Consider the following 57,420-nt stretch of genomic DNA (forward strand, 5'->3'; position numbering starts at 1 on the left):
CGGTTGCGCTCTTAACCACATTGTATGGCGCGATCCTGTCCAACATGGTGTTTTTCCCTATCGCGGATAAGCTTTCTCTGCGCCGTGACCAAGAAACGCTAAACCGCCGTTTGATCATGGATGGCGTATTAGCGATTCAAGATGGTCAAAATCCGCGAGTTATTGATAGTTACTTGAAGAACTACCTCAACGAAGGTAAACGTGCCCTTGAGATTGACGAGTAACTTGGAGAGTAGTGATGGATGATGAAGATAACAAATGCGATTGTCCGCCACCCGGTCTCCCGTTATGGATGGGGACATTCGCGGACTTAATGTCGCTACTGATGTGTTTCTTTGTTCTTCTGCTCTCGTTTTCTGAGATGGACGTGCTGAAGTTCAAACAGATTGCGGGATCAATGAAATTTGCCTTCGGTGTACAAAATCAACTTGAAGTGAAAGACATTCCCAAAGGTACTAGCATCATTGCTCAAGAATTTCGACCGGGCCGACCGGAACCAACGCCGATTGATGTCATCATGCAGCAAACCATGGACATCACTCAGCAGACGCTCGAATTTCATGAAGGGGAGTCTGACCGAGCTGGTGGCACAAAGCGTGATGAAGGCAAGTTAACGGGGGGCCAGTCGCCAGAAACGTCAACGCAAAACAATCAATCTGCAGAAGCGGACATGCAACAGCAGCAATCTGAAGAGATGTCGCAAGAGATGGAAACCTTGATGGAAAGCATCAAGAAAGCCTTAGAGCGAGAGATTGAACAAGGTGCCATTGAAGTTGAAAATCTTGGCCAACAGATTGTCATACGCATGCGTGAAAAAGGTGCATTCCCTGAAGGTTCGGCTTTCTTGCAGCCTAAATTCCGCCCTTTAGTTCGACAAATTGCAGAGTTAGTAAAAGACGTGCCAGGCATTGTGCGAGTATCTGGTCATACGGACAACCGACCGTTGGACTCTGAGCTTTATCGTTCTAACTGGGATCTCTCCTCTCAGCGCGCCGTATCGGTCGCACAAGAGATGGAGAAGGTGAGAGGTTTCTCTCATCAACGTTTGAGAGTGCGAGGCATGGCAGATACTGAACCATTGTTGCCGAATGATTCTGATGAAAATCGCGCGCTTAACCGGCGGGTTGAAATCAGCATCATGCAAGGCGAGCCACTATACAGTGAAGAAGTGCCTGTAATTCAATAACTAGACTTTGGTTTTAAGTCAGTAGAGAGATAAGAAAGCGAGCAGATTGCTCGCTTTTTTTGTTTTTCCAATCCGCTTGGGTGTATAATCTTGCGCCTTAAAAGTGAGCTCAGACTACTTTTTGTGACTGAAACGCGGTTTTACTGCGTATGAAGCATTGAAGTTGAGTGTCACTCTTTGTTGATTGCGAAACTAACCTGCGAATTAGACTATGAAATTTATTGTAAAGCCCCATCCAGAAATTTTTGTAAAAAGTGAATCTGTGCGTAAGCGCTTCACAAAGATTTTAGAGTGCAACATTCGTAACATCATTAAGAGCCGCACGGAATCTGTCGCGGTATTCAACCGTCGTGATCACATTGAAGTGACCTCTGAGAGTAACGAATTCCACGCTGAAGTTCTTGAGGTTTTGACTCATACACCAGGCATTCACCACGTACTGGAAGTGAAGCAGACCGAATTTAAAGATTTGCACGATATCTTCGAACAAGTACTGGAGCTAAATCGCTCTGCACTCGAAAATAAAACCTTTGTTGTACGTGCGAAGCGTCGCGGTAAGCACGACTTTACCTCTATCGAACTAGAGCGTTATGTCGGCGGTGGTTTAAACCAAGCGATTGAGAGCGCAAGAGTTAAGCTGCAAAACCCAGACGTGACGATCAAGGTAGAAGTCTCGAACGACAAGCTAAACCAAGTGCTGGCTCGTCATAAAGGTTTAGGCGGCTTCCCACTGGGCACGCAAGAAGACGTGTTGAGCTTGATCTCTGGTGGTTTTGACTCTGGTGTTTCTAGCTACCTTCATATCAAGCGTGGCTCAAAAGTACATTACTGCTTCTTTAACCTAGGTGGTCCAGCACACGAAATCGGCGTTAAGCAGGTTTCTCACTACCTATGGAACAAATACGGTTCTTCTGCAAAAGTACGTTTCATTTCAGTTGATTTCGAACCTGTGGTTGCGGAAATCCTAGAGAAAGTCGATGACGGCCAAATGGGGGTTATCTTGAAGCGTATGTTCATGCGTGCAGCAGGCATGATCGCTCAGAAGATGAAGATCGAAGCATTGGTGACTGGCGAAGCGCTCGGTCAGGTATCGAGCCAAACGCTAACTAACCTCCGCCATATCGATAACGTAACGGACACGTTGATTCTGCGCCCACTTATCAACTGGGATAAAGAAGACATCATTAACCTAGCACGCGAAATCGGCACGGAAGACTTTGCGAAGACTATGCCAGAGTATTGTGGTGTTATTTCTAAGAAGCCGACAGTAAAAGCGATTAAAGCGAAGCTAGAAGCGGAAGAAGAGAAATTTGACTTTAGCATTCTTGAGCAAGTAGTTCGTGATGCACGCATGATGGACATTCGTGATATCGCGAAAGAGTCTGAGCAAGCAGCACCAGAAGTCGAGCAGGTTGAGGCGGTAGAAGAGCACGCGGTTGTGCTAGATATTCGTAGTCCTGAAGAGGAAGACGATAACCCGCTCGAAATCGAAGGTGTGGATGTGAAACATATCCCATTCTACAAGTTGGGTACACAGTTTGGTGATTTAGACCAATCTAAGACATATTTACTGTACTGTGACCGCGGTGTGATGAGCCGTCTGCAAGCGCTTTACTTGCAAGAGCAAGGCTTCAATAACGTAAAAGTTTACCGCCCATAGTTGACTGATAAAAAGACGTTAAAAGGCGCAAATTGAGACATCAATTTGCGCCTTTTTTGTTTTTGATCGCGTTACAGCTAATCATTACTTAGCATAATGTTGAGGCTTATCGCAAAGCCATACACTTTGTGTTGATATAACGATAATTAATCCGAAAGAAGAGTAATAAAGTGATGTTGCTGCCAGATATACGGATGAGATTTTCGATAGATAAAAAAACACCGCCTAATTTAGGCGGTGTAACAAATTTGACAGACAGGTCAAAAATAAATACAGGAAGTATATGTTTTATCACAGGGAGTGTGGACAAAACATTATGGTAGAAATCTACCTAACTCGAAATACGAGTTTGCAAACACAACATCGCAACAACGAAGCCAATTGATTTCCAAAGAAATCAAGCCGTTCAGGCTCGTGTTGCGGGGTGAAATATAGAATTTATCTGGCTGTTCGACAACGGACATTTTATAATGTTTCAGATTAAAAAAACTAATCCTATTTGAGGTCCCATATGTCTCGCAGATTGCCTCCGTTAAATTCGCTTCGAGTCTTCGAAGCGGCTGCTCGTCATCTCAGTTTTACGCGAGCAGCAGAAGAGTTGTTTGTTACTCAAGCCGCGGTCAGTCACCAGATTAAAGCACTCGAAGAGTTCTTATCGTTGAAGCTCTTTCGTCGCCGTAATCGTTCGCTATTGTTGACAGAAGAAGGACAAAGTTACTTTCTCGACATCAAAGATATTTTCACCTCGATTGCCGAGGCGACAGATAAGGTATTGGAACGTAGTGAAAAAGGGGCATTGACGATCAGTCTACCGCCGAGTTTTGCTATCCAATGGTTGGTGCCTCGTTTGGCCGACTTTAATGCTCAAGAGCCAGATATCGATGTACGTATTAAAGCTGTGGATATGGATGAAGGTTCACTGACTGATGATGTAGATGTGGCTATCTACTATGGCCGTGGGAATTGGCCGGGTTTGCGAGCGGATAAATTGTACCAAGAGTTTCTGATCCCACTTTGTTCACCTTCGTTACTTTTAGGCAACAAACCATTAGAATCTCTAAGTGACCTCAAATTACACACTTTGTTACATGATACTTCGCGTAAAGACTGGAAGCAGTTTGCGCGTCATTACAACATCGAAGGTATCAATGTAAACCACGGTCCTATTTTCAGTCACTCGACGATGGTGCTACAGGCTGCTGCGCATGGTCAGGGGGTTGCGCTTGGTAACAACGTACTCGCCAAGCCAGAAATGGAAGCTGGACGACTCATCGCGCCATTCGACGAGGTGTTGATCTCCAAGAATGCATTCTACGTGGTGTGTCATGAACAGCAGGCAGATATGGGCCGAATCGCAACGTTTAGAGACTGGATGTTAGCGACCGCGAGAAAAGAGCAAGAGGAAGTACTAGATGAGCCAATGGATAGTTGAGGGACCTGAAAGCGGTCCTCTATTTATCTTTGCCCATGGCGCTGGAGCGGGGATGGAACATGATTTCATGGCCGCCGTTGCCAAAGGATTAGTTGAACAAGGAATTCGCGTGGTGCGATTTAACTTCCCGTATATGATTAAGCGAGCGGAAGATGGGAAAAAGCGTCCACCAGATCGTGCGCCAAAACTGCTGGAAGCCTATGAAGAAGTGATTGCTCACTTTACCTCTCAACCTATTGTCATTGGTGGTAAGTCAATGGGTGGCCGCATGTCGAGTTTACTGGCTGAAAATGAGCTGGTGGCGGGCATTGCTTGTTTAGGGTTTCCATTTCACCCTCCGGGAAAGCCAGAAAAGTTCAAAGGCGATCACTTAGCGAATATCGAGAAACCTACGCTGATTCTACAAGGGGAGCGAGACACCTTTGGTAAGCGTGAGGAGTTCGATGACTTTGTCCTTTCATCGCAAGTTAAGGTGAGTTTTTTACCTGATGGTGACCACAGCTTTAAACCGCGCAAGAGCTCAGGCCATACCGAGGCGGGTAACATCGATCTCGCGGTAGAGCAGTTAGCGGCGTTTATCAAAGAGGTGCACCGTGAAAAGTAAGTGGTTACTCTCATTTTCTGGTCTGTCTGGGCTGGTTTCTGTCGCTCTAGGAGCCTTTGCTGCACATGGGCTAAAAGCTCAGCTAGCTCCGTATTTACTTGGCGTATTTGAGACTGGAGTGTTGTACCAATTTATTCACACGCTGGCGATTGTGTTTTGTGCGGTTTTATTGCTATTGAATTTGGGACAAAAAGCACAAAAATATTTTTTCATTGCAGCGATTTGCTTTATCATCGGCATCTTTTGTTTTAGCGGCAGTCTTTACGCGCTGGCGCTGACAGGCATTAAGTGGTTTGGGCCCATTACTCCAATGGGAGGATTACTGTTCATGATTGGTTGGTGTCTGTTCTTTTTTGCTGCGTTCAATATCAAAGAGGTCTCCAAGTGAAACAACTAATGCTCTATTGCCGTTCTGGCTTTGAGAAAGAGTGTGCTGGTGAAATTCAGGACAAAGCGACACAGTTGGAAGTGTATGGCTTCCCTCGTGTGAAGAGAAACTCAGGTTATGTTGTCTTCGAGTGTTACCAAGATGGAGATGCGGACAAACTTGCGAGAGGTTTGGACTTTAAGTCGTTAATCTTCGCTCGCCAAATGTTTGCGGTAGCGGCTGAGTTTCAATCGCTGCCAAGTGATGACCGCATTAGCCCAATTTTGAATGAGCTAGCAGACATTGAAGCGTTTCCTCGCTGTGGGGATTTGAGAATTGAAACTCCGGATACGAATGAAGCGAAAGAGCTACTGAAATTCTGCCGTAAATTTACTGTCCCAATGCGTCAAGCGTTGCGCGGTAAAGGTTTAATGTTGAACAAAGACAACGCGAAGAAGCCAGTACTGCACATTTGTTTTGTGGAGCCTGGCCACTGTTATGTCGGTTATTCTTACACTGACAATAACTCTCAGTTCTTCATGGGTATTCCTCGCCTTAAGTTCCCAGCAGACGCCCCAAGTCGTTCAACGCTTAAACTGGAAGAAGCATTTCACGTCTTTATTCCACGTGAAGAGTGGGATGAGCGTTTAGCTCCAGGAATGTGGGGGGTCGATTTAGGGGCATGTCCAGGCGGTTGGACGTACCAATTGGTGAAGCGCTCGATGTTCGTTCACTGTGTCGATAACGGCATGATGGCAGACAGCTTGATGGAAACCGGCCAGATCAAGCATCATATGGTGGATGGTTTTAAATTCGAACCAGACCGTAAGAACGTAACATGGATTGTTTGTGACATGGTAGAAAAGCCAGCTCGTGTTGCTCACCTTATGGGCCAGTGGCTGTTAAAAGGTTGGGCGAAAGAGGCAATCTTTAACCTTAAGCTGCCAATGAAAGGCCGCTATGACGAGGTGCTGCAAGACCTTGAAAACCTGAAGCAGTTCCTGATTGATAATAAGGTAAAGTTCAGACTACAAGCTAAGCATTTGTATCATGATCGTGAAGAGATCACGATTCATATCCAGTGTCTATCGAACATTTCGCCGTACTAATTCTATCTCCGAGTCATTTGGGGATAGTCCCGAGAATAGAAAAAGCGCCTTCAAATGGCGCTTTTTTATTGTCTGATAGCTCTATGGTTTGAAACCATCATCAGACACTATTCCGCCTTATTTGGTCCTGTAAAGCGAATGTCCTGTAAGTTAAAGCCGAGTTCAATGTCGCACTTTAAAGCCGCGACGCGTTTACATAAGCGTGCAGACTCAATGTGCTCGTCTAATTTTTTACGGTATTTCGGTGCGAGGTCTTCACTGGCGTAGGCTGCTTCAATATTCTCAAACTGAGTAAGAATCTCTTTCGCCGCTTTTGGTCCAATGCCCGGAACCCCAGGCACTTGGCTAGAGCTGATCCCCGTTAACCCCCAATAATCGGCCAGTTGGCTTGGTTTTACGCCGAACTCTTTTTCGATAAACGGTTCATCTAACCAACGATGTTGGAAGTAATCACGGATCTGTAGGGTAGGAGAAAGCAGCTGACAGTAGCCTTTATCCGTAGAAACGATGGTGACTTTTTCACCATGACTGGCCACTTTCGTCGCGAGAGTAGCAACCAAGTCGTCCGCTTCATCGCCTTCAGAAAGCAATGAATCAATACCTTGTTCCCACCATGCTTGCTGAATCGCATCTAGACCTTGCATCAGTGGTTCCGGCATTGGTTTTCGATTTTGCTTATAGTCTGGAAGAATCTCAGCTCGCCACCCTCTGTCTTGTTCATGGTGATCGAAAACCGCAATGATGTGTGTCGGGTTGGCTTCTGACAGAATGCGAGTGAGGGTTCTTTGTGTCGTGGTGATGGTTCTTGCTATGTCGGTTGGATCCGGTTGTGCAGAGTGCACTCGGCGGATCAGGTTTAGGGCATCAATAATAACAAGATGAATAGACATAATGACTTAGCAATAAAAAAGGGGCGTAATGCCCCTAGTGTAACGAATGCTAGCCTGACTATCGACCACCAATTTCTGGGTGAGCGATGCGATAACACGGTTCGTAGTCTGAACCGCCAGGTAATTTCATTCGGTGTTGTTCGACAAAGTCTTGTAGTAACTTATCGAGCTTTTTCATTAGCACAGGATCACCGTGAATGGTGAAAGGGCCTCGACGTTCGATTTCTCGAATTCCTTCGGCTTTCACGTTACCAGCCACGATACCGGAGAAGGCTTGGCGCAGGTTGGCCGCTAAGACTTGAGGTTCTTGATCTAAGCTTAAATCCAATTGCTCCATCGACTCATGAGTTGGATCGAATGGTAACTGGAAGTTAGGCTCGATTTTTAATGACCAGTTAAAGCTATAAGCATCGCCTTTTTCTTTTCGGTGAAGGCGTACAGAGTCCATTGAGCGCTTCATGATACGTGCCACTTCTGCCGGATCGTCAATGACGATCTCGTAATGCTTTTGACCTTCTTCGCCAAGTGTATCGCGAACAAACTCGTCGATAGAGCGGAAGTACTCTTCACTCTCTTTTGGTCCAGTTAACACGATAGGCATTGGCTGATCGGCGTTGTCTGGGTGCATCATAATGCCAAGAATATACAGCAACTCTTCTGCAGTGCCCGGACCACCAGGGAAAATCACAATGCCATGTGCCATACGTACAAAGGCTTCCAAACGCTTTTCGATGTCCGGCATGATAACCAGCTCATTCACGATTGGGTTTGGTGGCTCGGCTGCAATAATCGAAGGCTCGGTTAAACCAAGATAACGTTGCTGAGTATAACGCTGCTTCGCATGTCCGATAGCGGCACCTTTCATTGGTCCTTCCATCGCACCAGGGCCACAACCCGTGCAGATATTAAGTTCACGCAAGCCAAGCTCGTTACCGACTTCACGTGTGTATTGATATTCCACGCCATTGATAGAGTGACCACCCCAACACACGACGAGGTTTGGCTCGATACCTGGTGTGAGTGCTCTGGCATTACGCAGAATACCGAACACGAGGTTAGTGATGTGAATTGGGTTCGTCAGGTTGAGTCGTTGTGCGTCTGCTAAATGCATATTGACATAAACGATATCGCGTAACACGGAGAACAGATGCTCTTGGATACCTTTAATTATCTCGCCATCGACAAAGGCGTGCTCAGGTGGGTTAGTCAGCTCAAGCTTAATACCACGCTCGCGGCGCACTACGTTGACATCAAACGACTGGTGTTTATCGAGCAGCTCTTTCGAGTTATCGGTATGACTGCCGGAGTTCAACACCGCTAACGTGCAGTTGCGGTACAGTTGATAAAGTTCACTCGAGGCCGTGTTTTTTAAGCGCTCTACTTCTAATTGAGATAGCAAGTCCATGCTACCAGCGGGGCTTATATGGGTAATCATAACGCCTCCTTGTGTTGCATTATTTTGAGGGAAAGTACCAACTCACCTTTTTGGGTTATACGTATGGTTTGATGAAAGGCAGTTGGCCGATTTGGTTTTATGGTTATTGACTCCCAAGCAACCTCAAGATGGTACATTCGCGTTCTGTAAATGCATCATCTTGAAGTGACTTGGGTTTTTACAGCTTAGCAGACTGAAAGGGAAGAAATGTGATAACTCGTTGAAAATGGGTGGTTATAAAGCGTAAATTGCGCCAATTCTGGTTTGTTTGTTCGCTTTTTGTACGAAATCTAGCTCCAGTTAAGCTGATTTGTTCCACGTTTTTTAGCGTCCGCAAGCATCTTGCCGAGTCGATCGAGTACATACTCTGGCGTATCGGACTCTTTAAAAGAGGTCGACACAGCCGCTAGGGTGATCATGATATTTTGCTCACGGAACTTAAATGGCAATTGGCTAATATCACGCTGGATATGTTTAATGAGATCCAGTGTGTATTCTTCAGATTGTTCTGGAACGAGTAAAATAAACTCTTCACCACCAAAGCGAGCTACCGTCTCAGTTTCTGATACGCGTTTATTAATGGTGCGAGCGATGATCTTCAACGCTTTATCACCAGCCGTATAACCATAGCTGTCATTCACCGCTTTGAAGTTATCAACGTCAAACAACACTACACGCAGGTTCTGTTGAGAGCGAATCCAACGCCGATACTCTAGCTCTAGTCGATCATTAAATGCGGTGCGGTTATAGACTTTAGTCAGAGGGTCGAGCAACATGCGTTGAGCTTGGTCATCTAAGCGTCGACGATGATCTTGGGTGGTTTCAAACACGGCTTCGAGCTGGTTCTTACTGTAATTCAAACGCTCTTGCAGCGCTTGTTCTCGTTCTTCCGTCATTTTAAGTCGCTCTGTCAGCGACGCCATTTTCGCAAGTAACGGGGCGATTTCTTTTTTTACATCCGCTAGATCTTGAGCTTGGTCGAGCGAAAGTTGACTCAATTCAACCAGACTGTTCATTTCTGTGTTGAGCTCTTGGCGGTGCTCAAAGTAGGTATGATGTTGGTCGACGTTCTGATGAACGGTTTTTAGGTTATTTGCGAGAGAAGTGTTCAGCTGATCAAGGAATTGGCTAGACGCTTCGCGCTCGAACTTTGTTGCTTCGACAACCAGTTTTAGCGTTGAAAGTGTTAGCTCAATGAGAGATTCCGCGCTGACGCCAAGAAGCAGCTTAGCCCGAATATCGAGCAATCGATCTCCCGTTTCTCCCTCAAAATCCAGCTCGGTGATGGTATGTTGTAGATCGCTGGCTAAGCACTCAAGTTGAGACTTATCAGGATTATTCTCAAACTCACTGAGATGCAAACGCGAGTTGGAAGTGATGATTTTCAGAGCGCGTTCGTAAATGCTCAGTAGCTTAGTGGCTTGATCGGCTTTATTGCTGGCATGAGCTTCTGAGAAACTCATTAAGTTCCGTAGTTCACGTTTTAACTGCGCAGGTAACCCTGTGACACGTTGGAGTGTTTCACCACTGTGTTTGATTTGTTCGTCTAGGTAGCCGTTCTGTTTGTCCATCGTCTTCGACTGCTGTTTGAGCATTCTCTCTAATACCGCTAAACGTGGGATAAGAGTACTGATATCTTTTTGATGTTGCAGCTCTTGTTGGATTTCAAACAGGTAATTGGATACCTGGGTATTCGAACCCTGGCAAGCTGAAGACAATGATGCCACAACGCGTTTAAGAACTTGTTGTTCACGTTTGAATTTGAGTGAAGTATCACGATGTGTCAGTCTGAGTTGGTCAAGTTGACAACTCAGCTGATGAAGCTGCGACTGAATATCGGATTCCAAGATTCCCATGAAGTGACTACGGTTAAGTCCATGTACTACTGACAATTATCCGATAATAACAAAAAACGTTATAGCGTCATTAGTTATTATGTCTAACAGGCGTTTAATTATCCATTTTTTAATATTTTCTTGATGTCGTCCTCATTCTTGTAGGACGAATGGATCTTAATCAGGCCTTGGCTAATGGCATGCTGACAGGCGGTTCTTATGTTACCCGTTGCAAAGCTCGCGGCGGGCGCGTTATCGATGGCTTTCAAGAAAACCCAGTGGCTTTGCTTATCCTTCAAGCTGACTTCTCGCGCAATGTGAGTCGCGAGCAGCAACAGATCGAGTAATTCCTCGTCGTTAATTGCAGTGTAGGCTCGGGGTAAGAACGGATAATCGCTGATACCCATGCGAATAATGCGGTTGACGTTGTGCTGCTGAGCGAACTCATCCACCCAAGTCTGGAATTTCTCGAACATGACTTCGGCAGAAGCATCACGGTCAGCGTTCGGCTCGATATAGAGTAGGTTTGCATCTGAGAAATGGTAAAGACGCGATGGCTTTTCTATCTTTTCCGCTAGAAAGTCGCCAAATGCGCGCTCCAGCTCTAGACCTGCTTTATAACCGTTGTGGACGTACATGCTTCGTAGGAATGGCAAGTCGATCATGACAAAGCGCAGGCGATCGTTAAGTGGCTCGTGGATCAATTCGCCCATTTGCCATTGCTCGAAAGTTTCGCTCGACTTTTTCAATGAGCGAGACAGCTTCACGTTCAGCATACGCAAGTTACGTAAACGCGAACGAGAGTGAGTGAAGAGATCATTACGCAGTTTTTCGATTTCACTTGCTTGGCGCTGCATGATCACGCCGCGGCGCATAATGAACAAAAACATCACCAACACAGTAATAAACAATGCGAATGAGATTTTCTGGAATTTGCGGTGTTCCCTTTCCACTTGCTCAAGGCGTTCCGATTGGCCGATATAGTGGATGGTTTGTTCAGCAAACTCTTTTTGTTGGCGGAATGCATCCTCACTGATTTGGTTGAGCTGTTTTTGCTCTAAACGCACAAGGTTGGTGTATTTCTTATAAGCCTGCAGAGAAAGTTGGTATTCGCCTGCCTGCTCGTAACCAAGCCCGAGTAAGCGGTAAGACTGCTGCTTAATGAAGTTGTTATTTTCAGGTGACTTTTCAGCAAGTGCTAACGCCAGCTTTGCATTGGTAATGACGTTTTTACTGTCGTTTTGATGATAAGCCAGGCCTGACTGAAGCAACGCTGCCTTTGCTTCAAGCTTAGGAATGTCAGTGTATTCTAAAAGCTCTTTAGAACGGTCTAGGTATTGTTCAGCTAGCGCGTAGTTGTAGAGTTGCAGATAGGTAGCCGCTAAGCTTAAGCGAATCTTAATGATCCGATTAATGTTCTTACTGGTGCTTTCATGGTCCAGCACGTTGAAGTAGTGCACTAAGGCAAGGTTAAACTTGCCTTGGTAAAAATAAATGTCACCCATTTGCTCAAGCACATCCGCTAGGATGGGAGAGCTAGGGTAGGAGTCATAGAAGTCTGCGGCTTGAGATAAGTATTCGATCGCTTTGTCGTAAACTCGACGCTCTTGGAAGAGTCTCGCCAACAGGCGATTAACTTTTGCTAACCTTGCGCCACTGTCACTCTCAATAGATTGCCAATAACCGTAAAGCAGTTCCGACAAAGCCAAATTGTATTTCTTGCTATTCAGATAAAACTCGCCGACGGCTGTGTAATAGTCGATCAAGGCTAAGTCAGATCGGCTGTCTTCAAGCATAGTTTTGGCTTGAGAATACAAACTTTCCGCTTTAATCAGATCGCCACTATGTGAAGCGAGGAGCGCTCTTTGCATCACTAATCGATAGCGGACGCTGTCGGTACGTTGCAATACCGCATCGGCTTCATCGAGTTGCTGCTCAATTTGGTTAAGCGTATCTTCCGCTTTTGAATAGTTTTTGTCGTACATCCAAATCATTTGGTTGCGCATCAGCTGGAGATCTAAGTCCATGTACGGCAATTGATATTCTTGCGCTAAGCGCTCGGCTTTGTTTAGGTGTTCGATAGCCGAACGAACGTTACCCATGGCGTAGTCTGCCTGAGCGATAATCTTGTGTGCTTCGATGGTGCTGCTTGGTGTGCGAACGCTACGATCGGTCTCGTCACGAGACATCGCAGAAGGGCTGTCACTCTCTTTGCGTTCCGTTAGCTCACGTTGTGACAAGTAGTTGGTTGCCGCTTGTTTTGCTTGTGATGGCTCTATTTCCGCCAATTGTTGTGCTTCGTTGAGTAACGCGGACGATAAAATAGTCGCATGAAGCGGCTGTACAAACAGCAAGCAAAGAAAGCCAATTAACTTGAATAGACGCGAACTGTCCCAAAACATCCTTTCGTTCCCTCGAACTGTTTTTAGATATGGCGGATAACGGTAAAAGACCTCAACAAGCCCCTTAAATGCAGGTTGAAGCCATTTGATATAGTAACATGCTTGGACAATAAAAACGTCCGGTAACCCTTTAGATTACCGAACTTATTTCTGTCACTAACGTGATTACTGACGAGCCATGCGGTGGTTGTGATCTGGCTTGTCTTGTTCCGTTGAGCGGTACGGGTTGATGTCCAAGCCACCACGGCGCGTGTAGCGGGCGAATACGGTCAGTTTGCTTGGTTGGCAGTATTTCATTAGATCCGTAAAAATACGCTCAACACATTGTTCGTGAAATTCGTTGTGCTCGCGGAAAGATACCAAGTAACGCAGCAGTTTCTCGCGATCTATTTTCGCACCTTGGTAGCGAATTTCTACACTGCCCCAGTCGGGTTGATTGGTGATCAAACAGTTTGACTTCAATAGGTGGCTATGTAGGATTTCTTCCACTTGCTCTTCACCTGCTGCGCCTTCAAGCAAATCGGCATCAAAATCGTAACTGGTGATGTCAATGTCTTGGTCATCAATGCATTCGCCTTCCATTGTCACAATAGGCTGATTGGTGTAGTGAGTAACCGGGTTCACCTCGACCAACACCTTTTCACCGGCACATTCAGATAGGTCTTGCGTTAAACGCTCTTCAACTTCTTCCCAGCTTGCAAAGCGGGTTTGGTTGTAGCTGTTTAAGTACAGTTTGAAAGACTTCGACTCAATCAAGTTTGCACTGGTGGCTGGAATGTATACTTCGCCAACGGCCACTTGTGGTAAGCCTTTACTATTTAACCAAGAGAGCTCGTACAGCGTCCAAATGTCGTGGCCCATAAAAGGAAGGCTTTCGCCTAACTGAAGGTCATCTCGGTTTAGGCTACGAGGAACTGGTTGCAGCAAGCTTGGGTCGTATTGGTTCGCATACTCGGTTTTTTTACCTAGTGTTAGGCCAGCAAGCTCTTTAGCGTCAGAATATTTGCTCATACTTTGTGGTCGTTTTCGATTAGAATGGCGAGAATTTTACTGAATCCGCTGGTCAATTGCCATCCGGCAAACACGGCTATCTGATAAATAAGGAATGAGGAGACCTTCATGACCCAAAACGTTACTCAGGCGCTACAAGAGTTCAGCCTGCGCTACCAACAAGCTTGGCAAGCTAAATATAATGAGTTGCCAAGCAGTGAAGAGCTTGCAGATCTTGTTTCTCCTTGTGTCGAAGAGAAGCGTGATGGAAAGGTGCTTTGGAAAGCGGTCGCACGTAATGAGATGGCCGATTTCACTAATGTGGAAAATGCGATTGAGTTGTCACTGCAAGATGATGTAAAAGCCTTTTATGGTTCTCAATACAGCGCCGATATGGAGGCAACTTGGCAAGGTAATTCGTTGACGCTGCTGCAAGTGTGGAGCGATGATGATTTTGTGCGCCTACAAGAAAATATTCTTGGTCATTTGGTGACGCAACGTCGCCTGAAACTTAAACCAACGGTATTTATCGCGGCGACAGATGAGGAAATGGATGTGATCTCGATTTGTAACCTCACTGGTAATGTGATTTTAGAGCGTTTAGGTACGTCTAAACGCGATGTGCTGGCGGATTCATTGGCTGAGTTCTTGAGCAAGTTAGAGGCCGCTGTCTAAATATGTACGTTGTTGAGTTGCAGTTTGAGTGTTTTGATAACACCACCGTCAGCGCGGTAGACAAAGCCATTAATGGCTTGATGGATGCGTTGCGTTATAACGGCCAAGTACTAGGCCGAGAATTCCCGATAGTGATGGGAGATGGCGAGTTTTATGTTCGTGTCGTTTGCCCAGAGCAAGAAAGTTTGCATCCACGTTATCACTCAGATTTTGTCAAAGTGTGCATGAACCGTTTGTCAGACGCGTCTTTGCTTGCACCGAAAATGCGTATGCTTGGCCGTGATTTAAATTCAGAACAAGCGGCCGAAGAAGAGATCCCTAGCTGGCAAGTGTTGTACACGACTTATGTTCATACGTGTTCGCCATTGCGCAGTGGGGAAACGTTGTTGCCGATTCCTTTGTATCGCAATGAGCCGACGCTAAATGGTGACCATAAAGCCGTCATCAAATGGCAGACAGAATGGCAAGCGTGCGATGAAATCCAAATGGCTGGCGGGTGCCGTGCAGAGCATGCGGCGCTGCACGAGATTTGCGATGTAGACAGCGTGTTGTTCCGCAGAGGTTGGGATTTGCGAGGTCGTATCGAATACATCACCAAGGTTCCAACATACTATTACCAGTATCGCGTGGGCGGTCAGTCGCTGGAGAGCGAGAAAGCGCGCAAGTGCCCCAAATGCGGTGGAGAGTGGCTACTCGATGAGCCACTACATGACATATTTCACTTTAAGTGTGATGACTGCCGAATCGTGTCGAATATCTCTTGGGACCACCTAAAGTAACTAATTGAGGTTAGTTAAATGGTTAGATAGAGAAATAAAAAGGGCTGATGTTTTCACATCAGCCCTTTTTTATGCTCAGACTATTATTTTCAGTATGGTTTAGAAAAGTGGGATTACCAACCTTTCACTACGCCGCCTTTGAATAGCTCTTTTGCCGCTTCGTAAACTTCTTCCGTTTGGTAAGCTTTTACGAAGTTTTGTACGTTTTGCGCATTAACATTTTCTTCGCGAGCAACAATTAGGTTTACGTATGGTGAGTCTTTATCTTCAACGAACACGCCGTCACGCTCTGGCGATAGGTCGATAGAGCTTGCGTAAGTGGTGTTGATGATAGATAGCGTTACGTCATCCAATGAACGTGGAAGTTGTGGCGCTTCTAACTCAATGATTTCGATATTTTTAGGGTTGCCTACGATGTCACGTACTGTAGCGAGTAGACCAACGCCATCACGTAGCGTAATCAAACCTTGTTGCTCAAGAAGCAGTAGTGAGCGACCTAGGTTTGTTGGATCGTTTGGAACTGCGATGCGTGCGCCATCTTGGATTTCATCGATTGACTTCACTTGCTTAGAGTAACCAGCAATAGGGTAAACGAATGAGTTACCCGCGATAGCCAGTTTGTAGCCGCGGTCTTTCACTTGTTGGTCTAGGTATGGTTTATGTTGGAACGCATTCGCGTCTACTGAACCATCATCCAGAGCGGCGTTTGGGGTTACGTAATCGGTAAATGTTACTAATTCAACGTCTAGGTTGTACTTTTCTTTTGCTACTTTAGCTGCAACTTCGGCAACTTGTGCTTCAGCACCAGCAATAACGCCAACTTTTACTTTATTTACGTCTACTTCTTTGTCGCCACAACCCGCTAGAACAAGAGCAGAAGCGGCCGTTGCTACAGTCAAAAGACCTTTAAGGCTAAATTTCATCTTTATCTCCTTATAATTTGTATTTTCAATGCTTATCTGTGGTCTACACGGCGCACCACTGCGTCACCGATAGACTGAATAATCTGTACTAGAACAATCAGCATCACGACAGTCACAGCCATGATAGTTACATCGTAGCGGTGGAAACCGTAACGGATGGCTACGTCGCCGAGGCCGCCGCCGCCTACCGTACCCGCCATGGCCGAGTAGCTAACGAGAGTGACTAAGGTGATCGTTACTGAGTTAACAATAGTCGGCATTGCTTCAGGTAGTAGAACTTTTGTGATGATCTGTGTTGGTGTCGCCCCCATTGACTGCGCCGCTTCCACCAAGCCTGTTGGTACCTCTAACAAAGCACCTTCAATAAGACGGGCAACAAACGGAATGGCACCAATAGTCAGTGGGACGATTGCTGCGGTTGTACCGATAAAGGTTCCAACTAGCAGTTTTGTCACTGGAATAATCGCAACCATCAGGACGAGGAATGGAACAGAACGACCAATGTTAACGACAGCGCCTAAGCTGCTATTTAGTTTGGTGTTTTCAAGTAGGCCGCCTTTCTTAGTAATATGGAGGATTACGCCTAATGGAATACCCACGGCAAAGCCGACTAATCCGGCAACCGCAACCATGTAAAGCGTTTCCCACGTTGCACCTAAAAGTAGTTTGCTGTTTAAACTCAGCCATTCAGAAATCGTATTAAAGGACATAACCAAGTACCTCTACTTTTACGTTGTGCTTACGCAGGTATTCCAGTGCTGCGTTGTCATCTTCTTCATTACCAAATAGCTCTGCGACCATCATGCCGAATTTCACGCCGCCAGCGTAATCGAGATCGGAGCTTAAAATACTTACATCAATATTGTATTTACGAGAAATTTGCGACATTAACGGTGCATCGACGGTTGCGCCAGTAAACTCTAAGCGAACCAACGGGTAGCTGCCATCAACACGCTCTGCTTGCAGACGTGCTTGGTAATCTTCAGGAATGGATAGATCCAGCGTTGAGCGAATGAATTGGTGCGCCAGCTCCGTTTTAGGGTGCGCGAAAATATCGCCAACGGTGCCTTTCTCCACCAACTCACCACCACCGATGATCGCCACTTCGTGACAGATGCTTTTTACCACTTCCATTTCGTGGGTAATCAGGAGAATCGTGATGTTGAGTTTGCGGTTGATCTCTTTCAATAGCTCAAGGATAGATTGAGTCGTTGCAGGATCCAGTGCGCTAGTGGCTTCGTCACACAGTAGTACGCTTGGATCGGATGCCAATGCGCGAGCAATCGCCACACGTTGTTTTTGGCCGCCACTTAAGTTCGATGGGTAGCTCTCGTGTTTGTCGGCTAAGCCAACAAGTTTTAATAACTCAGTGACTTTTGTTGTGATTTGCGATTTGTCTTTGCCTGCCAGTTCCAGTGGTAGCGCCACGTTATCAAACACAGTACGAGACGAGAGCAGATTAAAATGCTGGAAGATCATGCCGATGTTACGGCGCGTTTCGACCAACTGCTTTTTGCTGAGCTTTGTTAAATCAATGCCATCAACGATGATGGAGCCAGATGTTGGTGCTTCTAACATGTTTACGCAGCGGATCAGCGTACTTTTACCAGCACCAGATGAACCGATAACACCGAAGATGGTGCCCTTGGCGATGTGTAGGTTAATGTCTTTCAGGGCAAGGATTTCCTTACTGCCTTGGTAGAACACTTTATTGACGTTTTTTATTTCTATCATGTTTCAACCTGCCCAAAGATACGGGGAACTTCGCTGTCAAAAACGGCCTTTGACAGAACTTAATGTTGAGCTTTATCTCACTTCTCAGTTGATGCTATGGGTTAACCAGAATGAAGTCAATAGATATTTTTACGTCTAGACGTCTAAATGTATGGATGTTCTGTTTTGAAGAGAATGAGGAGTAAGTTACGAGGAGAAGATAAGTGGAGAGCCCCCTCAGAATTACCGATTCTTGCCCAACAAATCAACTGTTTTGTCGAGGCCTAGAATGAATTAGATAGTGTTGAAGTTTATAAGGTATGTAATAATCTGATTAAACCGAGTTAATAGAGAAATACGTTTTGGCAAAACCTGCTGTTTTTATCGATCGTGATGGCGTGATAAACGTTGACCACGGCTACGTTCATGACGAACATGATTTTGAGTACATTGATGGTGTATTTGAAGCGACGAAAGCGCTGAAAGATCAAGGTTACCTCTTAGTGCTAGTGACGAATCAATCGGGCATCGCACGTGGTAAATTCAGTGAAGACCGTTTCTTGTCTCTGACTCAATGGATGGACTGGAACTTTGTTGATCATGGTGTTGAGTTTGATGGTATCTACTACTGTCCACATCACCCTGAACATGGCATTGGGGATTACAAGCAAGATTGTGATTGCCGCAAGCCTAAACCTGGTATGTTTATCTCTGCTCGCGACTTCTTGAAAATCGACATGGAAAAATCAGTGATGATTGGTGATAAAGCCGAAGACATGATGGCAGCAGAAGCCGCAGGTGTTGGCACTAAGATTCTGGTTCGCACAGGTAAGCCAATCACCGAGCAAGGTGAAGCATTAGCAACGGTTGTGCTTGATAGTGTTGCTGACGTGCCTGCATATTTAAAGAAATAATCTGCACAATTCGCATATTTAAGGGAAGCGTTTGCTTCCCTTTTCTCTTATTACTGTTAAAGTTCAGTCACCTAAGCATTCATCCATTCTAGTTTGATCACTTATGAGCAAAAAACTCACCATTCTTGATATCGCGAAATTGGCAGGCGTTGGCAAATCAACAGTAAGCCGTGTGCTTACCAACGATCCAAAAGTGAAACCTCAAACGCGAGAGAAAGTAGAGCAAATCATTCGTGAATCTGGTTATGTACCGTCCAAATCTGCGCAATCAATGCGTGGCGGTAGCCAAAAAGTCATTGGTGTTATCATCTCCCGTCTAGACTCACCATCAGAAAATCGCGCCGTTGGTACAATGCTCAATGCATTGTATTCCGCTGGTTATGATGCGGTGATCATGGAGAGTCAGTTTGACCGAGACAAAACCAATGAGCACTTGAGTGTGCTTAAGCGTCGCAATGTGGATGGCGTGATTGTATTTGGGTTTACTGGATGCGATGAGCAAGCCTTAGCCGAGTGGGGCAATCGCATTGTGGTGATTGCGATGGATACCGATAACGTCTCTTCCATCAATTATGATAACCAAGGCGTGATAGACATGGCTTTGTCTCACCTTGAGCAGCAATCTTTATCTCGCATTGCTTATATTGGTGTTGATCCTGAAGACAAAACCACTGGCTTAGCTCGTCTAAATGCTTATAAATCGTGGTGTAAACGCAAGCAACTTACGCCTTGCTTCCAAACCGGTAAGCTTAGCCATGAAAGTGCTTATCAGTTGGTGGACCACGTTCTGAAAGCAGACACGCAAGCCATTGTGTGTGCCAGCGATACCATTGCATTGGGCGTAATCAAGCGTCTTCAAGAGTTAGGTCGTGAAGACGTGGTCGTGACAGGCGTGGGTGGTAACGAGTTGCTTTCTTTCCTTTTCCCTAAAGTATTTAGTGTCGATCCTGGTTATACCCTTGCGGGTGAAAAGTCCGCTAAAATGCTGATTAATCAATTAAATGGCGATGAAGAAGTCGTTCACTTCACTCAACAACCTATTTGCCGCTAATCCACACTACAACGATTTGCTCTAAAATTATACTGTGATCATTCTCAATTAATGGGACTGTTCCCATTTTGTTTTTTGTCTTTGAGTGGCAATATTAAAATTAAGAAATGGGAATGTTCCCATTTATAAAAAAATAAAATGATGAATCGAATGTATCCAATACAGGGTGGACAAAGTTATGAGTAAGATTGCGCGTAAAGACGTGGAGCGTCTTATTGAGCTGGTCGGGGGGCCGGACAATATTGCCAGTGTAAGCCACTGTTTAACTCGCTTGCGTTTTGTTCTAAACGATACGGACAAAGCAGACACAAAACAGTTAGAAGCATTACCGATGGTGAAGGGCTGCTTTACCAACGCAGGTCAATTCCAAGTCGTCATCGGCACTGAAGTTGATGAGGTTTACAAAGTACTGATCGAGCTAAGCGGTAAAAGTGAAGCGAGCAAAGACGAATCCAAGAATGCTGCTCGCCAAAACATGAATATCGTTGAGCGTGGTATTTCCCACCTTGCAGAAATCTTTGTACCACTGTTGCCTGCGATCATTACTGGTGGTTTGATTCTTGGTTTCCGTAATGTGATTGGCGACATCAAGATGTTTGATGGTCAAACCCTAACGGAAATCAGTCAGTTTTGGGCGACTGTTCATTCATTCCTATGGTTAATTGGTGAAGCAATTTTCTTCTTCCTACCCGTTGGTGTGTGTTGGTCGACCGTGAAAAAGCTCGGCGGTACACCGATTCTGGGTATCACGCTTGGCGTGACATTGGTTTCGCCGCAGTTAATGAACGCCTACCTGATTGGTAAGCAAGTACCTGAAGTGTGGGACTTTGGGTTGTTTGCGATTGAGAAAGTCGGTTACCAAGCGCAGGTGATTCCCGCGATGTTAGCAGGTATCGCACTAGCGTTTATCGAAACACGCTTAAAACGCATCATTCCGTCTTACCTTTACCTAGTAGTAGTACCGTTTGTTTCCATCATTGTGTCTGTGATTCTTGCGCACTCTATCATTGGCCCATTCGGTCGCATGTTGGGTGACGGCGTTGCTTTCGCAGCAAAAGCAGCCATGACGGGTGACTTTGCGATGATTGGTTCAACCATCTTCGGCTTCTTATACGCGCCACTTGTGATCACAGGTATCCACCACACAACCAACGCCGTTGACTTGCAGTTGATGCAAGAATTGGGTGGTACGCCGATTTGGCCTTTGATTGCACTATCGAACATTGCTCAAGCATCGGCAGTGGTTGGCATCATTATCATCAGTAAAAAGCAGGATGAGCGTGAAATCTCAGTGCCTGCGGCGATTTCTGCCTACCTTGGCGTAACAGAGCCGGCGATGTACGGCATCAACTTGAAATACAAGTTCCCAATGTTGAGTGCGATGATCGGTAGTGCATGTGCTGCTGCTATCTGTGGTAGTGCGGGCGTCATGGCGAACGGTATCGGCGTAGGTGGCTTGCCGGGTATCTTATCTATCCAACCGCAGTTCTGGGGCATCTTTGCTCTGGCGATGTTGGTCGCGATGGTGGTACCCGCTGCATTAACGTTACTTCTTTATAAGCGTGCACAAGCGAAAGGTGAGCTTGAGGCGGCAAACGCGTAATTCAATTTGAGGCAGTGACTTGGCTGCCTCCTCCTATTTTTCTTTTCAAATTTTAAGTTTCCGATTACTGGTAAGTGAGTGTTAGAAATGGCTATGACCAAGCATGATGAGAGCTGGTGGAAAACCGCAACCATCTATCAAATTTACCCAAAAAGCTTTTGTGACAGCGGCAGTAAAGGCACGGGCGACATTAAAGGGATCATTTCTAAACTGGATTATCTAAAACACCTCGGTGTGGATGCGATTTGGCTGACGCCGGTTTACCAATCGCCAATGATCGACAACGGTTATGACATCTCCGATTACTACTCGATCAACCCCGAGTTCGGCACTATGGAAGATTTCGATACCCTGTTGGCAGAGGCTCATCAGTTGGGCATTCGAATCATCATGGACATCGTGGTCAACCATACTTCGACAGAACACAAGTGGTTCCAATCGGCGTTAGGTGACAAAAACAGTCCTTACCGTGATTACTACATCTGGAAAGATCCGGTTGATGGCGCAGAGCCCAACAACTGGCAATCGAAGTTTGGAGGCAATGCTTGGGAATTGGATGAAGCGACAGGGCAGTACTACTTGCACCTTTTTGCTAAAGAGCAGGCGGACTTAAACTGGGAAAACCCAGTGGTGCGCGAAGAAGTCAAAGAAGTCATCAGCTTCTGGGCAGACAAAGGCGTGGATGGTTTCCGTCTTGATGTCATCAACCTGATTTCTAAACAACAAGATTTCCCAAGCGATGATATTGGCGATGGCCGTCGTTTCTATACTGATGGTCCTCGCGTGCACGAATATCTGCAAGAAATCAGCGAAGCCGTGTTTCAAAAGTACGGCAGCGTGACGGTGGGAGAAATGTCTTCGACCACGCTAGATCACTGCCAGCAATATTCTTCGCTAGACGGCAAAGAGCTATCCATGGTGTTCAACTTTCATCATCTGAAAGTCGATTATCCGAATGGTGAAAAATGGACCAAAGCGCCATTTGATTTCATTCAGTTAAAGCAGATCTTCAACCATTGGCAAACGGGCTTAAATGGCAAAGGGTGGGGCGCGCTGTTCTGGTGTAACCACGATCAACCTCGTGTGGTCAGCCGCTTAGGCGATGATAAACAATACCGCGTTGAATCTACCAAGATGCTGGCGGCGTCTGTACACATGATGCAAGGCACACCTTATGTTTACCAAGGGGAAGAGATTGGCATGACCAACCCAGGTTACACGGAGATCAGCCAGTACCGCGACGTAGAAAGCACAAACATGTACGACATCATGGTCAACCGCGATGGCGTATCACACGAGGAGATGATGGCGATTTTGGCGCAGAAGTCGCGTGATAACTCACGTACGCCAATGCAATGGAATAGCCAAAAGCACGCTGGTTTTACCGAAGGCACACCGTGGCTTGAAGTGGCGCAGAATTACTCTGAAATCAACGCAGAAGCTGCGGTTGCTGATTTAAACTCGGTGTTCTATTTCTACAAACGTTTGATTGAGCTACGTAAACAGGTTTCGGTGATCACTGATGGCCGTTATGAAGATTTACTGCCAGAGCATCAACGCATTTTTGCTTACGCTCGCCAGAACGACAAACAAACGCTGCTGTGTATCAATAACTACTACGCTGAAGAGGTGGAATGCGTTCTGCCAGAACGTTTTGATATGAGTAAAGCGAAAAACTTGCTATCTAACTATCAAAACTCCGCGAGTGCAGTCGCGTCAAACCATCAAGTATTACGACCTTACGAAACTCGTATTTTATTGATAGAAGAATAAACTCGGGTGTCACCCCCTAAGATTGATGTTCGAGATAAAGGCTTTGGTGCGCTCCCCAAAGCCTTTTTTATTGAGATGCGAGATACTTGTGGAGTACAGGCTTATTTTGTTTCAATTGCTGTTAGCAGCACTTTCTCTTCATTGACTTGTACTTGTTGTACTTTTAGCAGTTCGATTTGCTCAATCAGACCTAAGCTCGGGTTAAACCAACGTTCTGCCGAAGTGGCGAACTCCATTGAGTCCATATCATCGCAGTTTAGGTTGTAAGTATTCTCTTCCGTCAGGTACGCCGCTTCAATTTTCTTGCCTGAGATCGAGAACGCTTTACGCACGCCAGTCTCTCGGATTTGCTGTTTCCAAACCACTTGGCAAGATGCTGTCATAGGAAGGTTTTGTACCCACTCATGATCTTCAAAACTGTCTAGTAGGTTGTGAACTGAGTAGCCTGTAAGAGTGGTTTGCAGAGACATAGTTTCTTCACCGGTGTCAATATTCGGGCTTTTCTCTTTTACGTCGTCACCGTTTAGGCGGAAAATCGGACCGCTGTGCATAAGCATGGCAATAAACTGATGACCAATGAGATAAGCGTCGGTGACTTCATGAAGTGCGCCATCAGAGCCTGCAAAATAAAGCGTATTGCCCTCTTCATCGTCGTTGTACTGTTCGTCAGAATAGTAGAACTGTTTGGCGCCGTAGTTCACCAAGTCATTAACCAACTGGACCATTACTTCGCTGTTTGGGATTTGTGCCAATGCTGCCAACAATTGCTCGTTATCCATCGCTTGGAAACTCAGTTTCATCTCGCCTTCAGGCTGGCCATCCAGGCTAAACGCGTAGTTTAGTTGTGTGCTTGGCGTGGGAGCGAAGATTGAGTTTTGAATCGCGATGTCGAAACTTTCTTGAGGCACTTTGTTTGGATTAGCACTGCCAGAAGATGAACCGCCGCCACAGCCGTAAAGAGCCAGAGTTGCTGCTGCGATAAGCGTCATTTTGTTTAGCATGGTTTACATTCCTGATTGATTAGGCCGTTTCATGTTGGGCCGTTGCTTGAATGCGAGCATGCTAAGTTTAATGAGCTAAAAAGGGCAAAAAACAAAAGCTAATAGGGCTTAACGAAAGCTTAATTTTATATTTAGGTTTTTGTTTTATTTGGGCTTATTTCGTTAGCTACGTTGGTGCAATACTCGTTGATGAGCGCTTTCCATCGGCTGATAATTTCTTGATCGGTCAAACTGACATGCAACGTTTTCCATGGTTGAAGGCAAGTCTCTTTCGATTCAGATTGAGAAAGACGTTCAAACAATGTCTCGGACGGTAAAACGCGCAGCAGTGCCACCAGTGATTCCATGTAGTTGAGACGGAACTGTTCGAGTTTGTTTTGTTTATAAGCGATGTGAGACACAAACGTATAAATCAGCGCGTTTTGAATACGAGAGTCGCCATCTGGAGTGGTCAGCAGAACTTTTGCTCGGTCTAGGTTGCCTAGTTTGAAATGCAATACGCCCAACCAGAGGCTTAGCTCATCTGGCAAAACATCGAACGACGACTGCACTTGCGTCAAATACGCTTCCAGCTTTTGAGGTTCTTGCTCGTACAAAGCGAGATGCCTTGCGGTTGTGATCGCTGCAAACTCATCAGCTTGTTGGAGAGGTTGGTTAGAAAAGACATTCTCAAACAGCATTTTTTGGTGAACGTCTGACAGTTGCCATGTACTGGCTGAAGGTGCAGGCAAGTTGAAGTACTGCGCGACATCTGAGTGAATTTGGAAGATATCCGATTGTAGGTCGGATAAGCGCAGTGTGTATTCGTTGCGAAACGCCAGTTTCCCTGTCGCAGGATAAATAAGGTTCATCTGAGCTTTCAAGGTGCCTTGCTCTGCGCCGTCTTTTAACTCTATGTTGAGTTCGTAATCACTGGTCTGCATGTTTCGCGCGCCAGGGAAATACGGCGTATGACCGATAGGATCAAGAAAGTAACTGGGAGCGTCTTGGTTGGCGATGTCGGTGTATGGATATTCGACCTGTTGTTGCAGCAAGATGGCTTTGACCAGTATGCGATACTTTCTTGCTTGGGAGCCAATCGCATCGACACGGTTGAGCAGCAGTTCGACTTTGGGGATAAGTAACTGATGACGTGTTTGTTGCGTTGAAATCTCTTGGCGTTGCCATAACAAGCTTGCGAGCGTCACGCTACAAACCGTAAGTACGGCACATAAGCTATAAGCAAAAATCAGCTTGATGTTCTTACGGTTCTCAACTTGAGCTGTAATAGCACGTCGATGGTTTTTCGCTGGTGGCACTAAACGGATATTCGCTGGGTTTAGAAAGTAACCTTTGCGAGGATAAGTGACCAAGAGCTTAGTCGCATCGTACTCGGGGAGATGCTGTTGTAGCAGCGCACGTAAGGTGCTAATGCGGTTAGTGAGTACATTCTTAGAGATGAATTTGCTCTGCCAAATGGTTTCGATAATGGTATCGGCAGAGAGCGGATGTCCCACGCTTGTTAGCAGCAGCTCTAATAACTCAATGGTACGAGGTTCGAGATCAATCGCGACAGTGTCTTGATGAAGAGTTTGTGTCTTCGGATTATAGACCAACTCGCCAATCGCAATACAACTGTGAGTTTGTTTGGCTTGTTGCAAAAAATCGCGCATACCGCACCGCGTTATTTGGAAATGGCGAAATATTATATAGCGATTGGAGCGCGAAATCTTATAAATTGCGCTCCAATTATCATCAAAAGTTTATGAACCGTAGGTCACGGAATAGCGATGAGGCTTGTGGTTCATCGCTAACACGACATTCAGTGCAAACGCGCCCAAAATCGAAAGACCAATTACTTCTGGAGTGACAAAGAAGAATGACGCAAACAGGATGCACGCATCGATTGCCATTTGGCTTTTGCCAACTGAAATGCCAAATTTGTCCTGAATAAATAAACACAGCACGTTAAAGCCACCTAAGCTGGAGCGATGTCGGAACAAGATCAGCATACCGAGTCCCATTAAAAGCCCACCTGCGACGGCACAATAAACTTCATTTACCGATTCGAGCGAGATTAGCAAATAAAGATGATCGGCAAAGATAGAAACCAAAGCGCCAGAAATGGCACTATTAATGGCGAAATGACGGCCGAAGCGTTTCCATGCTAGCAAGTAAAAGGGACTGTTTGCTAAAAAGTACAGCACACCAAACGTAAAAGGTGTAAATTGGCTAATAAGCAGAGCCAATCCTGTCGTCCCCCCTGTTAGGAGGTTTGCGGATTGGAGAAAGAAAACGCCTTGAGCTACCAAAAAAGTACCCGTGAGAATCGCTATCCAGTCTTCTTTTAATGAGTGTTTTTCCATCAATGTTGCAGTCATTAGTGATAAATAAGGCGTGCATAGTAGTAAAAAGATGATCTTTTCGGTAGCTAGAGGGTAAAATTTACGGTAAACCTATGTAATTGCTGTTTTACAGGGTGTAAAGCACAAAATTGACAGGCAATAGATCGTCGTTATGCAATTGCAATGCGGGCGTGATACAGATTGCTTGCCATCATGAAAAAACTGCATGAGAAAAATTATAAATTTCTCTTTATGACCCAGATCAAATTATGTAGAATGCGCGCCATTAGGGTGACGAAAACGTTTGCGTAGGGTCATTCAACAGTTTTTTTGCAACTTTCAGTACTAATCTGAGTCAGGAGATACAGATGCTTAAGCGTGATATGAACATCGCAGATTACGATGCGGAACTGTTCGCAGCTATCCAGGAAGAAACTCTTCGCCAGGAAGAACACATTGAACTTATCGCTTCTGAAAACTACACAAGCCCACGTGTAATGGAGGCGCAAGGTTCTCAGCTAACGAACAAATACGCTGAAGGCTACCCAGGCAAGCGTTACTACGGCGGTTGTGAGTACGTAGATAAAGCGGAACAACTTGCTATCGACCGTGCATGTAAACTGTTCGGTTGTGAATACGCGAACGTACAGCCTCACTCAGGTTCTCAAGCAAACAGCGCGGTTTACATGGCGCTTCTTAACCCAGGCGATACAGTTCTAGGCATGAGCCTAGCACACGGTGGTCACCTGACTCACGGTTCTCCAGTAAACTTCTCTGGTAAGCACTACAACGTTATCCCTTACGGTATCGATGAAGCGGGTCAAATCAACTACGACGAGATGGAACAGCTAGCGCTTGAGCACAAGCCTAAGATGATCATCGGTGGTTTCTCTGCTTACTCGCAAATCGTTGATTGGAAGCGCATGCGTGAAATCGCTGACAAAGTAGATGCTTACCTTTTCGTTGATATGGCGCACGTAGCGGGTCTTATCGCAGCAGGCGAATACCCAACACCTGTTCCACACGCTCACGTGGTAACAACAACGACGCACAAAACACTAGCAGGTCCTCGCGGTGGTCTTATCTTGTCAAATGCTGGCGAAGATATGTACAAGAAATTGAACTCAGCAGTGTTCCCTGGTGGTCAAGGTGGCCCTCTAATGCACGTTATCGCTGGTAAAGCAGTAGCGTTCAAAGAAGCGATGGAGCCAGAGTTCAAAGCTTACCAAGCTCGCGTAGTGAAAAACGCAAAAGCAATGGTTGGTCAATTCCAAGAGCGTGGCTACAAAATCGTATCTAACGGCACAGAAAACCACTTGTTCCTTGTGGACCTGATCGACAAAGACATCACTGGTAAAGATGCAGACGCGGCACTAGGTGCAGCAAACATCACAGTGAACAAAAACTCGGTACCAAATGACCCACGCAGCCCATTCGTAACGTCTGGTATCCGTGTAGGTACGCCAGCGATCACTCGCCGTGGCTTCACTGAAGAAGATGCAAAAGAGCTAGCAAACTGGATGTGTGACGTTCTAGATAACATCGGCAACGAAGAAGTTATCGAAGCGACTAAACAGAAAGTGCTCGAAATTTGTAAGCGTCTACCGGTTTACGCCTAACTGTTCTTCATAGAATGAGTCGATTTCGGTGTCGAACATACTCATTTGCTCGCGCAAACTCCGTGTGTTCTCCTAGAACTCGACTCATCTATTTTGAACATTGATATACTAAAGGTCCTCAATTGAGGGCCTTTTTGTTTGTCTGGCGTTTGGAATGAGATATAGCGAAGAGTGTGTGATAAGGAGATGGCTACCAACACTGTCCCTTTTCAATATATCCAAACCACGTCATTCCGACGAGCCTAGGCGAGATCAGGAATCTTGTTGAGGCACACTCTTTTACTCAGAGTTTCCCTAAAAATCATCAGTACTCTGAAAACTGATTCTGAATCACGCTCGTTCCTCGCTGTTCAGAATGACGGTGGTAGAATGGCTTTTTATCATCATTTGCCAGAAACAAAAAAGGTTGGCACTGAGCCAACCTTTCTTTTCAAAACAAGCGAGAGCTTATTTGATCTCAAGACCTTGTGCCTGCATATCGGCATGGTATGAAGAGCGAACAAATGGACCACATGCTGCGTGCGTGAAGCCTAGCTCTAGTGCGACTTCTTTTAGCTCGTCAAACTCTGATGGCGGAACGTAACGCTCTACTGGCAAGTGGTGACGGCTTGGCGCTAAGTACTGACCTAGAGTCAGCATCGTTACGCCGTGTGCGCGTAGATCTTTCAGTACTTCGATGATTTCTTCTTTGGTTTCACCAAGACCCATCATCAAACCAGATTTGGTCGGTACATCTGGATGCTGCTCTTTGAACTTCTTAAGAAGCTCAAGTGACCATTTGTAGTTCGCACCTGGGCGAGCTTTACGGTAAAGACGTGGTGCTGTTTCTAAGTTGTGGTTGAAGACATCTGGCGGATTGTCTTTCATTAGATCAAGCGCTACATCCATACGACCTCGGAAGTCAGGAACCAGAGTTTCAATCTTAATATGCGGGTTTAATGCACGGATCTCGCGGTTACAGTCGGCAAAGTGCTGTGCACCACCATCACGCAGATCGTCACGGTCAACAGAAGTGATTACTACGTATTTCAGCTTCATATCGGCGATGGTTTTCGCCAGCTTTTGAGGCTCTTCTGCTTCCGGTGGTAATGGGCGGCCATGAGCAACGTCACAGAAAGGACAACGACGAGTACAAATAGCACCTAAGATCATGAAGGTAGCTGTACCGTGGTTAAAACATTCCGCTAGGTTAGGGCAAGATGCTTCTTCACATACGGAGTGAAGTTTATTCTTGCGCATCGCCGCCTTGATGTCTTGAATTCGTTGGCTGTCGGCTGGTAGCTTGATCTTCATCCAATCAGGCTTACGTAGCACTTCTTTCTGCTCTGTAGGCATGTTCTTTACGGGAATCAATGCCATTTTATCGGCGTCACGATATTTAACGCCTTTTTCCATCTGGATTGGTTTGCTCATGCTTTATTACCTTGAGAAGGTGCTTCTGTGCTGAATTCTACTTGCTCATAGTCGAGCAAAGTAACGAGTTCTTCTATTAATTGTTTTTCTACGGCTTCTACATTGTCTGGGCCGCCAAATTGGCTGACCTGAACCATTTCCATACCTTCATAACCACAAGGGTTAATACGCAGAAACGGTGTTAAATCCATATTTACGTTCAAGGCTAAGCCATGAAACGAGCATCCTTTACGAATGCGTAAACCGAGAGAGCATATTTTTTTACCGTCAACGTAAACGCCTGGTGCGTCAGGTCGCGCGGCCGAATCGATATTGTATGCTTTTAGCGTATTGATCACGAGGTTCTCGATAGTGGTAACGAGATCTCGTACACCTAATTTTTTGCGGCGTAAGTTGATCAAGAAATAGGCGACCAACTGACCAGGGCCATGATACGTAACCTGGCCTCCGCGATCACTTTGTACAACAGGAATGTCACCAGTGTTAATAAGGTGCTCAGCTTTACCTGCCTGACCTTGCGTAAATACTGGGTTATGTTCTACCAACCAGACTTCATCAGGGGTTTCTTCTGTGCGTTGGTCGGTGAACTCATGCATCGCCTTCCATACAGGCTCATAGTCTTGGCGGCCAAGTCGTTTTACAACAAGTTGGTATTGCATGGGAATTCCTGTTGCTAATATATAAAGTTTTTGGATTATAAACCGGATAACCCTGATGCTCTACCGCTGAGTAACAGATTTTTAACTGAAAGCGATGTAAAGTTTTGTTATCTGGTTGATAAATAAAAAGAAAGCAGCCGAAGCTGCTTTCAAAAAAAATTTAATCTATCAAAAAATTATAGAACCATGCGCACGATGTCAATTTCACCTAACTCTTTGTATAGCGTCTCAACTTGCTCGATAGACGTTGCAGTGATGTTGATTGATACCGAGTGGTAGTTGCCCTTAGCACTTGGTTTAACGGTCGGGCTGTAGTCACCTGGAGCATGGCGCTGAATAACTTCAAGAACAAGCTCTGGAAGTTCAGGCTTTGCATGACCCATTACCTTGTAAGTAAATGAACAAGGGAACTCAAGCAGGTCTTTTAATTTTGCATCAGAGTTGATGGTTAGCATATCGATAACTCCAGTAGATATTCGTTGCGGTGCGAAATAGTACAGTCAAATTAGGGGGAACTCAAGACGAGGATCTCAAACTTAAAAAGCCGCCCTTTCAGGCGGCTTTGCGAATAAGTTTGCTACTCTAACGTTCTTCTTAGAAGAAGCTCTTGAATAACAATACGATGTAATCCCACATGCGGCTAAATAGACTACCTTGCTCTACGGTTTCTAGTGCCATTAGTGGGTATTCGGCAATATCTTCACCATCGATCTGATAGTATAGCTTACCAACTACATCACCTTTATTAATTGGGGCTTCTAGCTCTTTTTCAAGGACGAAGCTGGCTTTTAGGTTTTTCGCTTCACCACGTGGTAGTGTTACGTAAGTATCTTGGTCAAGGCCCAACGCTACAGTGTCTTTGTTACCCATCCACACTTTTTCTTCAACGAACGTTTCACCTGCTTTGTGCGGCGCTACTGTTTCGAAGAAACGGAAGCCGTAGCTTAGTAGCTTTTTGCTTTCTGACTTACGAGCATTGGCATCTTTCGTGCCCATTACGACCGCAACCAAACGCATTTGGCCTTCAGTTGCTGAACTTACTAGGCTGTAACCTGCATTGCTTGTGTGACCCGTTTTGATGCCATCAACGTTCATGCTCTTATCCCAAAGTAGACCGTTACGGTTGTATTGGGTGATGCCGTTGTAAGTGAATTTCTTCTCTGAGTACACGCGGTACTCATTTGGTACGTCACGGATCAGGGCTTTACCTAGCAATGCCATGTCGTATGGTGTCGAGTACAGCTCAGCGTTATCTAGACCATGAACGTTAGCAAAGTGCGAGTTCGTCATACCTAGTGTGTTGGCCCAAGCGTTCATTAGGTCAACAAACGCATCTTCTGAGCCTGCAATATGTTCAGCCATCGCTACACAGGCATCGTTACCAGATTGGACGATGATACCGCGGTTTAGGTCACGTACTTTTACAGTTGTGCCCACTTCAATGAACATTTTTGATGATTCAGGGAAGTTTTTCGCCCATGCATTTTTACTGATGGTGACATCGTCATCTTCTGAGATATTACCACGCGCTAGTTCTTGGCCGATTACGTAGCTGGTCATCATCTTAGTCAGACTGGCTGGAGACAATTTTGTGTTCATCTCTTTCTCTGCCAGTACTTTACCTGAATGGTAATCCATCAGTACGTAGCCCTTCGCAGCGATTTGAGGGGCATCTGGAACAACGATAGGTGATGCAAGAGTAGATTGAGCGAAAGTTGCAGAAAGGGCAACCGAAGAAACGAGAATAGATTTCACAAACTTATTTTTATTCATGGTAATTCAAATTTTTGGGTTAACTGCGGACATCTTATCAGAATCCCCAGCTATGTAAGAGGGGATCGAGGAGAAATTCATGACACTAGGTCATTTGGCAGTGTTGTGTTTTTTAATAAATGCAGACGAATAGCCGAGCAACTTTACTTTATCTAGAGTGGCTTGCGTCAGGGAATAGTCAGTAAATGGCCCTAACAACAAGCGATAAGACTCTTTCGCATTTTCTAGGAAAGTTTCTGTATCCAGTTTTTGACCAAGCTCTGTCCCTAAAGTTCGTGCGCGTTCTTCATTTTTTGATGATGCCACCTGAATAACGTACTTAGGGTGCGCTTCTAAAGATTTTTTATCCGTGGGCTGATTGATACTGATTACTTCAATTTCCACGTTCGCTGTACCTGTTTTTATCACATCTAACTTATGTGCTGCGGCATAGCTTAAATCGATAATACGGCCATCGTGAAACGGACCTCGGTCATTAACTCGTACTACGGTAGTTTTGCCGTTGTCAGTGTTGGTGACTTTTACGTAACTCGGTAACGGTAGCGTTTTATGAGCCGCTGTCATTGAGTACATGTCATAGATTTCGCCATTAGAAGTCAAATGACCTTGGAACTTCTTCCCATACCAAGATGCGCGGCCTTTTTCTTTAAAGCCTTTGGCATCGCGAACTATTTTGTAGTCTTTGCCACGCAAGTGGTAATCTTTGTTCCCACCTAGGCTGTACGGTTCATATTTAGGGTGCGCATCCTCGATGTGTTCGACTGAAAGCGGTGTATCCGGTGCAACATCGGATTCGAGTTCGTAACGGCCTTCTTGTTCTTTTTGGCTAGTTGATGAACAGCCTGCCAAAATAAGAGCAGAGAAAACCAAGGAATATAAAGCGCGTTTTTGCATGTCTAGGTCGCCTTAGAGAATGCTTTTCGGTGCGTATGAATTGACATCAGAATACCAAAGCCAGCCATCAAGGTTACCATTGATGTGCCGCCATAACTAATGAGTGGCAACGGTACACCTACTACAGGTAGGATGCCACTTACCATGCCAATATTTACAAAAATATACACGAAGAAGCTGAGTACAATACTGCCTGCCATCATTCGTCCAAATGCAGTTTGCGCTTGGCTGGCGAGGTATAAACCTCGTCCAATAATAAATAGATAGATGGCTAAAAGGCAAAGGAAGCCAATCATACCCCATTCTTCAGCAATTACTGCAAAGATAAAGTCAGTGTGTCGTTCAGGAAGAAATTCCAGTTGTGATTGAGTGCCTTGCAACCAACCTTTGCCTGAAATACCACCAGAGCCAATCGCGATTTTACTCTGAATAATGTGGTAGCCCGCACCAAGCGGATCTGACTCTGGGTTAAACAGAGTACGTACGCGAACTTTTTGGTATTCGCGCATCAAGAAGAACCACAAAATCGGAATGAAACCACCGAGTGCGATGGCGGCACCAGCGATGATTTTCCAACTAATGCCCGCGAGGAAGATAACAAAAATACCAGAAGCGGCGATTAGAATAGAGGTCCCTAAGTCAGGCTGTTTTGCAATGAGGATGGTTGGCAAGCAGACCATAATCAGTGCAACGATGAGTGTTTTTAGCGTTGGTGGAAGGGGTTGTCGACCTACATAGCGTGCCACCATTAATGGCACCGCGAGCTTCAATAACTCGGAAGGTTGAAAGCGCACAAAACCGAGGTTAAGCCAACGCTGTGCGCCTTTAGATGCTTCACCGAAAAACAGCACGCCAAAGAGCAGTATGACGCCGCCGACGAACATCAAAGGTGCCAGGCTCTCGTAGGTTCGTGGAGAAAGCTGCGCAAGAACGATCATCACAACGAGTGAAAGCACCATCCGCATGGCTTGGCGATCCATCATCAGTAAACTTTGGCCACTAGCGCTGTACATGATCACGAGGCCAAACCCCATCAGGGCCAATATGCCAAGTAGGAGTGGTAAGTCGATATGGAAGCGTTCAAACAGGGCGCGATTTTTACCTGTAGAGGGATCCATCTTCATTACTGTTTTACCTCTTTCTTCGCATTGTTATCAGGCTCAATTTCTTCTGGGCCAAGTACGACTCGATCAAAGATCTTTCTCACTACTGGGGCTCCGTTGCTAGAACCACCGCCGGCGTTTTCTAGCACTACAGTGACGACCACTTTAGGATCATCAAATGGTGCAAAGCCAGTAAATAACGCATGGTCACGTAAGTGTTCGGCGATCTCATCTGCGTTGTACTCTTCGTTTTCACCCAGACCGAAGACTTGCGCAGTACCTGATTTACCCGCTGTTTGATAACTCATTTTGTAGAATGAGCGGCGAGCTGTTCCGCGCGTGCCATGGTTTACACGACGCATGCCTTCTTTCGCCATATCCCAGTACTTTTTCGGTACATTCTTGATTGGCGGGTAAGTCACGTATTCTGTTGTTTGTTGTTCTTCGAAGTCGTTGCCGTTCTCTATCGTCGCTTTTAGTAAGTGAGGTGCGATCACTTCTCCCTCATTTACTAATACGGAGGTCGCTTTGGCGATTTGCATTGGTGTTGCTGTCCAATAACCTTGACCGATACCCACAGGGATCGTATCGCCTTTGTACCACGGGGTTTTATGGCGAGACATTTTCCAGTCACGAGTCGGCATATTCGCCTTACTTTCTTCGTAGATATCGATGCCAGTGTAATCACCAAAACCGAACATCATCATCCAATTCGAAATACGGTCAATACCCATGTCATAAGCGATTTGATAGTAGAAGGTATCAACAGACTCTTCGATCGACTTAATGATATCGACGCGTCCGTGCCCCCAACGCAACCAGTCACGGAATGGGCGAGTGTTGGAGTTTGGTATGCGCCAATAACCAGGATCATTTCGCGTAGTGTTCGGTGTGACGACACCTTCTTGTAGCGCGGCTACCGCCATAAATGGTTTGATGGTAGACGCGGGTGGATAAATGCCAAGTGTGGTTCGGTTGACCAAGGGACGGTTTTTATCGTTCAAAAGGGCGCGATAGTCTTTACCTGAGATTCCGTGCACGAACGAGTTAGGATCGTAGCTAGGACTTGAAACCATAGCCAGTACGCCGTTGTCTCTAGGATCGATCACTACAGCACTGCCTCTGCGGCCATCCAATAATTGGTGTACGTACAGCTGCAAGTTGATATCAAGGTTTAAAACGATGTCTTTTCCGGGTACAGGTGGAACGTACTTTAACGTACGAATTACTCGGCCGCGGCTGTTTACTTCGACTTCTTGATATCCGGCCGTACCGTGTAAGAGGTCTTCGTAGTATTTTTCGATACCCAGCTTACCAATGTCGCGAGTGGCTTGATAGTTTGCGTCTTTTTCTTCTCGGATCAGGCGCTGCATGTCGCGATCATTGATTCGAGAAACGTAACCAATCACGTGGGTTAAGACTTCGCTGAAAGGGTAGTAGCGCTTTAAGGTCGCACTTATTTCTACACCAGGAAAGCGGTACTGATTGACGGAGAATACCGCTACTTGTTTTTCGTTCAGTTGGGTAAGCAGTGGGACCGACTTAAATCGACGAGTCCGTTTACGCTCTTGGTGGAAACGTTCAATCTGATCTGGGGTAATTTCCAGAATGGTTTGTAGTTCTTGGATGGTTGCATCAATGTCTTTAATTTTTTCTGGAGTCAGTTCTAAGTTAAAGACGGGACGGTTCTCTGCCAGTAAAACACCATTTCGATCATAAATCAGACCTCGGTTAGGCGCGATAGGAACCACTTTGATACGGTTATCGTTCGAGCGGGTTTGATAATCTTGAAACTGGTTCACCTGAATGTTGTACATATTGGCGACCAGAGCTCCCATCAAGAGAACAATGCCGATAAAAGCGACAATAGCGCGGCTGGCAAACAGACGCGCTTCGGCTTGATAATCTCGGATTTGACTGCGGCGCTTACGAATCATTAACGCTTGGCTCTAAAGTTAAACAACGATTATTCGCGGTGGTAAGGATGGTTCGCGGTGATGCTCCACGCTCGGTACAAGCTTTCTGCCATTACGATACGCACTAAAGGGTGGGGTAGCGTTAAGGCAGACAATGACCAGCTTTGGTCTGCTGCAGCTTTGCATGCAGGAGCGAGTCCTTCAGGACCGCCGATTAAGATTGATACATCACGGCCATCTAATTTCCAAGCTTCTAACTGCTCAGCGAGTTGAGGAGTGTCCCATTTTTTACCTGGGATATCTAACGTGACGATACGGTTGCCTTTTGGTACCGCAGCGAGCATCGCTTCCCCTTCTTTTTGCAGGATACGAGCGATATCGGCATTTTTTCCACGTTTGCCAGCAGAGATTTCAATCAACTCCAATGGCATATCATGTGGGAAACGGCGACGATATTCTTGAAAGCCTTCCTCAACCCATTTTGGCATTTTTGTGCCAACAGCAATTAGTTGAATTTTCAAAAGATTAACCCCAGAGTTTTTCTAGCTGGTAGAGTTCGCGGTGCTCTTCTTGCATCACGTGAAGCATGGCGTCGCCCATATCTAGGACTACCCATTCACCTTCGTTTTCACCTTCCATTCCTAGTGGCTCAAGACCGGCTTTTTTCACTTCTGTTGCAACGTGGTCAGCGATGGATGAAACGTGGCGTTTGGATGTGCCAGTACAGATGATCATGTAATCTGTCACGCTTGATTTATCTTCCACATTTAGGACGATAATGTCTTCCGCTTTCATGTCGTCGGCTTTATCAGCTAAAAAGTCTTTCAGTTCTTCGCGAAGCACTCGGTTTTCCTCGGTTTGTCTCTTATCTCTACAGTGTTTTACATTCTTGCTTGCAAAACAGGTCGCGCACTATATCACGCTTTGATTTTTAAATTGCCAGCTTAATATCAGGAGAGCAGGTTTCTAAGCTCAACTGATGAATAGTTGGCCATACAGACTCGTCATATTGAGTTTTGGCTTTTATCTCTGCTTGAGCCAACAAGGAGAGCAATGCACATATACGACTCGCCGATAAGCGGGTCAGTGCTGCGTTATAGAGTGGACGCTTGTTTTGCCAAACTCGATATTTCTCAAATACCTGGTTCATTCCCATTTGAGTTAAGTCTTGATGCATATTTAAAAGTTGGCTCAACTCTTTTTGTACACTTCGAATCAAGATCACGGTCTCGACCCCTTCCGCCTCAAGTTGGCGAAGAATACGTTGTGCACGGTTTGCTTTACCTGCCAGTAAGGCGTCGATCCAGTTAAACGTAGTAAAGTGATTATGGCGACTTAGGGCTTCCTCTAAACGTATGATGGTCAGCTCACCATCCGGGTAGAGTAGGGCCAATTTCTCTAAGCTTTGTGACAATGCAAACAGGTTACCTTCATGCCATTGAGCCAACATTTGCAGTGATTGTTGATCGGGTTTTAGGCCCAACGTGCGGCAACGTGCCTGAATGAACATAGGTAAGCGTTGTAGATCTGGCGACAAACAGCTTACCCAGTCGCCTTTTGAGCTTAATGCTTTGAACCATTTCGCATTTTCTTGGGCTTTGGTCAGTTTGCTACCAACAATGACGAGCATGATGTCATCATGCAGCATATCACACAGTGTTTGCAGCTCTTTGCTGACGGCGGTTGTCACGCCACTCTCTGGAATTTCAAGCTCGATCAATTGACGGTTTGAGAACAGGCTCATCGCTTGGAAGCAATCGTAAACTTGATTCCAGTCGATGCTTGCGTCTACCGCAAAACGGTGTTTTTCCTCAAAACCTTGTTGAAACGCTGCCTTTTGGATTGCTTGGCGGCTCTCTTGAATCAGTAACGGCTCATTACCAAAGATTAGGTAAACTTGTTTAACGTGTTTAGTTAAATGATCCGTTAATTTATCGGCATAAATTCGCATAGTGATTAAGAGTTTGTGTTCGCTGGCTCAGAGATTTGTCCTGCTTCATATTCGGCACGAATACGGCCCAACTGGCGCATCATCTGTTTTGCAGCTTGCAAGCGCATCTCGTCTTCAATTACGTCACGTTCAACAGATTTTGCAAGTGCCGTCAACGGGTTGTCTAGGTAGTTGCGGTTTACTGTTGTCGTAAAGTTTTTAGAGCCATAGCCAGGAATCGTCACACGGTATTTTACTACGTATGTCAGCTCTTTTTCTGCTGCACGGCTATTTTGATACAGAGACAGTGTACGCTCATCGATAGTCGCTTCCGTCAAATGAAGGTTGGGTACCGTCGATGATGGTTGAACAAGTTCAACTTTGTTCAGTTCGAGTTGAGAGCGAACATAGCGAGTTAATTCACTGTATTCATCGTAGCTGGAGAAAGACATAGTGTGCAGCTCTTCCGGTACGGAATACTCGCCGCGAAGGTGAAAACCACAGGCAGAAAGAAGCCCCGCTAATACCAATACCACTGGTAGTTTAATCAAAGAGAAAAAGCGCATTGATTGTATTCATCCTAAATTGAAGGGGTTATTTACCTTAAACCACTCATGTGAATGGTTTGAGGTAAATAAACAGGGTAGCGAACTACCCTGTTTAATGACTCTTGGTTAACAAATAAGTTCGCTAAACAGAGACAAATTGCAAGCTGTGATTAGTTTGCAACGATGTTCAGCAGTTTACCTGGAACGTAAATGACTTTACGAATAGTCAGGCCATCAGTGAACTTAACCACGTTTTCGTCGTTTAGACCAAGCTGTTCGATATCGTCTTTAGAGATATCCGCTGGGACTGTTAGCTTCGCACGTAGCTTACCGTTAACTTGAACAACGATAGTTTTTTCGTCTTCAACTAGCGCTTTTTCGTCAAACGTCGGCCATGCCGCGTTATCAATGTCTGTTTCACCTAGTGCTGCCCATAGCTCGTATGAGATATGCGGAGTGATAGGGTAAAGCATGACAACAATAGCTTTCAGTGCTTCGTCAAGGATTGCACGATCTTGCGCAGATTCTTGAGGCGCTTTCGCTAGTTTGTTCATCAGCTCCATGATCGCTGCGATCGCGGTGTTGAATGTTTGACGACGAGCGATATCGTCCGTCACTTTCGCGATAGTTTTGTGAACGTCACGGCGAAGTGCTTTTTGATCACCAGAAAGCGCTGCGGTATCTACTGCTTCTGCTGCGCCTTTCGCTGTGTGCTCTTTCACTAGTTTCCAAACACGTTTCAGGAAGCGATTCGCACCTTCTACGCCAGACTCTTGCCATTCAAGCGTCATGTCTGCTGGAGACGCGAACATCATGAATAGACGTACTGTGTCAGCGCCGTACTTATCTACCATTTCTTGAGGGTCGATACCGTTGTTCTTAGACTTAGACATCTTGATCATGCCTGAGTGCGTTACATCGCGACCTTCAGTGTCTTTAGCAGAAGTAATGCGGCCTTTACCATCACGTTCAACAGCTACGTCTGTTGGAGCAACCCATTCTTTACCGCCTTTCTCGTTCTCGAAGTAGAACGCGTCTGCCAGTACCATGCCTTGACATAGTAGCTGCTTGAACGGTTCGTCAGACGTTACGTAGCCCGCGTCACGTAGCAACTTGTGGAAGAAGCGTGAGTACAGTAGGTGCATACAAGCGTGCTCGATACCGCCGATGTACTGGTCTACTGGTAGCCAGTAGTTTGCTTTTTCTGGATCTAGGATGTCGTCTGCTTGCGGTGAACAGTAACGCGCGTAGTACCAAGAAGATTCCATGAACGTATCGAACGTATCTGTCTCACGTAGAGCAGGTTCGCCGTTGAATGTGGTCTTCGCCCATTCTTTATCTGCTTTGATTGGGCTGGTTACGCCGTCCATTACCACGTCTTCTGGAAGAATCACTGGTAGTTGGTCAGCAGGTACTGGGTGAACTTCACCGTCTTCAGTCGTTACCATTGGGATTGGTGCGCCCCAGTAACGTTGACGAGATACACCCCAGTCGCGTAGACGGAAGTTTACAGTCTTAGTGCCTTTGCCTTCTGCTTCTAGCTTCGCTGCAATTGCATCGAACGCCGCTTGGAATTCTAGGCCGTCGAATTCACCTGAATCGAACAGTACGCCTTTCTCTGTGTATGCTGCTTCAGAGATGTCTAGCTCGCTGCCATCAGTAGGCTTGATAACAGGCACGATGTCTAGACCGTACTTCGTTGCGAACTCGTAGTCACGTTGGTCGTGTGCAGGTACTGCCATTACCGCGCCTGTACCGTAGTCCATCAGTACGAAGTTTGCTACGTAAACAGGAACTTCGCGGCCGTTCAATGGATGAATAGCAGTAAGGCCAGTAGCCATACCTTTCTTCTCCATTGTCGCTAGCTCAGCTTCTGCAACCTTGTTGTTCTTACATTCGTCGATAAACGCTGCAAGCTCTGGGTTGTTCTCTGCAGCAAGAGCTGCAAGAGGGTGGCCGGCTGCGATGCCCACGTAAGTCACACCCATTAGCGTATCTGGACGTGTTGTGTAAACTTCTAGGTCTTGTTGACCCTTAACTTCAAACTTCAGCTCAACGCCTTCAGAGCGGCCAATCCAGTTGCGCTGCATGGTTTTCACCATTTCAGGCCAACCTTCAAGCTTGTCTAGGTCGTCTAGTAGCTCTTGAGCGTATTCAGTGATTTTGATGAACCATTGAGGGATTTCTTTTTGCTCTACAGGCGTATCACAACGCCAGCAGCAACCGTCTTCAACCTGCTCGTTTGCAAGAACAGTTTGGTCGTTAGGACACCAGTTAACAGAAGAAGTCTTTTTGTAAACTAAACCTTTCTCGTAAAGTTTAGTGAAGAACTCTTGTTCCCAGCGGTAGTACTCAGGCGTACATGTTGCGAATTCACGGTTCCAATCGTAACCAAAGCCTAGAAGCTTAAGTTGGTTCTTCATGTATTCGATGTTTTCGTAAGTCCAAGGTGCTGGTGCAGTTTTGTTTTTTACTGCTGCGTTTTCTGCAGGTAGACCGAATGCGTCCCAACCGATTGGTTGCATCACGTTTTTACCTTGTAGGCGTTGGAAACGAGATACTACATCACCGATAGTGTAGTTGCGCACGTGACCCATGTGCAGTCGACCACTTGGGTATGGGAACATGGATAGACAGTAGAATTTTTCTTTATTTGGGTCTTCACTTACAACAAAGGTTTTGTTGTCATCCCAGTGCTTTTGAACTTTTTGTTCAATATCTTGTGGGTTGTATTGTTCTTGCATCGATGGTATCCGTTATCTTGGAATTTGTGAGTTCGGTTAGAACAGACTTAAATAGATCGTCATAGAATACCTAAAGCTAGGGATCACAACAATAGCCAATCTGTACCCATGCGCCCTTAAGTGACGCAGGTAGGAGAAAGATGGAGGTCAGTTATGCCTAAACGTAAAACAGGTTATGAGGAAATGCTCGAGGATGTGATTGAAACCTTGAAGCACAGTCCGGAAGAAGTTAACAAAGCGATTGAGACGTCGGGCAAAGTGGTGGATGCTGCTAATGACTTGACCAAAGATGAATTGGCTTTAATCAAAGCGTACCTTAAAGCAGACTTAAAAGAGTTTTCAGAGAGTTACGAGGATAGCAAAAGCGGCCCGTTTTACTTAACGATTGCGGATTCGATATGGCAAGGGCTGTTAGAGATTACAGACCGAACTAAAGTTGAGTGGGTTGAGTTGTTCGATGACTTAGAGCATCAAGGGCTATATGAAGCAGGAGAGGTGATAGGCTTAGGCACCTTGGTCTGTGATGAGTGTGGTCACAAGACAACGTATAACCACCCAACTGTAATCATTCCGTGTATTAAATGTGGTCACAAAGGCTTTACTCGTCAGTCATTAAAGCCATAAATGGCGCGTAACGACTGTATAGTGCTATGAATAAAAAAGAGGCTTGGTCGCCTCTTTTTTGTCTTTTCTACTTTCAAGCTGTTATCAGCTCTGTTTTCTTCTTAAACCGAAAGCCAGCGCTAAACTTAACCCAACCCAAATATACAATGGCCAAGTACCAACGATTCGATATGGCGTTTGTCCATTGGTTGGGGTGAGCTCTGCGCGCAGTACTGCAGTTTCAAACTGCGGTACTTGCTCAACGATTATACCCTTGTGATCGGTTACCGCTGTTAATCCGTTGTTAGTCGAGCGGATGAGCGGTTTACCTAATTCTAAGGCACGCATACGGGCGATCTCCATATGCTGAAGAGGGCCGATAGAGTGACCAAACCATGCGTCGTTCGATAGCGTTAGAATGAAGTCTGTTTCGTCAGTCACATTTTGACGTACTTGCTCATTAAAGATGATCTCATAGCAAAGCGCTGGTGCCATGTGCATGCCATTCGCAACGATGTTGGGCTGCACAAAAGCCCCACGGCTAAACGACGACATCGGTAAGTTAAAGAATGGCGCTAATGGGCGCAGAATATCCTCAAATGGAACAAACTCACCAAACGGTAATAGGTGATGCTTATGGTAGCGTTCGCTCAAGTCGAAACTGTAGTCACCGTATGGTGTGATGCCAAGGGATAGGATACTGTTGTAGAACTGTCGATCTTCAGCTTGGTTGACGACACCAGTGATGATTGCGCTGTTATTCATTTTTGCTGCGCTGTCGATATTGCTCAAAAATGAAGGCACTTCAATTTCAAAAGCAGGAATTGCAGCTTCTGGCCAGACGATAATATCAGCGTCCCAGTTTTCACGAGTGAGATCGGCGTATTTCATGATGGTTGGCCAACGTTGGCTTGGCAGCCACTTAAGGTTTTGGTCAACGTTACCTTGAATCAGCGCGAGCTTAGTCGTGTCTTCTGGCCGAGGTGTTACCCAATCGTAGTTTCGAATCCCAAAGCCTGTGCTGAGTAATACCGCGGGAATAACCACCATCAGCCACTGTTTATGAACCCAAGCATAGGCTAATGCCCCCGCACTAATAAGGATAAACAGAGTGAGCAGTTCCACGCCACCGATAGGCGCAAAGCTTGCTAGTGGAGCATCAATCTGGCTGTAACCTAGCCATAACCAAGGGAAGCCGGTCATCACCCAACCACGCAACCAATCACTGATTAGCCATAAAGCGGGCGCAGCGAGAAGCGCTTTTGCGAGCGTAAATTGAGGAAAGAGTTTGTTGTTGAGCCAAGCAAATAAGCCGGAATAAACAGCCAAGTAGGCGACAAGCAAGCCCATTAAAAATAAATTGGCAATCAGTGGCATGCCACCAAAGCCGGAGATACTGACGTACACCCAGCTAACGCCAGTTGCAAATTGACCCAACCCCCAAGCATAGCCAATCCACAGTGCACGTTTCGGAGTTTGGTTAGCAAGAAGAATCAGTAGAATAGCTGGGCTAAGAATGGCAACAGGCCACAACTGGTAAGGTGCAAAAGCGAGCGTAGTAGAGGCGCCAACAAAAGCGGCCACTAAGGGCCGCTTGAGGCGATGAAAGAGTTCATTCATCATTATAATTTTCTGAGATTCCCAATGGGTATCGCGTTACTCTTGAGTGGCTTCAACCAGGGTTTCTTCGTCTGGGATCGTCACTTGGAGTTGAATGACACGACGGTTATCGGCAGCGGTGACTTTGAAGTTGTAACCTTCAATTTCAACCAGTTCACCACGAGAAGGTAAGTGACCAAAGGCAGTCATGACCATGCCACCAACGGTATCTACTTCCTCATCGCTGAAGTTAGTTCCAAATGTCTCATTAAACTCTTCGATGGTTGTCAGCGCTCTGACAGCAAACGTATGCTTGCTAAGCTTACGAATGTCTGTCTCTTCGCTTTCATCGAATTCATCTTCGATATCCCCGACGATTTCTTCAAGGATATCTTCAATGGTCACAAGACCAGAAACACCACCGAATTCATCGACAACAATGGCCATATGATAACGTTCTTCACGGAACTCTTTCAGCAGTCGATCAACGCGTTTACTTTCCGGTACCACAACGGCTGGTCGAATAACTTCTTCGATATCAAATGGATTACTGCCTGAGCCTAAGTATTTAAGTAAGTCCTTCGCAAGAAGAATGCCTTCCACATGGTCTTTATCTTCGCTGATCACAGGGTAGCGAGAGTGTTGAGCATCGGTAATCAAGGCAACCAAGGTATCAAGGTCGTGAGTACGCTCAACCGTAACCATTTGCGAACGCGGGATCATAATGTCACGCACGCGCATTTCGGAGATTTCCATAACACCTTCAAGCATATCGCGGGTGTCATGGTCAATCAGGTCATTGACTTCAGAGTCACGGATAACATCCACAAGCTCTTGGCGATCTTTTGGTTCGCCCTGAAATAATTGACCTAGACGTTCAAAGAAGGACTTTCTACTCGGACCTTCTGCCTTTTCTTTCTTATCTTCGTTAGAAGAGGGAGAATTATCTTCGTTCATTGTTTCTCAATTAAGTAACGCTATCAGAAGTGTGATAGCACACATAGAGAGGCGAACACGAGAATCATTTTGGTGGTTCGCCTTTCCCTGCTGAATAGCCAATGGCTACTCTTTTTCAGCAATGTAAGGGTCTTCATAGCCCATACCTTGCATGATTTCGGTTTCGAGGGACTCCATCTCTTCGGCTTCGTCATCCTCAATATGATCATAACCTAGCAGATGCAAGCTGCCATGTACAACCATATGCGCCCAATGTGCTAACAGAGGCTTGTTCTGTTCAATTGCCTCTTTTTCAACGACTTGGCGGCAAATAATTAAGTCGCCAAGTAAATCTATTTCCATACCCGGAGGAGCTTCAAATGGAAAAGACAGCACATTAGTCGGTTTATCTTTACCACGATACTCATGGTTAAGCGTGTGACTTTCTTGTTCATCCACAATGCGAATGGTCACTTCGGCTTGTGGCTGGAAGAGAGGAATCGTCTTATCTAGCCACAATTGGAAATCTTGCTGCGAAGGCAGCCCTTCTTCATTTTCGACTGCCAGTTGCAGATCAAGTTCAATCGCCATGATTATTCCTTAGTGGAAGCAACTTGTGCATTCAGTTCAGCTTTTGCTGCTTCTAGTAACTTCGCATCGCGTTCTTCACGACGACGCTTCTCGAACTCTTTACGCTCTTTCTGGTCTTGTGCTTCCCACTTCTCATACGCGTTAACGATACGAGCAACCACTGGGTGACGTACAACGTCGTCTGCTAAGAAGAAGTTAAAGCTGATGTCGTCGACTTCGCTCAATACTTCAATAGCATGACGAAGACCTGATTTTGCACCACGAGGTAAGTCGATTTGCGTGACGTCACCAGTGATAACTGCGCGAGAGTTAAAACCAATACGCGTTAGGAACATCTTCATCTGCTCAACCGTGGTGTTCTGACTCTCATCAAGAATGATGAAAGCGTCGTTTAGAGTACGACCACGCATGTAAGCAAGAGGGGCTACCTCAATCACGTTACGTTCAATCAGCTTCTCTACGCGCTCAAAGCCCAACATTTCAAATAGGGCATCGTATAGCGGACGTAGGTATGGGTCGACTTTCTGGCTTAAGTCACCAGGTAGGAAGCCCAGTTTCTCACCGGCTTCAACCGCAGGGCGCGTCAATAGAATACGACGGATCTCTTGGCGCTCTAGTGCGTCAACTGCTGCTGCAACAGCAAGATAAGTTTTACCTGTACCAGCCGGGCCAATACCAAAAGAAATATCATGCGTGACCATATTAACCAAGTACTGAGCTTGGTTTGGCGTACGTGGTTTGATCACGCCTTTCTTGGTTTTGACGAAGACTTCTTTACCATGCTCGATATTAGACTCAGTATTCTGCTCAAGAACACCAGATTCTTTAATTGCTAGATGGATCTGTTCAGGCTCAATGTCTGGGATCTCACCTCGTACAGGTGCGGTATCAACATACAGAGTTTTCAGGATATCCAGCGCAGCTGATGCGGTGTGAGGTTTACCGACAATTGTAAAATGGTCACTACGGTGGTTAATTTCAACGCCTAGGCGACGTTCTAAATGCTTGATGTTGTCATCGAATGGACCGCACAGGCTAGCAAGTCGGCGGTTGTCGGAAGGTTCTAGGTTAATTTCTAGAGTTACGATTTTATTACTCAATGTTGCCTCTCATTTTTTGCCACTTAGTGAGAGCCTGATAACGACCAGGCTCTCCATGGCTATTTATACGAGCTTATGGCGTAAAAGTAGCTACACCCAGCTCATCTTCGCGACGTGTTTTCGCCATCATCTGCGTTGGGGAAATCACACTACGAAGATCCATGTCTTTTTCAGTACGTACTAGCTCACCACGCAGTGAGTTCGCAAATACGTCTACGATCTTCACATCAACGAACTGACCAATTAGGTCTGCACTACCTTCAAAGTTTACTACACGGTTGTTTTCTGTACGAGCGCGTAGTTCCATTAGGTTTTTCTTCGAAGGACCTTCAACTAGAACACGTTGTTCTGTGCCAAGCATTAAGCGAGAGTAACGCATCGCTTGAGCATTGATAGTTTGCTGTAGTTCGTAAAGGCGCTCTTTCTTCACTTGTTCTGATACATCACAAGGGTAATCCGCTGCTGGCGTACCTGGACGTGGAGAGAAGATGAAGCTGAAGCTCATGTCAAAGTCTACATCTTTGATTAGCTTCATTGTGTCTTGGAAGTCTTTGTCTGTCTCACCAGGGAAACCAACAATAAAGTCTGAACTGATTTGAATATCAGGACGAGCTTTACGCAGTTTACGGATGATCGACTTGTACTCGATAGCGGTGTGAGGGCGTTTCATCATAGTTAGGATACGGTCACTACCACTTTGCACAGGTAAGTGCAGGAAGCTCACAAGCTCAGGCGTATCTTCGTAAACCGCGATGATGTCGTCAGTGAATTCTAGCGGGTGGCTCGTTGTGAAACGAATACGGTCGATACCATCGATAGACGCAACCAAACGAAGCAGTTCTGCAAATGAACAGATTTCACCGTCGTGTGTTGGACCGCGGTACGCGTTTACGTTTTGACCCAGTAGGTTTACTTCACGTACGCCTTGTTCAGCAAGCTGTGCGATTTCGAACAGCACGTCATCCATTGGACGGCTTACTTCTTCACCACGAGTGTACGGTACGACACAGTAAGTACAGTACTTCGAGCAGCCTTCCATAATAGAAACGAATGCTGTCGCGCCTTCTGCACGAGGCTCTGGTAGGCGGTCGAACTTTTCGATCTCTGGGAACGAAATGTCCATAACTGGTGCGTCATCCGACTGAGATTGTTTGATCATCTCAGGTAGGCGGTGCAGAGTTTGTGGGCCAAAAATAACGTCGACGTATGGTGCACGTTCACGAATATGGTCACCTTCTTGCGTTGCTACACAACCACCTACACCGATAACTACGCCAGGTTTTTTATCTTTTAGTGTTTTCCAGCGGCCAAGCTGGTGGAAAACTTTCTCTTGCGCTTTTTCACGGATCGAACAGGTGTTAAGTAGAAGTACGTCTGCTTCCTCTGGCTCTTCCGTCAGCTCGTAGCCGTTTGCAGCATTAAGCAGGTCGGCCATTTTTGATGAATCGTATTCGTTCATCTGGCAGCCCCAGGTTTTAATTAGCAGTTTCTTACTCATCTCACTTTCGCTCGTTCAGTTGTACTTAAATTGGAGAGCTATTGCTCAAATTATAGCCGCCATCACGGCGGTAAGCGGCGTATTGTACTGCTTTAAAAAGCACCTGACTAGTGATCTGGCTAATTCTCTGCAAAGCCTGATGAAATCTAGTTTTTCGCCCTATACAGAACAAGGTTTTTTGTTAAACAATTTTGTAAAAATAGCCATGGAAAGTACAATAAAAAACGCCAATTAATCAGCACGATGAAGAGTGAAAAATGAACAAGTATGACATCGCCGTGATCGGTGGCGGTATGGTTGGGGCAGCCGTCGCTGTTGGATTTGCCAAGCAGGGCAGAAGCGTTGTCTTGGTTGAAGGTGCAAAACCCAAAGCTTTTGATGCCGCTCAGGTGATGGATATTCGCGTATCTGCGATTTCGCACCAGTCGGTGGAGTTACTTGATTCACTCGGCGCATGGTCAGAAATTAAAAGTATGCGAGTTTGCCCTTATCGGCGTTTAGAAACTTGGGAGAACCCGGAGTGCCGTACTCGTTTTCACTCTGATGAACTGTCATTGGAGCAGCTAGGTTATATCGTTGAAAACCGCCTAATCCAATTAGGTCTTTGGCAAGTCTTCTCTCAGTATGACAATCTAACCGTGATGTGTCCCGAGCGATTAAAAGACATTGAGTTTGCAGATGTAAACCTTGTGACACTAGAAAGTGGGGTGCAGTTTGAAGCTAACTGGGTAATTGGTGCTGATGGTGCAAACTCTAAAGTTCGTCAATTGGCTGGAATTGGTGTGACTGCGTGGGATTACCGACAACACTGCATGTTGATTAACGTGAAAACAGAATTGCCACAGCAAGATATCACTTGGCAACAATTTACTCCTTCAGGCCCGCGTTCATTTTTACCTTTGTGCTCTTTGACTAATGAAGACGGTCAAGAAGTAGGCCAAGGTTCGTTGGTTTGGTATGACTCGCCAAAACGCATTAAACAACTGTGTGCGATGGGTAAGCCTCAACTAAGGGAAGAAATCTTACGTCATTTCCCGGCTGAATTGGGCGATATTGAAGTTTTACAGTTTGGCTCATTTCCACTCACTCGTCGTCATGCGCAAAGCTACTCAAGCAAAAATTGCGTATTAGTGGGTGACTCTGCTCATACGATCAATCCGCTTGCAGGGCAAGGGGTAAACTTAGGCTTCAAAGATGTAGACGTTCTCCTTTCGGTAACAGAACACAAAGAACAGCTGGAAGATGCCTTACTCGCGAAATACGAACGTGCACGTCGACCTGACAACTTACTCATGCAGACTGGCATGGACTTTTTCTATAAAAGTTTTAGCAACGATCTTGGGCCATTGAAGTTTGTACGTAATGCTGCATTGAAGTTTGCTGAAAACTCAGGGCCAATTAAGGCTCAAGTACTGAAATACGCGTTAGGTATGTAGTAAGCTACTCAAATCACAGATAGAAAAAAAGCGAGCCATGAGCTCGCTTTTTTAATTCGGCAAATCTAATGATTTCCCGAGTCCAGAACCAAAAAAAGAAAAAACCCAGCAAAGTCATGCTGGGTTTTCCGATAATGGTGCGGAAGGAGAGACTTGAACTCTCACACCTTGCGGCGCCAGAACCTAAATCTGGTGCGTCTACCAATTCCGCCACTTCCGCAACTTAATCTATAGATATCAAGATAATTGGTAAAATCTCAATATCGTTATATATGGCAGGGCTACCTGGATTCGAACCAGGGAATGGCGGCATCAAAAGCCGCTGCCTTACCGCTTGGCGATAGCCCTACAGTGTAAATAGCCAAAGACTACTTAAGCTCTCTTATCGAGAGAAAGAATGGTGCGGAAGGAGAGACTTGAACTCTCACACCTTACGGCGCCAGAACCTAAATCTGGTGCGTCTACCAATTCCGCCACTTCCGCGTATTCTGATAGTGTAGATTAATTTAAGATGGTGCGGAAGGAGAGACTTGAACTCTCACACCTTGCGGCGCCAGAACCTAAATCTGGTGCGTCTACCAATTCCGCCACTTCCGCATCTTAAATCTACGTGACTGATAGCTTATGCTAGCAATCCAATCAATGGTGGCTACGACGGGATTCGAACCTGTGACCCCATCATTATGAGTGATGTGCTCTAACCAGCTGAGCTACGTAGCCATTTTAAACTTTTGATCAAGAATGGTGCGGAAGGAGAGACTTGAACTCTCACACCTTGCGGCGCCAGAACCTAAATCTGGTGCGTCTACCAATTCCGCCACTTCCGCAACTTGATCTGTAGATATCAAGATAATTGGTAAAATCTTAATATCATTGTATATGGCAGGGCTACCTGGATTCGAACCAGGGAATGGCGGCATCAAAAGCCGCTGCCTTACCGCTTGGCGATAGCCCTACAATGCTCTAATAAAAGAGGCTTTAATAATGGTGCGGAAGGAGAGACTTGAACTCTCACACCTTGCGGCGCCAGAACCTAAATCTGGTGCGTCTACCAATTCCGCCACTTCCGCAACTTATTCTATAGTTATCAAGGTAATTGGTAAAAACCTAAATAACGTTGTTTATGGTGGCTACGACGGGATTCGAACCTGTGACCCCATCATTATGAGTGATGTGCTCTAACCAGCTGAGCTACGTAGCCATTTTAAATTTTTGATCAATAATGGTGCGGAAGGAGAGACTTGAACTCTCACACCTTGCGGCGCCAGAACCTAAATCTGGTGCGTCTACCAATTCCGCCACTTCCGCAACTTGATCTGTAGATATCAAGATAATTGGTAAAATCTCAATATCATTGTATATGGCAGGGCTACCTGGATTCGAACCAGGGAATGGCGGCATCAAAAGCCGCTGCCTTACCGCTTGGCGATAGCCCTACTTTGCTCTAATAAAAGAGACTTCAATAATGGTGCGGAAGGAGAGACTTGAACTCTCACACCTTGCGGCGCCAGAACCTAAATCTGGTGCGTCTACCAATTCCGCCACTTCCGCAACTTGATCTGTAGATATCAAGATAATTGGTAAAATCTCAATATCATTGTATATGGCAGGGCTACCTGGATTCGAACCAGGGAATGGCGGCATCAAAAGCCGCTGCCTTACCGCTTGGCGATAGCCCTACTTTGCTCTAATAAAAGAGACTTCAATAATGGTGCGGAAGGAGAGACTTGAACTCTCACACCTTGCGGCGCCAGAACCTAAATCTGGTGCGTCTACCAATTCCGCCACTTCCGCAACTTGATCTGTAGATATCAAGATAACTGGTAAAATCTCAATATCGTTGTATATGGCAGGGCTACCTGGATTCGAACCAGGGAATGGCGGCATCAAAAGCCGCTGCCTTACCGCTTGGCGATAGCCCTACATTGCTCTAATAAAAGAGACTTCAATAATGGTGCGGAAGGAGAGACTTGAACTCTCACACCTTGCGGCGCCAGAACCTAAATCTGGTGCGTCTACCAATTCCGCCACTTCCGCAACTTATTCTGTAGTTATCAAGGTAATTGGTAAAAACCTAAATAACGTTGTTCATGGTGGCTACGACGGGATTCGAACCTGTGACCCCATCATTATGAGTGATGTGCTCTAACCAGCTGAGCTACGTAGCCATCTTTTGGAGCGAGACAATATAAACCTTCACGCTCTCAGTGACAACCCCTTTTATAAAGGAATCTCACTTGAATAATGGCAGGTCTACCTGGATTCGAACCAGGGAATGGCGGCATCAAAAGCCGCTGCCTTACCGCTTGGCGATAGACCTGCAGGCAATAGTCACAATGACTATTCAAAATATGGTGCGGAAGGAGAGACTTGAACTCTCACACCTTGCGGCGCCAGAACCTAAATCTGGTGCGTCTACCAATTCCGCCACTTCCGCATCTATTCCTAATTGCTCTGATAAAAAGAACACTTAGGAATGGTGGCTACGACGGGATTCGAACCTGTGACCCCATCATTATGAGTGATGTGCTCTAACCAGCTGAGCTACGTAGCCAAAACCATATTTTTTGCTCTCAACGCTTTGTTGTCTTGTCGTTGGGAACGGCGCGCATTATGCGAAGTTGAGTGAGATCCGTCAACAGTTTTTTTTAATAAATTTCGGAAAAAACCTCGTTCGCTTCCTTTTTAAACAAAGAGGCGTGTTTATGATCTAAAACTGGAAATAAATTAGCTCGCAGTTAGGTAATTTATTTTTGCTCATTTACTTAAGGTATTAAAAAAGCCAGCTTAGCAGCTGGCTTTTAGTGTAAATGAAGTGTTTAAAATTCATTCATTTAATTAAACATTGAAGCGGAAGTGTACAACATCACCATCTTTTACGATGTAGTCTTTACCTTCTAGACGCCATTTACCTGCGTCTTTTGCGCCATTTTCACCATTGAATTGGATGAAATCGTCGTAACCGACTACTTCTGCACGAATAAAGCCTTTCTCGAAGTCAGTGTGGATCTTACCTGCAGCCTGAGGCGCAGTTGCACCAACAGGGATTGTCCACGCACGTACTTCTTTAACACCTGCCGTGAAGTAGGTGTGAAGAGTCAGTAGCTCGTAACCAGAGCGAATTACACGGTTCAGCCCCGGTTCTTCGATCCCCATATCCGCTAGGAATTCTTCGCGATCTTCATCTTCTAGTTCAGATAGTTCAGATTCGATAGCTGCACATACAGGTACAACGACGTTGTTTTCTTTTTCTGCGAACTCGCGAACCGCATCTAGATATGGGTTATTTTCGAAACCATCTTCGTTTACGTTTGCAATGTACATAGTTGGCTTCAGTGTAAGGAAGTTTAGGTAGCCGATTGCTGCTAACTCTTCTTTAGATAGCTCAACTGTGCGTGCCATGCCGCCTTCAGTTAGTACTGGTAACAGTTTTTCTAGTACTGTTAGTTCAAATTTTGCGTCTTTATCGCCGCCTTTTGCCTTCTTCGCGTTACGTTGAATCGCGCGCTCACAAGAATCAAGGTCAGCCATTGCAAGTTCAAGGTTGATCACTTCGATATCTTCGATAGGTGAAACTTTACCTGAAACATGAACAATGTTTTCGTTTTCAAAACAACGTACAACGTGGCCAATCGCGTCTGTTTCACGGATGTTAGCTAGGAATTTGTTACCTAAACCTTCACCACGTGATGCACCAGCAACAAGACCAGCGATGTCCACGAACTCCATCGTCGTTGGAAGAACTCTCTGTGGGTTAACGATCTTAGCTAGTGCGTCTAGACGTAGATCTGGCACAGGAACCACACCAGTGTTTGGTTCAATGGTACAGAACGGGAAGTTTGCTGCTTCGATACCCGCTTTAGTTAGTGCGTTGAACAGAGTTGATTTACCTACGTTAGGTAGACCAACGATGCCACATTTAAAACCCATGATAGTAACCTTATTCAGCTTTGAACGTGTGGAGGCGATTTTGTGCTTTAGATAGGCCATCCTTAATCAGGATATCTAGACAACGAACAGCCTCATCAGCTGCTGCATCTAAAAGCTCTTGCTCTTTAGCTGGCGCTTTACCTAATACAAAACCCGCCACTTTATCTTTGTGTCCCGGATGACCAATGCCAATGCGAAGACGATAAAAATCTTTGTTATTGCCCAGTTTGCTAATGGTGTCACGCAGACCGTTGTGTCCACCGTGACCCCCACCTTTTTTAAACTTAGCGACACCTGGCGGTAAGTCTAGCTCGTCATGAGCGACCATGATCTCTTCAGGTTTAATTTGATAAAATTTCGCAAGCGCTGCGATCGATTTACCTGATAGATTCATGAAGGTGGTTGGGATAAGCAAACGGAGATCCTGGCCATTGACCATAATGCGTCCTGTTAGACCAAAAAACTTTGGTTCGTTCTTCAGTGTAACGTTGTGAACGCGTGCTAATTCTTCTACAACCCAAGCGCCCGCATTGTGACGAGTTCTGGCGTATTCTGGTCCTGGATTAGCAAGACCAACAAGAAGTTTGATTTGTTGACTCAAGGTTAGGATCTCTCTGGAATCTCAAAAAGCGCAGTATGATAGCACAGAATTCTCGCAGTGGGCGACCAAGGGATTTTCTGGTTATCAGTACAAATAAAAAAACACCCCAAAGAGGGGTGCTTTTGAAATCAGTGTAACTGAAATGTTCGGATTAGTTGAACATTGCAGAGATTGACTCTTCGTTACTGATACGACGAATCGCTTCAGCTAGCATGCGAGATAGGCTTAGTGTTGTCACTTTGCCTGTTGCAGCCATCTCTTTAGATAGAGAGATAGAGTCAGTTACGATAACTTGGTCAAGAACTGAGTTCTTGATGTTGTCCGCAGCGTTGCCTGAGAATACAGCGTGAGTAGCGTAAGCGAATACACGCTTAGCACCGCGCTCTTTTAGTGCTTCAGCTGCTTTACATAGTGTGCCACCTGTGTCGATCATGTCATCAACGATCACACAGTCACGACCTTCAACATCACCGATTAGGTTCATTACTTCAGAAACGTTTGCACGTGGACGACGCTTATCTACGATTGCGATGTCGATGTCGCCTAGTGCTTTTGCTGTTGCGCGAGCACGAACAACGCCACCTAGGTCAGGAGATACCACAACAGGGTTATCTAGACCGCGAGCCTGCATATCTTCAAGTAGCACTGGCGTGCCGAAGATGTTGTCTACAGGTACATCGAAGAAGCCTTGAATTTGCTCTGCGTGTAGGTCGATAGTTAGAACGCGGTCAACACCAACGTTAGATAGGAAATCAGCAACAACTTTTGCAGTAATTGGCACACGCGCAGAACGTACACGACGGTCTTGGCGAGCGTAGCCGAAGTAAGGGATAACTGCAGTGATACGGCCTGCTGAAGCACGGCGCATTGCATCAATCATAACAACCAATTCCATTAGGTTGTCGTTAGTCGGTGCACAAGTGGATTGAATGATGAAAACATCGCTACCACGAACATTCTCATTGATTTGAACTGCAACTTCGCCATCAGAAAAGCGAGAAACAGATGCATCACCAAGAGAGATGTAAAGACGATCAGCAATACGTTGGGCTAGTTCAGGTGTTGCGTTACCAGCAAATAGCTTCATATCAGGCACGGTGGAAACCTCGGGTTTGCGTCCAGTTTAAATAGGTCGGTGTGAGGCTGATTGGTATTCAGCCAAAGTCTCTTTTAATGGCGAAATATTGCGCCCTTGAGCGACAAATGCCGAGACTTTATCAGAGAGTTGTGCAAGGATAGTTTCTGCTTCAGATTTGCTCGAAAATTCAGCAAAAACGCAAGATCCTGTCCCCGTCAATCTTGACGGCGCGTATTGTAGCAGCCAAGAAAGTTGCTTATCAACCTCTGGGTAGAGCATTCGTACAATTTTTTCGCAATCGTTTACGCTTGGCGTATTTAAAAGTGTTTCTAGATCTCGTTTTGGGGTGTTTCGCGTTAGATCTGGATGACAAAAAACGTCGACGGTTGCGATAGAAACATTCGGTCTGACGACTAAATACCACTTTTCTTCTGGATAAGCGGGGGAGAGTTTCTCGCCAACACCTTCAGCGAAAGCTGCAAATCCGCGCACAAATACGGGCACGTCTGCGCCCAACTTTAAACCAATTTCAGCCAGTTCATCGTCAGTTAGATTCAGTTGCCACAAGTAGTTCAGTGCCACTAGTGCTGTAGCTGCATTCGATGAGCCCCCACCAATGCCCCCACCCATAGGCAGCACTTTCTGTAGCTCAATATGCGCGCCAAAAGGGCAGTTTGAGTAAGCTTGAAGCGCGGTTGCTGCTTTCCATATTAGGTTGTCTTTTAGCGGAACGCCTTCGATTTCAGGGGAAATGGTGATCTCGCCAGACTCGTTGGCTTTTATGGTCAGTTCATCGCCGTGATCGACGAATTGGAATAAGGTTTGTAACTCGTGGTAGCCATTTTCTGTGCGACCGTTGATGTATAGAAAGAGATTCAATTTCGCTGGCGATGGCCAGCGGGTTGAAAGTTCGATCATTGGGTGATGTTCCATTTTGTGATCACTAGATTTATTTTTACGTCAGTAGTGGTGAGTTTCAGCTTATTTGGCAGTGGTAGAGACTGCTCATGCCATTGAACGTCGCCATACCGTTGATAAGCAATACTCCAATCATTTAAACCAATTTGTTTGTTTAACGCTTGCAGTGTATTGGTTGAGGACAATTGGAATTTGTCGGCATCGGTCGGTAGGCCTAATAGCCAGTCAGGCATGTGTTCAACGGGCATCATTAACCCCGTAAGACGGTAAATTAACTGGTTTGCACTGCGAGAGGAAAGGACCTGGTCGTCGTAAGTTTCTACTGTGGCACCTTGTGGTGTGATGGTGAGCTTTAATGCCGTTTGACCAAGAATCGTTGTTAAACGTAGTTGACTGAGTGCTGAAGAATGTTTCCAGTAGAAATTTAAATTTTGTCTTTGGTCTGGGCCAATATAACCAAGTTTTCCTGTTGCTTGAAAATCTTGGATGGTCTCGAGTCGTTGCTCATGAGCTTGCCACTCAACGCTGGTAACACTTTCAGGAACGGAGGAACAACCAGCGAGCAGTAAGCTCGACAAGAAAAAAAGAATAAAGGAGCGTAACGTCATGTTTGATGGCTTATTAATCAGTTTCGTCGGGAATCGCTCACAACTATAGCATTGAAAAGTCGCAGTTAGGAAAACAAATCCGGCTTACCCTTTCAATAAATGCGTGCTTACAGTAAAATTCTGGACCTATTTTATAACCTATCCCAGAGATACCACGTTAGATGTCCTTGCTTGCTATTGGAATCAATCACAATACAGCGTCTGTCGACTTGCGAGAGAAGGTGGCGTTTGGTCCGGATAAACTCGGCCCTGCACTCGAGCAACTTAGAGAGCACGAAGCGGTTAACGGCAGTGTGATTGTTTCAACCTGTAACCGAACTGAGTTGTACTGCGATGTTAAGCAAGGAGCGCGAAATAAGTTAATCGATTGGCTTGCTCAGTTTCATCAAGTGAGCCGCGAAGATTTAATGCCGAGTTTGTATGTTCATGAAGAACAAGCCGCAATTAAGCATTTGATGCGCGTATCGTGCGGCCTTGACTCTCTGGTGTTGGGTGAGCCTCAAATTTTGGGGCAGGTAAAGCAAGCATTTTCTGACTCGCGAGATCATCAAGCCATCGATGCTTCAATTGATAAACTGTTTCAAAAGACGTTCTCAGTCGCCAAGCGTGTGAGAACAGAAACAGATATCGGCGGTAATGCTGTGTCCGTGGCTTATGCCGCATGTACATTGGCAAAACATATTTTTGAGTCGTTATCTGATTCAACCGTGCTTTTGGTTGGTGCGGGAGAGACGATTGAACTGGTCGCAAAGCATTTAGCATCCAACGGCTGCACAAAAATGATTGTCGCGAACCGCACTAAAGAGCGTGCGCAAGGCTTAGCGGATCAATTTGGCGCAGAAGTGATCAGTTTGAACGAAATTCCTGAACATTTGGCGAAAGCGGATATCGTGATTAGCTCAACGGCGAGCCCATTGCCTATTATTGGCAAAGGTATGGTCGAAACGGCTCTGAAGCAGCGCCGACATCAACCTATTTTGTTAGTCGATATTGCGGTGCCGCGAGATGTAGAGTCGGAAGTCGGTGAACTGAACGACGCATATTTGTATTCGGTTGATGACTTGCAATCTATCATCGACAGCAACATTGAGCAGCGTAAAGTCGAAGCGATTCAAGCCGAAGCGATTGTTAGTGAAGAAAGCGCTGCGTTTATGACATGGTTGCGTTCACTGCAAGCCGTCGATAGTATTCGCGACTATCGCAAATCAGCCAACGAAATTCGTGAAGAGTTACTGAGCAAAAGTTTGCAATCTTTAG

50 protein-coding genes and 20 tRNA genes (2 of these 70 cut by a window edge) are annotated in these 57,420 nt (G+C 45.7%); 17 read left to right on the top strand and 53 right to left on the bottom strand.

Features of this window, described 5'->3' with window-relative positions:
- The 7 genes from pomA to rlmM all read left to right on the top strand — a co-directional run.
- On the top strand, window positions 1–224 hold the 3' portion of the coding sequence (gene pomA / locus ACHFJ9_RS11465; RefSeq protein WP_005381564.1) for a flagellar motor protein PomA. Its footprint begins 538 nt before the window's first position; only the last 224 of its 762 coding nucleotides appear in the window; its start codon lies beyond the left edge, outside the window; the stop codon is at window positions 222–224.
- Between the two features lie 14 nt (window positions 225–238).
- Window positions 239–1,186, top strand: a complete 948-nt coding sequence (locus tag ACHFJ9_RS11470) for a flagellar motor protein MotB (protein ID WP_006741833.1) — start codon at window positions 239–241, stop codon at window positions 1,184–1,186.
- Window positions 1,187–1,397: 211 nt separating this feature from the next.
- Window positions 1,398–2,846, top strand: coding sequence for a tRNA uracil 4-sulfurtransferase ThiI (gene thiI, locus ACHFJ9_RS11475; protein WP_031780206.1), 1,449 nt, complete (start codon window positions 1,398–1,400; stop codon window positions 2,844–2,846).
- Between the two features lie 511 nt (window positions 2,847–3,357).
- The gene (locus tag ACHFJ9_RS11480) at window positions 3,358–4,278 is read left to right on the top strand and encodes a transcriptional regulator GcvA (protein ID WP_005391378.1); all 921 of its coding nucleotides are present in this window, start codon (window positions 3,358–3,360) and stop codon (window positions 4,276–4,278) included.
- Window positions 4,259–4,882, top strand: coding sequence for an alpha/beta fold hydrolase (locus ACHFJ9_RS11485; RefSeq protein ID WP_074190974.1), 624 nt, complete (start codon window positions 4,259–4,261; stop codon window positions 4,880–4,882). Before ACHFJ9_RS11480 ends, ACHFJ9_RS11485 begins: the two co-directional genes overlap by 20 nt.
- Window positions 4,872–5,270 carry a DUF423 domain-containing protein gene (locus ACHFJ9_RS11490; RefSeq protein ID WP_005391376.1) on the top strand — a complete coding sequence of 133 codons (399 nt, stop codon included), beginning with the start codon at window positions 4,872–4,874 and terminating at the stop codon, window positions 5,268–5,270. The genes ACHFJ9_RS11485 and ACHFJ9_RS11490 overlap by 11 nt, the downstream gene beginning before the upstream one ends.
- The gene (rlmM, locus tag ACHFJ9_RS11495) at window positions 5,267–6,358 is read left to right on the top strand and encodes a 23S rRNA (cytidine(2498)-2'-O)-methyltransferase RlmM (protein WP_005391375.1); all 1,092 of its coding nucleotides are present in this window, start codon (window positions 5,267–5,269) and stop codon (window positions 6,356–6,358) included. Before ACHFJ9_RS11490 ends, rlmM begins: the two co-directional genes overlap by 4 nt.
- A 107-nt stretch (window positions 6,359–6,465) precedes the next feature.
- On the opposite strand, the gene xni is transcribed toward rlmM, so the two are convergent.
- The 5 genes from xni to queF all read right to left on the bottom strand — a co-directional run bounded on the left by xni (window position 6,466) and on the right by queF (window position 13,931).
- Window positions 6,466–7,248 (bottom strand): flap endonuclease Xni, encoded by a 783-nt coding sequence (gene xni, locus ACHFJ9_RS11500; RefSeq protein WP_005391374.1) that lies wholly within the window; start codon window positions 7,246–7,248, stop codon window positions 6,466–6,468.
- Between the two features lie 58 nt (window positions 7,249–7,306).
- Window positions 7,307–8,683 carry a nucleotide 5'-monophosphate nucleosidase PpnN gene (gene ppnN / locus ACHFJ9_RS11505; protein WP_005391372.1) on the bottom strand — a complete coding sequence of 459 codons (1,377 nt, stop codon included), beginning with the start codon at window positions 8,681–8,683 and terminating at the stop codon, window positions 7,307–7,309.
- A gap of 290 nt (window positions 8,684–8,973) precedes the next feature.
- Window positions 8,974–10,539, bottom strand: a complete 1,566-nt coding sequence (locus tag ACHFJ9_RS11510; RefSeq protein WP_258676540.1) for a sensor domain-containing diguanylate cyclase — start codon at window positions 10,537–10,539, stop codon at window positions 8,974–8,976.
- Between the two features lie 98 nt (window positions 10,540–10,637).
- Window positions 10,638–12,920 (bottom strand): tetratricopeptide repeat protein, encoded by a 2,283-nt coding sequence (locus ACHFJ9_RS11515; RefSeq protein WP_005391368.1) that lies wholly within the window; start codon window positions 12,918–12,920, stop codon window positions 10,638–10,640.
- Window positions 12,921–13,085: 165 nt separating this feature from the next.
- Entirely contained in the window at window positions 13,086–13,931 is an 846-nt protein-coding gene (queF, locus tag ACHFJ9_RS11520; RefSeq protein ID WP_109169994.1) for an NADPH-dependent 7-cyano-7-deazaguanine reductase QueF, read from the bottom strand.
- Between the two features lie 108 nt (window positions 13,932–14,039).
- Between queF and syd the strand changes: the two genes are divergently transcribed.
- Window positions 14,040–14,585 carry a SecY-interacting protein gene (gene syd, locus ACHFJ9_RS11525; RefSeq protein ID WP_005391362.1) on the top strand — a complete coding sequence of 182 codons (546 nt, stop codon included), beginning with the start codon at window positions 14,040–14,042 and terminating at the stop codon, window positions 14,583–14,585.
- Between the two features lie 2 nt (window positions 14,586–14,587).
- Window positions 14,588–15,364 (top strand): Zn-ribbon-containing protein, encoded by a 777-nt coding sequence (locus tag ACHFJ9_RS11530; RefSeq protein ID WP_395356875.1) that lies wholly within the window; start codon window positions 14,588–14,590, stop codon window positions 15,362–15,364.
- A gap of 113 nt (window positions 15,365–15,477) precedes the next feature.
- Here the strand turns inward: ACHFJ9_RS11530 and ACHFJ9_RS11535 are convergent, their stop codons facing one another.
- Genes ACHFJ9_RS11535 through metN form a run of 3 tightly spaced genes read right to left on the bottom strand, consistent with a single transcriptional unit; the run spans window position 15,478 to window position 18,021 of the window.
- Window positions 15,478–16,287 carry a MetQ/NlpA family lipoprotein gene (locus tag ACHFJ9_RS11535; RefSeq protein WP_005391357.1) on the bottom strand — a complete coding sequence of 270 codons (810 nt, stop codon included), beginning with the start codon at window positions 16,285–16,287 and terminating at the stop codon, window positions 15,478–15,480.
- A gap of 32 nt (window positions 16,288–16,319) precedes the next feature.
- Window positions 16,320–16,997: a methionine ABC transporter permease gene (locus ACHFJ9_RS11540; RefSeq protein ID WP_395356878.1), complete on the bottom strand. Its 678-nt coding sequence runs from the start codon at window positions 16,995–16,997 to the stop codon at window positions 16,320–16,322.
- The gene (metN, locus tag ACHFJ9_RS11545) at window positions 16,987–18,021 is read right to left on the bottom strand and encodes a methionine ABC transporter ATP-binding protein MetN (RefSeq protein WP_005391353.1); all 1,035 of its coding nucleotides are present in this window, start codon (window positions 18,019–18,021) and stop codon (window positions 16,987–16,989) included. Before metN ends, ACHFJ9_RS11540 begins: the two co-directional genes overlap by 11 nt.
- Window positions 18,022–18,362: 341 nt before the next feature.
- Here metN and gmhB point away from each other — a divergent pair, with 341 nt between their 5' ends.
- From gmhB to treC, 4 genes are all read left to right on the top strand, one after another.
- Window positions 18,363–18,914, top strand: a complete 552-nt coding sequence (gmhB, locus tag ACHFJ9_RS11550; RefSeq protein WP_005391350.1) for a D-glycero-beta-D-manno-heptose 1,7-bisphosphate 7-phosphatase — start codon at window positions 18,363–18,365, stop codon at window positions 18,912–18,914.
- Between the two features lie 103 nt (window positions 18,915–19,017).
- The gene (gene treR, locus ACHFJ9_RS11555) at window positions 19,018–19,965 is read left to right on the top strand and encodes a trehalose operon repressor TreR (protein ID WP_085342969.1); all 948 of its coding nucleotides are present in this window, start codon (window positions 19,018–19,020) and stop codon (window positions 19,963–19,965) included.
- A 178-nt stretch (window positions 19,966–20,143) separates the two neighbouring features.
- Window positions 20,144–21,568, top strand: a complete 1,425-nt coding sequence (treB, locus tag ACHFJ9_RS11560; protein WP_005391342.1) for a PTS trehalose transporter subunit IIBC — start codon at window positions 20,144–20,146, stop codon at window positions 21,566–21,568.
- 87 nt (window positions 21,569–21,655) lie between these two features.
- Complete coding sequence (treC, locus tag ACHFJ9_RS11565; protein ID WP_395356881.1) at window positions 21,656–23,341, top strand: alpha,alpha-phosphotrehalase; 1,686 nt, start codon at window positions 21,656–21,658, stop codon at window positions 23,339–23,341.
- A gap of 101 nt (window positions 23,342–23,442) precedes the next feature.
- Here the strand turns inward: treC and ACHFJ9_RS11570 are convergent, their stop codons facing one another.
- From ACHFJ9_RS11570 to ACHFJ9_RS11580, 3 genes are all read right to left on the bottom strand, one after another.
- Complete coding sequence (locus ACHFJ9_RS11570) at window positions 23,443–24,342, bottom strand: hypothetical protein (protein ID WP_047010143.1); 900 nt, start codon at window positions 24,340–24,342, stop codon at window positions 23,443–23,445.
- Window positions 24,343–24,473: 131 nt separating this feature from the next.
- Complete coding sequence (locus tag ACHFJ9_RS11575) at window positions 24,474–25,994, bottom strand: transcriptional regulator (protein WP_395356883.1); 1,521 nt, start codon at window positions 25,992–25,994, stop codon at window positions 24,474–24,476.
- Between the two features lie 90 nt (window positions 25,995–26,084).
- On the bottom strand, window positions 26,085–26,687 hold the full coding sequence (locus ACHFJ9_RS11580) for a YitT family protein (protein WP_031780204.1): 603 nt from the start codon (window positions 26,685–26,687) through the stop codon (window positions 26,085–26,087).
- Window positions 26,688–27,034: 347 nt separating this feature from the next.
- On the opposite strand from ACHFJ9_RS11580, the gene glyA reads away from it, so the two are divergent.
- A complete protein-coding gene (gene glyA, locus ACHFJ9_RS11585; RefSeq protein WP_005391333.1) occupies window positions 27,035–28,285 on the top strand; it encodes a serine hydroxymethyltransferase in 1,251 nt (416 codons plus the stop codon).
- A 447-nt stretch (window positions 28,286–28,732) separates the two neighbouring features.
- Here the strand turns inward: glyA and lipA are convergent, their stop codons facing one another.
- From lipA to leuS, 12 genes are all read right to left on the bottom strand, one after another.
- Entirely contained in the window at window positions 28,733–29,698 is a 966-nt protein-coding gene (lipA, locus tag ACHFJ9_RS11590; RefSeq protein ID WP_395356886.1) for a lipoyl synthase, read from the bottom strand.
- Complete coding sequence (lipB, locus tag ACHFJ9_RS11595) at window positions 29,695–30,357, bottom strand: lipoyl(octanoyl) transferase LipB (RefSeq protein WP_053808751.1); 663 nt, start codon at window positions 30,355–30,357, stop codon at window positions 29,695–29,697. The genes lipA and lipB overlap by 4 nt, the downstream gene beginning before the upstream one ends.
- Window positions 30,358–30,533: 176 nt before the next feature.
- Window positions 30,534–30,812, bottom strand: coding sequence for a DUF493 family protein YbeD (ybeD, locus tag ACHFJ9_RS11600; RefSeq protein ID WP_005384135.1), 279 nt, complete (start codon window positions 30,810–30,812; stop codon window positions 30,534–30,536).
- A gap of 139 nt (window positions 30,813–30,951) precedes the next feature.
- Window positions 30,952–32,130, bottom strand: a complete 1,179-nt coding sequence (locus ACHFJ9_RS11605; RefSeq protein WP_395356889.1) for a serine hydrolase — start codon at window positions 32,128–32,130, stop codon at window positions 30,952–30,954.
- 90 nt (window positions 32,131–32,220) lie between these two features.
- Window positions 32,221–33,024 (bottom strand): septal ring lytic transglycosylase RlpA family protein, encoded by an 804-nt coding sequence (locus tag ACHFJ9_RS11610; protein ID WP_046874297.1) that lies wholly within the window; start codon window positions 33,022–33,024, stop codon window positions 32,221–32,223.
- 2 nt (window positions 33,025–33,026) lie between these two features.
- Complete coding sequence (rodA, locus tag ACHFJ9_RS11615) at window positions 33,027–34,148, bottom strand: rod shape-determining protein RodA (protein ID WP_005391317.1); 1,122 nt, start codon at window positions 34,146–34,148, stop codon at window positions 33,027–33,029.
- Window positions 34,148–36,064, bottom strand: coding sequence for a penicillin-binding protein 2 (gene mrdA / locus ACHFJ9_RS11620; protein ID WP_012842067.1), 1,917 nt, complete (start codon window positions 36,062–36,064; stop codon window positions 34,148–34,150). Before mrdA ends, rodA begins: the two co-directional genes overlap by 1 nt.
- A 29-nt stretch (window positions 36,065–36,093) precedes the next feature.
- Window positions 36,094–36,564 (bottom strand): 23S rRNA (pseudouridine(1915)-N(3))-methyltransferase RlmH, encoded by a 471-nt coding sequence (rlmH, locus tag ACHFJ9_RS11625; protein WP_017821762.1) that lies wholly within the window; start codon window positions 36,562–36,564, stop codon window positions 36,094–36,096.
- A gap of 4 nt (window positions 36,565–36,568) precedes the next feature.
- Complete coding sequence (rsfS, locus tag ACHFJ9_RS11630; RefSeq protein ID WP_005373015.1) at window positions 36,569–36,886, bottom strand: ribosome silencing factor; 318 nt, start codon at window positions 36,884–36,886, stop codon at window positions 36,569–36,571.
- 88 nt (window positions 36,887–36,974) lie between these two features.
- Entirely contained in the window at window positions 36,975–37,994 is a 1,020-nt protein-coding gene (gene holA, locus ACHFJ9_RS11635; RefSeq protein WP_012842066.1) for a DNA polymerase III subunit delta, read from the bottom strand.
- Between the two features lie 5 nt (window positions 37,995–37,999).
- The gene (lptE, locus tag ACHFJ9_RS11640) at window positions 38,000–38,539 is read right to left on the bottom strand and encodes an LPS assembly lipoprotein LptE (RefSeq protein WP_005373019.1); all 540 of its coding nucleotides are present in this window, start codon (window positions 38,537–38,539) and stop codon (window positions 38,000–38,002) included.
- A 152-nt stretch (window positions 38,540–38,691) separates the two neighbouring features.
- Window positions 38,692–41,265, bottom strand: a complete 2,574-nt coding sequence (gene leuS / locus ACHFJ9_RS11645) for a leucine--tRNA ligase (RefSeq protein WP_258647338.1) — start codon at window positions 41,263–41,265, stop codon at window positions 38,692–38,694.
- Between the two features lie 153 nt (window positions 41,266–41,418).
- Between leuS and ACHFJ9_RS11650 the strand changes: the two genes are divergently transcribed.
- Window positions 41,419–41,889, top strand: coding sequence for a zinc ribbon-containing protein (locus ACHFJ9_RS11650; RefSeq protein WP_005373024.1), 471 nt, complete (start codon window positions 41,419–41,421; stop codon window positions 41,887–41,889).
- A gap of 84 nt (window positions 41,890–41,973) precedes the next feature.
- Here ACHFJ9_RS11650 and lnt read toward each other — a convergent pair whose 3' ends face one another.
- The 5 genes from lnt to miaB all read right to left on the bottom strand — a co-directional run bounded on the left by lnt (window position 41,974) and on the right by miaB (window position 47,592).
- A complete protein-coding gene (gene lnt, locus ACHFJ9_RS11655) occupies window positions 41,974–43,491 on the bottom strand; it encodes an apolipoprotein N-acyltransferase (protein WP_395356894.1) in 1,518 nt (505 codons plus the stop codon).
- A gap of 33 nt (window positions 43,492–43,524) precedes the next feature.
- Window positions 43,525–44,424, bottom strand: a complete 900-nt coding sequence (gene corC / locus ACHFJ9_RS11660; protein WP_005384118.1) for a CNNM family magnesium/cobalt transport protein CorC — start codon at window positions 44,422–44,424, stop codon at window positions 43,525–43,527.
- A 105-nt stretch (window positions 44,425–44,529) separates the two neighbouring features.
- Window positions 44,530–44,994 (bottom strand): rRNA maturation RNase YbeY, encoded by a 465-nt coding sequence (ybeY, locus tag ACHFJ9_RS11665; protein WP_005391311.1) that lies wholly within the window; start codon window positions 44,992–44,994, stop codon window positions 44,530–44,532.
- 2 nt (window positions 44,995–44,996) lie between these two features.
- Complete coding sequence (locus ACHFJ9_RS11670; protein ID WP_005373033.1) at window positions 44,997–46,094, bottom strand: PhoH family protein; 1,098 nt, start codon at window positions 46,092–46,094, stop codon at window positions 44,997–44,999.
- Window positions 46,095–46,167: 73 nt separating this feature from the next.
- On the bottom strand, window positions 46,168–47,592 hold the full coding sequence (gene miaB / locus ACHFJ9_RS11675) for a tRNA (N6-isopentenyl adenosine(37)-C2)-methylthiotransferase MiaB (RefSeq protein WP_005391310.1): 1,425 nt from the start codon (window positions 47,590–47,592) through the stop codon (window positions 46,168–46,170).
- A gap of 257 nt (window positions 47,593–47,849) precedes the next feature.
- On the opposite strand from miaB, the gene ACHFJ9_RS11680 reads away from it, so the two are divergent.
- Window positions 47,850–49,028, top strand: a complete 1,179-nt coding sequence (locus ACHFJ9_RS11680; protein ID WP_395356898.1) for a 2-octaprenyl-3-methyl-6-methoxy-1,4-benzoquinol hydroxylase — start codon at window positions 47,850–47,852, stop codon at window positions 49,026–49,028.
- A gap of 135 nt (window positions 49,029–49,163) precedes the next feature.
- On the opposite strand, the gene ACHFJ9_RS11685 is transcribed toward ACHFJ9_RS11680, so the two are convergent.
- The 25 genes from ACHFJ9_RS11685 to lolB form a co-directional block, all read right to left on the bottom strand.
- Window positions 49,164–49,248: transfer RNA gene (locus ACHFJ9_RS11685), tRNA-Leu, on the bottom strand.
- A gap of 53 nt (window positions 49,249–49,301) precedes the next feature.
- Window positions 49,302–49,376: transfer RNA gene (locus ACHFJ9_RS11690), tRNA-Gln, on the bottom strand.
- Between the two features lie 50 nt (window positions 49,377–49,426).
- A tRNA-Leu gene (locus tag ACHFJ9_RS11695) sits at window positions 49,427–49,511 on the bottom strand.
- A gap of 29 nt (window positions 49,512–49,540) precedes the next feature.
- Window positions 49,541–49,625, bottom strand: a tRNA-Leu gene (locus ACHFJ9_RS11700).
- Window positions 49,626–49,671: 46 nt separating this feature from the next.
- Window positions 49,672–49,748: transfer RNA gene (locus ACHFJ9_RS11705), tRNA-Met, on the bottom strand.
- A 22-nt stretch (window positions 49,749–49,770) separates the two neighbouring features.
- Window positions 49,771–49,855: transfer RNA gene (locus tag ACHFJ9_RS11710), tRNA-Leu, on the bottom strand.
- A gap of 53 nt (window positions 49,856–49,908) precedes the next feature.
- A tRNA-Gln gene (locus ACHFJ9_RS11715) sits at window positions 49,909–49,983 on the bottom strand.
- Between the two features lie 30 nt (window positions 49,984–50,013).
- A tRNA-Leu gene (locus ACHFJ9_RS11720) sits at window positions 50,014–50,098 on the bottom strand.
- Between the two features lie 54 nt (window positions 50,099–50,152).
- Window positions 50,153–50,229 (bottom strand) — tRNA-Met (locus ACHFJ9_RS11725).
- Between the two features lie 22 nt (window positions 50,230–50,251).
- Window positions 50,252–50,336, bottom strand: a tRNA-Leu gene (locus ACHFJ9_RS11730).
- Between the two features lie 53 nt (window positions 50,337–50,389).
- Window positions 50,390–50,464, bottom strand: a tRNA-Gln gene (locus ACHFJ9_RS11735).
- Window positions 50,465–50,494: 30 nt separating this feature from the next.
- A tRNA-Leu gene (locus ACHFJ9_RS11740) sits at window positions 50,495–50,579 on the bottom strand.
- 53 nt (window positions 50,580–50,632) lie between these two features.
- Window positions 50,633–50,707 (bottom strand) — tRNA-Gln (locus ACHFJ9_RS11745).
- A 30-nt stretch (window positions 50,708–50,737) separates the two neighbouring features.
- Window positions 50,738–50,822, bottom strand: a tRNA-Leu gene (locus ACHFJ9_RS11750).
- 53 nt (window positions 50,823–50,875) lie between these two features.
- Window positions 50,876–50,950, bottom strand: a tRNA-Gln gene (locus tag ACHFJ9_RS11755).
- A 30-nt stretch (window positions 50,951–50,980) separates the two neighbouring features.
- Window positions 50,981–51,065, bottom strand: a tRNA-Leu gene (locus ACHFJ9_RS11760).
- Window positions 51,066–51,119: 54 nt separating this feature from the next.
- Window positions 51,120–51,196, bottom strand: a tRNA-Met gene (locus ACHFJ9_RS11765).
- A gap of 77 nt (window positions 51,197–51,273) precedes the next feature.
- Window positions 51,274–51,348: transfer RNA gene (locus ACHFJ9_RS11770), tRNA-Gln, on the bottom strand.
- Window positions 51,349–51,380: 32 nt separating this feature from the next.
- A tRNA-Leu gene (locus tag ACHFJ9_RS11775) sits at window positions 51,381–51,465 on the bottom strand.
- A gap of 40 nt (window positions 51,466–51,505) precedes the next feature.
- Window positions 51,506–51,582 (bottom strand) — tRNA-Met (locus tag ACHFJ9_RS11780).
- A gap of 284 nt (window positions 51,583–51,866) precedes the next feature.
- On the bottom strand, window positions 51,867–52,958 hold the full coding sequence (gene ychF, locus ACHFJ9_RS11785; RefSeq protein ID WP_005393178.1) for a redox-regulated ATPase YchF: 1,092 nt from the start codon (window positions 52,956–52,958) through the stop codon (window positions 51,867–51,869).
- A gap of 10 nt (window positions 52,959–52,968) precedes the next feature.
- Window positions 52,969–53,559, bottom strand: a complete 591-nt coding sequence (gene pth, locus ACHFJ9_RS11790; RefSeq protein ID WP_005384112.1) for an aminoacyl-tRNA hydrolase — start codon at window positions 53,557–53,559, stop codon at window positions 52,969–52,971.
- A 151-nt stretch (window positions 53,560–53,710) separates the two neighbouring features.
- Window positions 53,711–54,655 (bottom strand): ribose-phosphate pyrophosphokinase, encoded by a 945-nt coding sequence (locus ACHFJ9_RS11795; RefSeq protein ID WP_005393176.1) that lies wholly within the window; start codon window positions 54,653–54,655, stop codon window positions 53,711–53,713.
- Between the two features lie 27 nt (window positions 54,656–54,682).
- Window positions 54,683–55,555: a 4-(cytidine 5'-diphospho)-2-C-methyl-D-erythritol kinase gene (gene ispE, locus ACHFJ9_RS11800; RefSeq protein WP_005393173.1), complete on the bottom strand. Its 873-nt coding sequence runs from the start codon at window positions 55,553–55,555 to the stop codon at window positions 54,683–54,685.
- On the bottom strand, window positions 55,552–56,163 hold the full coding sequence (lolB, locus tag ACHFJ9_RS11805; RefSeq protein WP_301576603.1) for a lipoprotein insertase outer membrane protein LolB: 612 nt from the start codon (window positions 56,161–56,163) through the stop codon (window positions 55,552–55,554). The genes ispE and lolB overlap by 4 nt, the downstream gene beginning before the upstream one ends.
- A gap of 161 nt (window positions 56,164–56,324) precedes the next feature.
- Between lolB and hemA the strand changes: the two genes are divergently transcribed.
- Window positions 56,325–57,420: the 5' portion of a glutamyl-tRNA reductase gene (hemA, locus tag ACHFJ9_RS11810; RefSeq protein WP_395356901.1), read on the top strand. 161 nt of this gene lie beyond the right edge of the window; 1,096 of the gene's 1,257 nt are visible here — the first part of the coding sequence; the start codon lies at window positions 56,325–56,327; its stop codon lies off the right edge, out of view.

The sequence above is a fragment of the Vibrio sp. D3 genome, assembly GCF_043995865.1.
GTDB lineage: Bacteria > Pseudomonadota > Gammaproteobacteria > Enterobacterales > Vibrionaceae > Vibrio > Vibrio diabolicus.

What these genes read in the sequence shown, in the direction of transcription:
- ACHFJ9_RS11470 (WP_006741833.1), top strand. Translation starts at nt 239, where the DNA reads ATGGATGATGAAGATAACAAATGCGATTGTCCGCCACCCGGTCTCCCG.
- thiI (WP_031780206.1), top strand. Translation starts at nt 1,398, where the DNA reads ATGAAATTTATTGTAAAGCCCCATCCAGAAATTTTTGTAAAAAGTGAA.
- ACHFJ9_RS11480 (WP_005391378.1), top strand. Translation starts at nt 3,358, where the DNA reads ATGTCTCGCAGATTGCCTCCGTTAAATTCGCTTCGAGTCTTCGAAGCG.
- ACHFJ9_RS11485 (WP_074190974.1), top strand. Translation starts at nt 4,259, where the DNA reads ATGAGCCAATGGATAGTTGAGGGACCTGAAAGCGGTCCTCTATTTATC.
- xni (WP_005391374.1), bottom strand. Translation starts at nt 7,248, where the DNA reads ATGTCTATTCATCTTGTTATTATTGATGCCCTAAACCTGATCCGCCGA.
- ppnN (WP_005391372.1), bottom strand. Translation starts at nt 8,683, where the DNA reads ATGATTACCCATATAAGCCCCGCTGGTAGCATGGACTTGCTATCTCAA.
- ACHFJ9_RS11510 (WP_258676540.1), bottom strand. Translation starts at nt 10,539, where the DNA reads ATGGGAATCTTGGAATCCGATATTCAGTCGCAGCTTCATCAGCTGAGT.
- ACHFJ9_RS11515 (WP_005391368.1), bottom strand. Translation starts at nt 12,920, where the DNA reads ATGTTTTGGGACAGTTCGCGTCTATTCAAGTTAATTGGCTTTCTTTGC.
- queF (WP_109169994.1), bottom strand. Translation starts at nt 13,931, where the DNA reads ATGAGCAAATATTCTGACGCTAAAGAGCTTGCTGGCCTAACACTAGGT.
- syd (WP_005391362.1), top strand. Translation starts at nt 14,040, where the DNA reads ATGACCCAAAACGTTACTCAGGCGCTACAAGAGTTCAGCCTGCGCTAC.
- ACHFJ9_RS11530 (WP_395356875.1), top strand. Translation starts at nt 14,588, where the DNA reads ATGTACGTTGTTGAGTTGCAGTTTGAGTGTTTTGATAACACCACCGTC.
- ACHFJ9_RS11535 (WP_005391357.1), bottom strand. Translation starts at nt 16,287, where the DNA reads ATGAAATTTAGCCTTAAAGGTCTTTTGACTGTAGCAACGGCCGCTTCT.
- ACHFJ9_RS11540 (WP_395356878.1), bottom strand. Translation starts at nt 16,997, where the DNA reads ATGTCCTTTAATACGATTTCTGAATGGCTGAGTTTAAACAGCAAACTA.
- metN (WP_005391353.1), bottom strand. Translation starts at nt 18,021, where the DNA reads ATGATAGAAATAAAAAACGTCAATAAAGTGTTCTACCAAGGCAGTAAG.
- treR (WP_085342969.1), top strand. Translation starts at nt 19,018, where the DNA reads ATGAGCAAAAAACTCACCATTCTTGATATCGCGAAATTGGCAGGCGTT.
- treB (WP_005391342.1), top strand. Translation starts at nt 20,144, where the DNA reads ATGAGTAAGATTGCGCGTAAAGACGTGGAGCGTCTTATTGAGCTGGTC.
- treC (WP_395356881.1), top strand. Translation starts at nt 21,656, where the DNA reads ATGGCTATGACCAAGCATGATGAGAGCTGGTGGAAAACCGCAACCATC.
- ACHFJ9_RS11570 (WP_047010143.1), bottom strand. Translation starts at nt 24,342, where the DNA reads ATGCTAAACAAAATGACGCTTATCGCAGCAGCAACTCTGGCTCTTTAC.
- ACHFJ9_RS11575 (WP_395356883.1), bottom strand. Translation starts at nt 25,994, where the DNA reads ATGCGCGATTTTTTGCAACAAGCCAAACAAACTCACAGTTGTATTGCG.
- ACHFJ9_RS11580 (WP_031780204.1), bottom strand. Translation starts at nt 26,687, where the DNA reads ATGGAAAAACACTCATTAAAAGAAGACTGGATAGCGATTCTCACGGGT.
- glyA (WP_005391333.1), top strand. Translation starts at nt 27,035, where the DNA reads ATGCTTAAGCGTGATATGAACATCGCAGATTACGATGCGGAACTGTTC.
- lipA (WP_395356886.1), bottom strand. Translation starts at nt 29,698, where the DNA reads ATGAGCAAACCAATCCAGATGGAAAAAGGCGTTAAATATCGTGACGCC.
- lipB (WP_053808751.1), bottom strand. Translation starts at nt 30,357, where the DNA reads ATGCAATACCAACTTGTTGTAAAACGACTTGGCCGCCAAGACTATGAG.
- ybeD (WP_005384135.1), bottom strand. Translation starts at nt 30,812, where the DNA reads ATGCTAACCATCAACTCTGATGCAAAATTAAAAGACCTGCTTGAGTTC.
- ACHFJ9_RS11605 (WP_395356889.1), bottom strand. Translation starts at nt 32,130, where the DNA reads ATGAATAAAAATAAGTTTGTGAAATCTATTCTCGTTTCTTCGGTTGCC.
- ACHFJ9_RS11610 (WP_046874297.1), bottom strand. Translation starts at nt 33,024, where the DNA reads ATGCAAAAACGCGCTTTATATTCCTTGGTTTTCTCTGCTCTTATTTTG.
- rodA (WP_005391317.1), bottom strand. Translation starts at nt 34,148, where the DNA reads ATGAAGATGGATCCCTCTACAGGTAAAAATCGCGCCCTGTTTGAACGC.
- mrdA (WP_012842067.1), bottom strand. Translation starts at nt 36,064, where the DNA reads ATGATTCGTAAGCGCCGCAGTCAAATCCGAGATTATCAAGCCGAAGCG.
- holA (WP_012842066.1), bottom strand. Translation starts at nt 37,994, where the DNA reads ATGCGAATTTATGCCGATAAATTAACGGATCATTTAACTAAACACGTT.
- lptE (WP_005373019.1), bottom strand. Translation starts at nt 38,539, where the DNA reads ATGCGCTTTTTCTCTTTGATTAAACTACCAGTGGTATTGGTATTAGCG.
- leuS (WP_258647338.1), bottom strand. Translation starts at nt 41,265, where the DNA reads ATGCAAGAACAATACAACCCACAAGATATTGAACAAAAAGTTCAAAAG.
- ACHFJ9_RS11650 (WP_005373024.1), top strand. Translation starts at nt 41,419, where the DNA reads ATGCCTAAACGTAAAACAGGTTATGAGGAAATGCTCGAGGATGTGATT.
- lnt (WP_395356894.1), bottom strand. Translation starts at nt 43,491, where the DNA reads ATGATGAATGAACTCTTTCATCGCCTCAAGCGGCCCTTAGTGGCCGCT.
- corC (WP_005384118.1), bottom strand. Translation starts at nt 44,424, where the DNA reads ATGAACGAAGATAATTCTCCCTCTTCTAACGAAGATAAGAAAGAAAAG.
- ybeY (WP_005391311.1), bottom strand. Translation starts at nt 44,994, where the DNA reads ATGGCGATTGAACTTGATCTGCAACTGGCAGTCGAAAATGAAGAAGGG.
- miaB (WP_005391310.1), bottom strand. Translation starts at nt 47,592, where the DNA reads ATGAGTAAGAAACTGCTAATTAAAACCTGGGGCTGCCAGATGAACGAA.
- ACHFJ9_RS11680 (WP_395356898.1), top strand. Translation starts at nt 47,850, where the DNA reads ATGAACAAGTATGACATCGCCGTGATCGGTGGCGGTATGGTTGGGGCA.
- ychF (WP_005393178.1), bottom strand. Translation starts at nt 52,958, where the DNA reads ATGGGTTTTAAATGTGGCATCGTTGGTCTACCTAACGTAGGTAAATCA.
- ispE (WP_005393173.1), bottom strand. Translation starts at nt 55,555, where the DNA reads ATGATCGAACTTTCAACCCGCTGGCCATCGCCAGCGAAATTGAATCTC.
- lolB (WP_301576603.1), bottom strand. Translation starts at nt 56,163, where the DNA reads ATGACGTTACGCTCCTTTATTCTTTTTTTCTTGTCGAGCTTACTGCTC.